Source organism: Micromonospora sp. II (assembly GCF_001709195.1).
Classification (GTDB): Bacteria; Actinomycetota; Actinomycetes; order Mycobacteriales; family Micromonosporaceae; genus Micromonospora; species Micromonospora chalcea.
The window spans coordinates 1-56926 of the sequence record NZ_LYXF01000011.1 but is presented as its reverse complement, the minus strand read 5'-3'; the positions used below and the strand labels follow the sequence as shown (position 1 = coordinate 56926).

Genomic DNA, 56926 nt, shown 5'->3' with positions numbered 1-56926 from the left:
CTGTGCAGGTCGTCCATCGCGTCGTCGTCGCCGTCCAGCTCGGCGGCCACGTCGGCGTCCGGCTTGGCCAGCACAGCACCGATCTTCTCGGCCATCCGGTCGGCGATCCCGGCCATGTCGGTGAAGACCGGCCGCAGCTCCGCCGGGACGGCCGGGGACGGGTGCCGGCGCAGCGCCGTCTTCGCCACGTGGTCGGCCAGGTCGCCCATCCGTTCCAGATCGGCTGCCACGTGCAGCGCGGTGATCATGGCACGCAGGTCGGAGGCGACCGGCGCCTGCCGGGCCAGCAGGTCGCAGACCCGCTCCTCCACGTGCCGGTACAGCTCGTCGATCTCGGCGTCCCGCGCGATCACCGTCTCGGCGGCCGTCCGGTCGGCGGTCAGCAGACCCTTCGTGGCCTGCCGCATGGCCGCGCGTACCGCCTCGGCCATGTCCACCAGCAACTGGCTGACAATCTGCAGGTCGGCCCGGAACTCGTCGCGCATCGTCACTTCCTGGGGTCGGTGCCGCGACCCCGAGGGGTACGGCGGGAGCAGGTGCGCGCCCCACGCTAGGCCGAACGGTCGGCACCAGGATGAACGTGGGTGAACGACGCGGGGCCCGCAGGTGAACTTTGCCGGAAGCGAGAGTGGTTCGTCCCTTTGTGCCCGATCCCTGGGTTAACAATGACCCTACGATCGCCGGGTGGAATGGGCGGTGGCCGTCGCGGTGGCCGTGGCGCTGGTGACCGGGCTGGTCGCCGGGGCGACGCTGTCCGGACCGGTTGAGCAGTGGCGGCGCCGGCGGGCGTCGCGGGGCGGCGGGACCACCCGTCGTGACGCAGGGAGGCCGACGATTCCGGACGACCAGCAGGGGGGCCTATCCGGGCTCGGACGCAAGACGATCGACTCGCTGCGCGCCGGCGTGGTGGTGCTCGGCCCGGACGACGTGCCGGTCCTCGTCAACCCGGCCGCCCGGGCGATGGGTCTGCTGCGTACCGGGGCGACACCCGGCTCGATCGCGGCGCACCCGTTGATCCGTACCCTCGCCGGGCAGGTCCGCCGCACGGGCGTGCGGCGCGAGATCGAGCTGGACCTGCCCCGGGGCCGCGACGGCGGTGGCGACAACCCGCTCGGCGTGCACCTGCGGGCGATGGGACTGGGCTCCGGCTACGTCTCGATCGAGGCGGTCGACGTCACCGAGTCGCACCGTCTCGCCCGGGTACGCCGGGACTTCGTGGCTAACGTCAGCCACGAGCTGAAGACACCCATCGGCGCGCTGCAACTGCTCGCCGAGGCGCTCGTCGACGCCACCGAACCGGCCTCCGACGGCGCGCCCGACCTGTCCGAGGACCTGGTCGCCGCGCGGCGGTTCGCCGAGCGGATCCAGCACGAGTCGACCCGGCTCGGCCGCCTCGTGCAGGAGCTGCTGGAACTGACCCGCCTCCAGGGCGCCGAGCCGCAACCCGCGCCCGAGCCGGTCTCGGTGGACTGGGTGCTCGCCGAGGTCGTCGACCGCACCCGCACCGCGGCCGCCGCCCGCCGGGTGGAGATCGCCGTCGGCGGGCAGCGGGGCCTGACCGTGTACGGCAGCGACAGCCAACTCGCCACCGCGGTGGCGAACCTGGTGGAGAACGCAATCACCTACTCCGGCGAGGACACCACGGTCCGGGTGACGGTCACCGGAACCGACGAACACGTCGAGATCGCCGTGGCCGACCAGGGCATCGGCATCGCCCCGAACGACGTGGACCGGATCTTCGAGCGGTTCTACCGCGCCGACCAGGCCCGCTCCCGCGCGACCGGCGGCACCGGCCTGGGACTGGCCATCGTCAAGCACATCGCCAGCAACCATGGCGGCCGGGTGGACGTGTCGAGCACTCTTGGCGGGGGGTCGACGTTCACCCTCCGGTTGCCCGCCCGCCCCCCGGACGACCTGGAGACGACACTCGCCTCCGCTGGGATCGAGGCCGGCCCGGCCGAGCTCCGGCAGGTCTGACCACAGGAAAGGAAACACCCGTTGAGCCGCGTACTGGTGGTCGAGGACGAGGAGTCGTTCTCCGACGCCCTGTCCTACATGCTCCGCAAGGAGGGTTTCGAGGTCTCCGTCGCCGCGACGGGCACCGACGCCCTCACCGAGTTCGACCGGACCGGCGCCGACATCGTGCTGCTCGACCTGATGCTGCCGGAGATGTCGGGCACCGAGGTGTGCCGGCAGCTCCGCCAGCGCTCGCACGTGCCGATCATCATGGTCACCGCGCGGGACAGCGAGATCGACAAGGTGGTCGGCCTGGAGATCGGCGCCGACGACTACGTGACGAAGCCGTACTCGCCGCGTGAACTGGTCGCCCGCATCCGGGCGGTGCTGCGCCGGCAGAGCGCCGAGTCGAACGAGACGGGCGCGCCGACGCTCGCCGCCGGCCCGGTCCGGATGGACATCGAACGGCACGTGGTGACGGTCGGCGGCGCCGGGGTGCAGCTTCCGCTCAAGGAGTTCGAGCTGCTGGAGCTGCTGCTGCGCAACGCCGGGCGGGTGCTCACCCGCGGGCAGTTGATCGACCGGGTCTGGGGCGCCGACTACGTGGGCGACACCAAGACGCTGGACGTGCACGTGAAGCGGCTGCGCTCCAAGATCGAGCCGGAGCCGTCCGCGCCGCGCTACATCGTCACGGTCCGAGGCCTGGGCTACAAGTTCGAGCCCTGATCCCCCGCCCCCGCCCGTCCTTTGGTCCCCCGTCCACGCCGTCCCCCCGCCGATCTTGGAGTTGTGGCGCCCAGGATGCCCGGCTTGGCACCTTTCGCGAGGCACCACAACTCCAAGATCGCCGACCCTCGGGGCCTCCCGGGGGAGTTCTCGACCCCCACTCTCCGCCCGACCCTCCCTCGATCGCGCGATCTTGCACTTTGGTGCCCCGCAAACCGGGCGAATCGGGTGCTCGGGGGGCGCGAACTGCAAGATCGCGGGACCGGTCGCGGCCGCTTCGCTCCCGTCCAGCGCACCCGTCCTGCCCGGTCGTGTCGATCATGAACTTGGCGGCACCTGGTGTCCGGTTTGTCACCGCTAACCTCATGATCAACCCGGTGTGGGGGCCTGGTGAAGGCTTGTCGGACCTTGGAGTTGTGGTGCCCGGGATGCCCGGCTTGACGCCCTTCGTGAGGTGCCGCAACTCCAAGATCGCGGTGATCAAGGGGTTTGTGTTCTCGTGGGTGCCGGAAAGGGCCGCAAACTCCTTGATCAACAGGGCGTGGAGCGAGGCGGCCGGGCTGGGCGCGGTGGGGTTTGGCGTGTGTGGGCGGGGTGTCGGGTTTGGGGGTGGTGGGCGGCACTCTGGTGGCGGAATCGTGGGCGGGTGCGGGGCGTTGTAACCGGTGAACGACCGAGCAAGGCCGCGCCCCCGAGCGCGTCGGCTGTGGGAACAGACCTCAGGCCGTTGAGTACGTGCGGCGGCGTGAGCCGCGGGGAATCATCCCGCCCGCCGGTCGTTGAACACGGTTCCGACGACGTGAGCCCCGCGCCGCCCCCCGGTGGTGTGAGGCGCCCGGGAATGATGCCGGGTCGACGGTCGTTGGACATGCTTCCGGCGCCGCGTAGAGGCCCCCAGCCCCCGCGAGCAGCCGGGATCCCCCTTTGAGACTTTCTTGAGCGCCTGACGGTACCCACGCACCCCCGGTCCCCCCGGGGGGTGTGTCGACCCCCGAATGGAGCCCCCATCATGAACACGATTCTGCGTAAGAGCGTTCTGGGTGTTGCTGGTCTGGCTTTCACCGGTGGCGTGTTCGCCGGCCCGGTCGCCGCCCACGCGGCCGACACCGCCCAGGCTGCGAAGCCGGTCACGGCCACGGTGCAGGGTGACAAGCTGATCCCGCACGGCGTGCAGGGCGMCCAGTCCCGCATCGACCTCAATGACGAGCAGACCAAGAACGTGAAGGCGATCATCGCGGCGACGAAGAAGGCCGGCATGGACGAGCGTGCCGCGGTCGTGTCGATCGCTACCGCGTTGCAGGAGTCGAAGCTGGAGAACCTCGGTCACCTGGGTGACCGTAACGACCACGACTCGCAGGGCCTGTTCCAGCAGCGCCCGTCCTCCGGTTGGGGCACGGTGGAGCAGATCACCGACCCCGAGTACTCGACCACCGCGTTCCTGAAGGGCCTCAAGCAGGTCGACGGCTGGCAGGACATGCCGCTGACCAAGGCCGCCCAGACCGTCCAGGTCTCCGCCTACCCGGACCACTACGCCCAGTGGGAGCAGCAGGCCGCCGACCTCGTCGCCCAGCACTGGAACAAGTAAGACAAAACGTGAAGGCCGGCACCCCGAACCAACGGGGTGCCGGCCTTCACTCGCTTGCGGGGTGCGGGGCGATCTGACCCTGGCGCTGCCGGGCGGCGCACAGCTCGGCCAGCTTCGCGTACGCGGGCGCGCCGATCAGCGCGGTCAGCTCCGGCCCGTACGAGACGTACATCGGCTCGGCGCCGACGTGCGCGTCGGTCGAGGAGGTGCACCACCAGTCGAGGTCGTGCCCGCCCGCGCCCCAGCCGCGCCTGTCGAACTCGGCCAGCGTGGAGATCAGCACCTTCGTGTTGTCCGGCCGCTTGTGCCATTCCTGGTCGCGGCGTACCGGCAGTTGCCAGCACACGTCCGGCTTGTACTCCAGCGGGTGCACCCCGTCGCGCAGCGCCTGGGCGTGCAGCGCGCAGCCGCCACCGCCGGCGAAGTCGGCGTCGTTGAGGAACACGCACGGGGCGTCCACGTCGCGGGTGGCGGTACGCCGGGCCGGCGTCTTGCCGTCGACCGTGTCGTTCTCGGTCCAGTTCTTGAACCCGCGCCGGAAGTGCTGCCACGTCTCCGGCGTCAGCCGCTTGACCGCGGCCCGGACCCGCTTCTCGTCGTCGGAGTCGGTGAAGAACGCGCCGTGCGAGCAGCACCCGTCGGCGGCCCGTCCGGCGATGATGCCGTGGCAGCCCTGACCGAAGATGCACGTCCAGCGGGAGAGCAGCCAGGTCAGGTCGGCGCGGACGACGTGCTTCGGGTCGGCCGGGTCGACGAACTCGATCCACTCCCGGGGAAAGTCCAGCCCGACCTCGCGGCTGCGCGGGTCCTCGGGGTCGTCCACCAGCACGTGAAGCTCGATCTGCCCTGTCACTCGGACCAGCGTACGCGCGGTGACCCCGCCCGGCCGCCGAGCCGACGAAACGTGTTGGCCCTAGGGTCTTTCCCATGCGACTGGGTGTCCTCGACGTCGGTTCCAACACGGTGCATCTGCTGGTGGTCGACGCCCACCACGGCGCGCATCCGTGGCCGGCGCACTCGGAGAAGGTGGTGCTGCGGCTGGCCGAGCAGATCGGCCCGGACGGCGCGCTCACCGTCGGTGGCGCGGACGGCCTGGTCAAGGCGGTCGGCATGGCCCGGGCGGCGGCGGACGGGCTGGGCGCCGAGGATCTGCTGGCGTTCGCCACGAGCGCTGTTCGCGACGCCACGAACGCCGCCGACGTGCTGGCCCGCGTCCGCGACGAGACGGGCGTACGCCTGGAGGTGCTCTCCGGGGCGGACGAGGCGCGGATGACGTTCCTCGCGGTGCGGCGGTGGTTCGGCTGGTCCGCCGGGCGGCTGCTGGCGATGGACATCGGCGGCGGCTCGCTGGAGCTGGCGGCCGGCATCGACGAGCACCCGGACGTGGCGATCTCGCTGCCGCTCGGCGCGGGCCGGCTGAGCCGGGAGCGGCTGGCGGTCGACCCGGCCGGCACGGCGCCGCCGTCGGCCGAGGCCGTGGAGGAACTGCGGGCGTACGTGGACGCGCAGCTCGACCCGGTGGTGGAGCAGTTGACGGCGGTGGGCTGGGAGCGTCCGGTCGCCACCTCGAAGACGTTCCGCACGCTGGCCCGGCTGGCCGGGGCCGCTCCCTCCGGTGCGGGCCTGTGGGCGCGGCGCAGCCTGACCCGTACCGGCCTGCGGCAGGTGCTGGGGTTCATCAGGCACATCCCGCCGGCCCAGTTGCCCGAGCTGGAGGGGGTGAGCGCGCAGCGGGCGCACCAGTTGCTCGCGGGCGCGGTGGTGGCCGAGGCGGTGATGCGGCGGCTCGGTGTGGACCGCGTGGACATCTGCCCGTGGGCGCTGCGCGAGGGCGTCATCCTGCGTCGGCTGGATCAGCTCGCGCCGATGTGACCGTACGAGCGCTCTGGGTTGCTTTGCGGTTGCTCGTCCCGATGCTCGCTGGCGGTTGGAGCTACCCTCGGAGGCGTGACCTACCGCGTTCCGGTACTCCTGTCCACGTCCTCGGTCTTCCCCGAACGGACCGCGGCGGCGTTCCAGCTCGCCGCCGAACTCGGCTACGACGGCATCGAGGTGATGGTCTGGACCGACCCGGTCAGCCAGGACGCGGGCGCGTTGCGCGGCCTCGCCGAGCACTACGGCGTCCCGGTGCTGTCGGTGCACGCCCCCTGCCTGCTGGTCACCCAGCGGGTGTGGAGCCCCGACCCGTGGGAGCGGCTGCGCAAGGCCGCCGAGCTGGCCGAGACGCTGGAGGCGCCGACTGTCGTGGTGCACCCGCCGTTCACCTGGCAGCGTGACTACGCGCGTACCTTCGCCGACGGGCTCGACACGATCGCCGGGCAGTTCGGCGGCCTGCACTTCGGGGTGGAGAACATGTACCCGGTGCGGATGGCGGGGCGGCAGTTCGTCCCGTACGCGCCGGGCTGGGACCCGACCGAGATCGGGTACGCCTCGTACACGCTCGACCTGTCGCACTGCGCTGCGTCGCACACCGACGCGATGGCGATGGCCGACCGGATGGGTTCCGGCCTGGCGCACGTGCACCTGGGCGACGGCACCGGCGAGGGGCGTGACGAGCACCTGGTGCCCGGTCGCGGCGGGCAGCCCTGCGCGGAGATGCTCCGCTCGCTCGCCGGCCGAGGGTTCAGCGGCACGGTGGCGGTAGAGGTGACCACCCGGGGCGCGAAGAGCCGGGCGGTCCGGGAGGCGGACCTGCGCGAGTCGCTGGAGTTCGCCCGGGCGAACCTGACCGCGCCCTCGCCGGTCGACGCCTGACCGGGGCGCGCCGCCCCGGAGGTCAGCTCACCGGGGACAGCGGCTGCGCGGGGACGGCCTGCTCGCCGACCGCGGCCCGCTTGCGGGCCCGATGCGCCGCCACGTGGGAGCGGGTGGCGCAGCGCTCGGAGCAGAACCGCCGGCAGCAGTTGGACGAGGTGTCCAGGTAGACGTTGCCGCAGCGGTCGTCGGCGCAGACCCCGAAGCGGGCGCTGCCGTACTCGCAGAGCCACACCGACAGGCCCCACACCGCGCCGGCCAGGTATTCGGAGGAGACCGACGCGCCCCGGCTGGTCACGTGCATGTGCCAGTCGGAGGAGTCGTGGCCGGAGATGCGCGGCTGCACCGGGAACGCCTCCAGCAGCGCGTTCAGCTCCGCCACCGCTTCGTTGTCCCGGCCCGAGGTGCCGTACTCGAAGACGTCCCGGAGTCGCTTCTGCGCCCGCCGGAAGATCGCCAGGTCCCGTTCCGCGACTTCGTCGCGCATCCAGCCCTGCTCGTCCGAGAAGACAGCCCGTAGGCCGTCCAGGTCGTCCAGCCGGGCGTTGACGAGCTCGACCCCGGTCCGGGCGTACGCGTCGAAGTTCACGACACCAACGGTAGACGACTCACGGCAGACGCGGTGCGTCGATGTAGTGGGGCAGGAACCGCGCGTAACCGTCAGTGATGAGGCTCTCGCTCTCCCGTACGCCGGCGCCGGCTGACTCGCCGTCCACGATCCAGCTGCCGAGCACCGTCCGGTTGCCCTCGAACTCGGGCAACGCGCGGAACTCCTGGAAGCAGAAGCCCTCGTCGCCGTAGATCCCCGGGTTGGTGATCTCCGTGTCGGCGGTCACGATGCGTACCGAGCCGCCTTCGCGACCGAGCAGCGGCTTGGCCACGTACTCGGTCATGCCGCGCGGTGAGTCCAGGTACGCGGGCAGCAGGTAGTCGTGCCCCGGGTACAGCTCCCAGAGCACCGCCAGCAGCGCCTTGTTCGACAGCAGCAGCTTCCAGGCCGGCTCGATCCAGGTGGTGGGCGTGCCCGGGTCGAGCGCGGGCCGCCCGTACGGCTCGGCCAGCATCCACTCCCAGGGGTAGAGCTTGAAGCAGGTGGTGATCGGGCGGTCGTCGGCGTCGACGAAGCGCCGCCCGTCCCAGCCGACCTGCTGGATCGGCATGAGCGTCACGTCCAGCCCGGCCTGGCGGGCCGTCTCGGCCAGGTAGCCGGCGGTGATCTGGTCCTCGCCCGACTCCTCTTCCTCGGACCAGAGCACGTGCGTCCGGCGCTCGTGCAGCCCGGCGCCGATCTTGGCCCACGCGCCGACCAGCCGTTCGTGCAGGCTGTTCCACTGGTCCGCGTCCGGGCGGGTGTGTTCCAGCCAGTACCACTGCACGATGCTCGCCTCGACCAGCGCGGTCGGGGTGTCGGCGTTGTACTCCAGCATCTTCGGCGGGCCGCTGCCGTCGTACCAGAGGTCGAACCGGCCGTACAGCGTCGGCGGGCTCTCCCGCAGCGAGCGGGCGACCGCCTCGGCGGCCCACTCGGGGATGCCGAATTCGGCGTACCGGTTGCGGGCCACCACGTGCTCGGCGGCGGCCACCGACATCCGGTGCAGCTCCTCCGTCGCCTCCTCCAGGCGGAGCACCTCGTCGAGCGTGAACGAGTACGCGGCCGTCTCGTCCCAGTACGACATGACGTTGCCGTCGGGCAGCTCGGTGTCGACGTACACCAGGCCCTGGGCCCGGATGGTCTCGTCCCAGCCGGGGCGCGGCGTGCTGGCCTCGCGGCGCACGTCAGCCGCCGCAGGAGGCGAGGTGGCTGCCGAAGCCGCCGCGCTCGGGCAGCGCGGCGGTCGTCGGGGCCGGCTCGCCGCGCGCGGCGGTGGCGGTCGCCGGCACACGCAGGGCGACCGCGACGGTGTCGCCGCCCCCGCCGGCCGGTCCGAGCGCGCAGTCGTCATCGTCGTCGTCGTAGCCGTTGTTGCAGCCGGAGAGCGCGAGGGCGAGCGCGGTCAGCGCGCCGAGCTGCACGGAGGCCGAGCGGAGCCGCCGCCGGGGGTGTCGTCGATCCACGTGAACGTTGTAGCTGATCGACGCCAGCCGGGGGTGCCCGCCCCGGGTCCGCGCGCCGACCCGAGCGGGCCTCGGACGCGCCCGGCGGAGGGCCGGTGATGAGCGTTACGCTCGGCTCATGCTCCGTTCCGTCATCCTCGCCGCCTCCCGGTCTTCCCAGGTGGAGCGGCTCGTCGCGACGGCCCCGTTCACCCGGGACGTCGTCCGCCGGTTCGTCGCCGGCGCCGCCACCGACGACGCGCTGCGCGCCACCCGCGAGCTGGTCGCCGACGGCCAAGCGGTCACCCTCGACTACCTGGGTGAGGACACCACCACCCCGGAGCAGGCGAACGCCACCCGGGACGAGTACCTCACGCTGCTGAGCCGGCTCGGCGCCGCCGGGCTCACCCCGGCCGCCGAGGTCAGCGTGAAGCTGTCCGCGCTGGGCCAGATGTTCGACGAGCAGCTCGCGTACGACAACGCGCGGGCGATCTGCGCGGCGGCCGACGCGGCGGGCACCACTGTCACGCTGGACATGGAGGACCACACCACCACCGACTCGACGCTGGACATCCTGGCGAAGCTGCGCAAGGACCACCCGTCGACCGGGGCGGTGCTCCAGGCGTACCTGCGGCGGACCGAGTCGGACTGCCGGGAGCTGGCCTCCGCCGGGTCGCGGGTGCGGCTGTGCAAGGGCGCGTACAAGGAGCCGGAGTCGGTGGCGTACCAGTCGGCCCGCGAGGTGGACAAGTCGTACGTGCGCTGCATGAACGTGCTGATGTCCGGCGACGGCTACCCGATGCTCGCCACGCACGACCCGCGGCTGATCGCGATCGGCGAGGACCGCGCCCGCTGGTTCGACCGCGACCCGGCCCGGTTCGAGTTCCAGATGCTCTACGGCATCCGGCCGGAGGAGCAGCAGCGCCTGGTCGGCGAGGGCTACACGGTGCGGACCTACGTCCCCTACGGCGACCAGTGGTACGGCTACCTGATGCGCCGGCTCGCGGAGCGCCCGGCCAACCTGGCGTTCTTCGGCCGCGCGGTGCTGTCGAAGAAGTGAGTCAGTCGTTCGACCAGGCCCGGGTGCACAGCACGAGGCGGTAGCCGTCCGGGTCGGCGAACGCGGCACCCCACCTGTCCCAGTACGGGCCGGCGGAGACCCTGGTCCCGCCGGCCCGTTCCAGTCTCGGGACCAGTTCGTCGTCGGGTGGTCCGTCGAGGTAGAGCACGACGAGGTCCTCGCCGGTGGGGGGCGCGGCTCGACCGCGAGCGTCGAGCCGCCGACCAGCTCCAGGTGCCAGCCGGCCCCGGGCAGGCCGAGCATCACCAGGTCGCGGCTCGGGCGGGCGAGGCGTACGTGGGTGTCGGCGGTGATCGGCATGCCGGAATCGTGCGACCTCATCCCGGGTTGAGGTCAAGCTTGACGCATCTTGGCTAATTGCATTAGCTTTAAGGCTATGACAGTTAGCCAGTTGGCGCGGGACGGCGGCACGATCGCGTACGAGGTGCACGGCTCGGGCCCGCTCGTGGTGCTCGCGCACGGCATGGGGGAGAACCGGGCCGCCTTCCGGCACCTGACTCCCCGGCTGGTCGCGGCCGGCTACCGGGTGGCAGCTGTCGACGTACGCGGGCACGGCGACTCCAGCCCGCGCTGGCCCACGTACGCCCCGGAGCACGTCGGCGGCGATCTGCTCGCCGTGGTGCGGGCGCTCGGCGGAGGCCCGGCCACCCTGGTCGGCAGCTCCTCCAGCGGCGCGGCAGTGGTCTTCGCCGCGGCCGAGGCGCCGGAGCTGGTCAGCGGCATCGTGCAGATCGGCGCGTTCGTCGGCACGCCCAAGCCGAACCCGCTGATGCGGGCCGCGCAAGCCGTCGTGCTGCGCAGCCCTCGGCTGTTCGGGCTGTTCCACCGCACGCTGTTCCCCTCCGGGCGCCCGGAGGACGACGCCGCGTACCGCAAGGAGCTGGTCGCCAAGCTGCGCGGCCGGATGGCCGCCGTGCGCGGCGTGGTCGCGCCGGCCGACCCGCACTGGACCGCGCGGGCCCGCGACGTGAACCGGCCGGTCCTGGTGCTGATGGGCACCAAGGACCCGGACTTCCCCGACCCCGGCGCGGAGGCGCGGGCCGCGCGACGACTGTTCGCCGTCGCCGAGGCGCGCATGATCGCCGACTCCGGCCACTACCCGCACGCCGACCAGCCCGACGCCACCGCCGCCGACCTGGTCGAGTTCCTGGCGGTGACCGCGCGTGCCTAGGGCCGGCCTGACCCCGGCCACAGTCGTGCGGGAGGCCGCCGTGCTCGCCGACGAGGTCGGCTACGAGAAGCTGACGCTGGCCGCGCTCGCCGCCCGGCTCGGCGTCGCGCTGCCCAGCCTCTACAAGCACGTGCGCGGCGTGGACGCGCTGCACCAGCAGCTCGCCGTGCTCGCCACCGCCGAGATCGCCGACGTGCTCACCACCGCCGCCGCGGGCCGGGCCGGCGGCGACGCGTTGCGCGCCGTCGCCGCCGCCTACCGGGCGTACGCGCGGCAGCACCCCGGCCGCTACCCGGCCGCCCAGCGGGCGCCCGACCCGGCCGACGCCGAACACCTCGCCGCCGGTGAGCGCGCGGTCGGCGCGATCCGGGCGATCCTGCTCGGGTACGGCCTCGACGGCGACGACGCGATCGACGCGATCCGGATGTTCCGGGCCGCCGTGCACGGCTTCGTCGCGCTGGAGGCGGCCGGCGGATTCGGGTTGCCCCGCGACACCGACCGTTCCTTCGACCAGCTGATCGCGGGCCTGGACCGCGCCTACCGTTCCTGGGGAGACCGATGACCGCGCTGCTGCTGGGCGTGATCTTCCTGCTGGAGCTGGCCCTGCTGGGCTCGGCCGGATACTGGGGCTTCACGCTCGACGTCGGCTGGCCGCTGCGCCTGCTGGCCGGRCTCGGCGCGCCGCTGGTGATCGCCGTGGTGTGGGGACTGTTCTGCTCACCGCGCGCCGCCGTGACGCTGCCCGACCCGGCCAAGCTCGCCGTCCAGGCCGCCTGCTTCCTCACCGGCGGCGTGCTGCTCGCCCTGGCCGGTCATGCCGTGCCCGGCGTGGCCCTGGTGGCCCTCTGGGCAGCCGACAAGGCCACGCTGACGCTGACCGGCACCCCGATCTGAGAGATCTTGGAAGAATTCGGCCCCTCTGGGGGCCCTTTCCTTCCAAGATCTCGGAGCGCGGCGGAACAGCGGCGGGACTCTTTCCCGGAACGCCCGATTGGTCGTACCCTTCGCCGGTGACCGACGGCGACGAGCAGCCTCCCGGCCGGACGACGGACGGCGACGAGCATCGTCCCGCCGTCGATGCCGTCGATGCCGTCGATGCCGTCGACAAGGCGAGCGCCGCCGACGCGGTCGCGGCCAACCTCAGCGCCAACGCCGGCGCTGACGACACCCGCGCCGAGACCGCCCGCGCGGCTGACGCTGGCGCCGACAGCGCCGAGGTGGACGCCGCCGTTGACACCATGGCACCGGCACCGACGTCGTTGCCGCACCCCGTCGCGGTACCCGCGCCGTACCCCGTACCAATGGCGCACGTGGGCGAGCCGACGCGGGCGGTGCGGAAACGGCGGCGCTGGCCGCTCTGGACCGCGCTCGGACTCGCGCTCGGCCTGGTGGCGGGCGCGGTGCCCGGCGTGCTCCTGCGCGGGCCCGCCCAGGACGCGGCCGGACGGTCGGCCGCGAAGGGCGACCCGGGCACGGCGGCGCAGCGGCGGCTCGGCGAGCGGATGCTCGCGCTGCTGGACCGGCAGGCCACCGCGCTCGTCGGCGCCGACCGGGCCGGCTTCCTCGCGATCGCCGAACCGGCGGCGCGGCCGGCCCTGAGCCGGCGGTACGCGGCGCTGCGGGCGCTGCGCGTCACCGTGTGGCGGCCGGCCGCCGACGGGGTGCCGGAGGCGGCCGACGGGCAGCCCGGACAGTGGCGGCAGACGATCACAGTGGGGTACTGCTTCGTGGCGCCGGACTGCGCGCCGAGCACTGTGGAGCTGGACGCGCGCTGGCGGCTGGTGGGGGAGGAGCCCCGGCTGACCGCGCTGGAACCGTCCGGCACGGACCCGGCCGGTGTGCGGCCGTGGCAGGCGAACGACCTGGCCGTGACGGTCGGGAAGCGGGTGGTGGTGGCCACCACCACCGCCCAGCGGAGCAAGCTGCCTGGCCTGCTCGCCCAGGCCGAGGCGGCCGCCCGGGTCGCGGACCGGTACGCGGTCGGCGACGCGCGGCCGGACCGGTATCTCGTCTACTACGCCGGGAAGACCGAGTGGCGGCGCTGGTACGGCGGTGGCCGGCCGAAGTGGACCGCCGGGTACGCGGTCGGCGTCGGCGGTGGACGCCACGACGTCGTGCTCAACGCCCAGACCGTCACCCCGGACGGCGTCGACGATCTGCTGCGGCACGAACTCACCCACGCCGCCTCGCTGCCCGACCGGGGGTACGCCGACCGCGCGGACTGGTGGCTGGTGGAGGGGCTGGCCGAGTACGCCGGGGCCGACGGCCAGCCGGTCCACCGCTACGAGGGACTGACCGAGGTGCGCGACCTGCTGCGCGGCGGCTGGTCCGGGCGGCTGGAGGCGGTGGCGCCGGAGGCGGACGCGAGCGACAGCCGGGTCGGCGGCGCCTACGGCGTCGGCTACCTGGCCGTGCGGCACCTGGTCGACCGCTACGGCGAGCAGCGGATGCTCGACTTCTACCGGGCCGTGGTGCACGAGCGGCGGTCACCGGCGCAGGCCGCCGCCGAGGTGCTCGGCGACCCGTGGTCGATGCTGCACGACGAGTGCGTCGCGTACGTGCGGGCCGTCGTCGGCTGACACGTCGACGCCTGTCGACGGGGTCGTAGCATGGGCCGGGTGGCCCGCACTCCCTCGCCGCGGCTGCCCGCGGCCCGCCGCCCCCGTCTCGTCACCGCGCTGCTCGCCGTCGTCGCCCTGACCGGCACGACCGCCGCCTCCTGCGGCGACGACGCCCCGGCGGTGACTGTCGCCGAGGTGGGCCGCGCCCCGGTCAGCGAGGTGATCGACGCGCCCGCCACAGTGACCGCACGGGCCGCGGCCACGCTCACCGCGCCCGCCGACGGCACGCTCGCCAGCCTGCGGGTCGCCCCCGGCGCGCGGGTCAGCCGCGGGCAGGTGCTCGCGGTGATCGACTCGCCGTCGGCCCGGGAGCGCCTGGCGCAGGCCCGGGAGGCGCTGCGCGCGGCGAAGCGGGCCGGCCGGGGCACCGGCACCGGTGACCTGGGCGGCAGCCGGCGGGGCACCGACCGGGCCGCCGACGAGGCGTTCGCCGCCGCCCGCGCCGCCGCCGGCAAGGTCGGCGACCCGCAGGTACGCGCCGCGCTGCTGCTCCAGGTCTCCTCGGCGCAGCGGCAGTACGAGTCGGCCGCCCGCGCCGCCGACCGGGCCGTCGCCCAGGTGCAGCGCGGGGTCGCCGGGCTGAACAGCGCCGTCGGCGCGCTGTCGGCCGCGCAGCGACTCCAGGCCCAGCAGGCGTACGACCTGGCGAAGGCGACTGTGGACGCGCTGACGCTGCGCGCGCCGATCTCCGGTGTGGTGCAGCCCGGCGGCACCCGGGCGGCGCCGGCCGACCTGGCCGGGCTGCTCGGTGCGGCCGGTGGCGCTGCGGTGCCCGGTCTCGACCCGTCGGCGTTCGGCGCGGGCGGGCAGGGCGGACCGCCGCCCGGCGTGGACGACGCGATCCCGGCCGGTGGCCGGGTCACCGCCGGCACGCCGGTGCTCACTGTGGTGGACACCGGCCGGCTCGGCCTGCTCGCCGAGGTGGACGAGACGGACGTGCTGCTGGTGCGGGCGGGGGTGCCCGCCTCGGTCGAGCTGGACGCGGTGACCGGCGCGACGTACGACGCCACTGTGCGGTCGGTCGACGTGCTGCCGACCAGTTCGGCGCGGGGTGGCGTCACCTACCGGGTCCGGCTCGACCTCGGTGCCGGACGGATGGGTGAGGCCGAGGCCGCCCCGGCACCCCGCCCCGGCATGAACGCGGTGGTACGCCTGCGGGTGCGCGAGGCAGCCGACGCGGTGGCGGTGCCGGCGTCGGCGGTGTTCTCCGCCGACGGGCGGGACGCGGTCTGGGTGCTGCGGAACGGTCGCGCCGACCGGGTGCCGGTGACGGTGGGCGTGCAGGGGCAGGACCTGGTGCAGATCGTCGACGGCGTACGGGCCGGCGACCGGGTGGTGGTACGCGGCGCCGACCAGGTCCGCGACGGCCAGGAACTCCCGTGACCGAACCGGCGATCGAGGCGGTCGACGTCTGGCGCACGTACGAGTTGGACGGCGTCTCGGTGTCCGCGCTGCGCGGCGTGTCGCTCACCATCGACCAGGGCGAGTACGTGGCGGTGATCGGCCCGTCCGGCTCGGGCAAGTCGACGCTCATGCACCTGCTCGGCGGGCTGGACCGGCCCAGCGGCGGCCGGCTGGTGATCGGCGGCCGGGACGTCACCACGCTCACCGCCCCGGAGCTGGCGACGCTGCGCAACGAGACGATCGGCTTCGTGTTCCAGGCGTTCCACCTGCTGGCCCGTACGTCGGCGGTGGACAACGTGGCGTTGCCGCTTGTCTACCGGGGCGTCGGGGCGCGGCAGCGGCGGGAGCGGGCGGCGGCGATGCTGGGCCGGGTCGGTCTCGGCCACCGGCTGCACCACCGGCCCAACCAGCTCTCCGGCGGCGAGCAGCAGCGGGTGGCGATCGCCCGCGCGCTGGTCACCGAACCGGCGGTGCTGCTCGCCGACGAGCCGACCGGCAATCTGGACAGTGCCACCGGCGAGGCGGTGCTGGAGCTGCTGGAACAACTGAACGCCGAGTCCGGGGTGGCGCTGGTGATGGTGACCCACGACCAGGAGGTGGCCGCCCGGGCGCGCCGGCGGATCGCGGTGCGGGACGGCCTGATCCGCTCGGACAGCGCTCATGATCGACCGCCGTCGGACGGCTCCGGCGTACCTGCGACACTGGACCCCGCTCCCAGCGCGGAGCCCCGGTCCGTGTCCGGAAGCGGCCCGGGGCACCCGCCCGGTGGCTCCGGTGGCGCCGCCGGTGCCACCGGGCGCCTTCCGCGGCCCGGGGAGCGCCTTCCGCGGGCCGGCGGGAACGCGGGATGAGGCTGGCCGAGGCGTGGCGGGTGGCGTGGGACGCGCTTCGCGCCAACCGGCTGCGCAGCGTGCTGACCATGCTCGGGGTGATCATCGGGGTGGCCTCGGTGGTGATCCTGGTGGCCATCGGCACCGGCACCAAACAGCAGGTCGAGCAGCAGGTCGAGGGGCTCGGCTCGAACCTGCTGCTGGTGGTGCCGGGCCGGATCGAGGTGGGCAACGCGCCGGTGGTCTCGCCGCTGGACCTCAGCGACGCCGACGCCGTCTCCCGGGTGGTCGGCGACCCCGGCCGGGTCGCGGTGACAGTGGCCTCCGGCGCGACCGCCCGGGCCGGCAACCGGTCCGACTTCACCACCGTGCAGGGGGTGCTGGAGACCACCCCGTCGGTGTTCACCAGGTCGCTGTCGCGGGGCCGCTACCTGACCGGGGCGGACGTCGACACCAGCCGCCGGGTGGCGGTGCTCGGCGACTCGGTGGCCCGGGCGCTGTTTCCCGACCGGGACCCGCTCGGTCAGCAGGTCACGCTGGCCGGCGTGCGGTTCCGGGTGATCGGCGTCTTCGCGCCGCTCGGGCAGAGCCTCGGCGTGGACCGGGACGACGAGGTGCACGTACCGGTGACGGCGGCGCAACGGCTGTGGGGCACCCAGCGCATCGACGGCATCGCGGTGAAGGCGCCGGACCGGGAGCGGATCGACGAACTCGGCGAGCGGATCGTCGCGGAGCTGTCCCGCCGGCACCCGGACACCGAGTTCAGCGCCGTCACCCAGCGGCAGATCCTCGGCGTGCTCGGCGACATCCTGGGCGTGCTCACCGGTGTGCTGGCCGCCATCGCGGGCATCTCGCTGCTGGTGGGCGGCGTCGGCGTGTCCAACATCATGCTGGTCTCGGTACGCGAGCGGACCCGCGAGATCGGCCTGCGCAAGGCGGTCGGCGCGCGTCCCCGGGACATCGGCGTGCAGTTCCTGCTGGAGGCGGTGCTGCTCACCTCGGTGGGCGGCCTGACCGGGATGGCGCTGGGCGTGGGCACCGCGCTGCTCGTCGACGCGCTCTCGCCGATCCCGGCGGCGATCACCTGGTGGTCGCTGGCGCTGGCGTTCGGCGTCTCCGCGGCGGTCGGCATCGTCTTCGGCGTGGTGCCGGCGCAGCGGGCCGGCCGGCTCGACCCGGTGGTGGCGCTGCGCGCGGAGTAGGCGTTACGGACGAGACACCCGTCCGGGCGAAAAACCCCTGGTGGACATCGGGTGAACGGCTGTCCCGCCATGATCAAAGGGTGGAAGGGATCGCGCAGGTCACAGCCGTCCCGCTACCGTACTGGTTACACGCGCGTCGCTCGTCGAGGCGGGAGCACCTGCCCGGTGACACGCGCCGGGCACGGGAATGGGTCGGTGAGCCATGGCCGGGTCGCAGTCCGACGCACGGCTGTCGGATGTCAGGTTCCTGACCGTCGCCGAGGTGGCGACGGTCATGCGGGTCTCCAAGATGACTGTCTATCGTCTCGTGCACAGCGGTGAGCTGACCGCGGTGCGGGTCGGCCGCTCGTTCCGGGTGCCCGAGCACGCCGTGCACGAATACCTCCGGGGCGCCTTCCAGGAGTCCGCCTGAGCACTCGGCGGGCCGGTCGGCCGAGTGCGACGAAAAGGGGCATCGACGGGGGCGCGTTGGTCCTGCTGACGCACTCCGGTTAGGCTGGACCACGACCGTGATCGCCCTCTGGTGTGCCCTGCCCACCACGCTGGTCCGGTCCGTTGTCCGCAAGCGGTCAAGACGCCACCGGCGGTGGCGTCTTCCGGTCCGCCCCGAACGTTGCATCGAAAGGCTGTCGTATGGGCTCGGTGGTCAAGAAGCGCCGCAAGCGCATGGCTAAGAAGAAGCACCGCAAGCTGCTGCGCAAGACCCGCGTCCAGCGTCGCCGTCTCGGCAAGTGACCGGGGCCGGGCACTGGCCCGGCACCCGGCACCACTTGCCAACTGTCGACCCTCGGAGGCTCAGGTGATCAGGCCGTGGACGTCCCGGCTCGATCCCGCCTGCCGCGCAAGGCGCACGACATGACCCCCGGTGACACCTCCGGTGCCCCGGGGGTCGTCGTCGTGACCGGGGTCGGTCGCTGGCTCGGCGCGCACGTCGCCGCGCGGCTCGCCGCCGACCCGCGGATCGAGCGGGTCATCGGGGTCGATCCGGCGCCGCCCAACCCCGAGCTGGCCGACCTGCTCACCGACGTGGAACGGGTCCGTCTCGACCTCGACTCGCTCGGYGGTCTCCTGGCCGACCTCGACGTCGACGCCGTGGTGCACCTCGCGCTCGTCACCTCCCCCGACCCGCAGCAGGGCGGCCGGTCGGCGATGAAGGAACAGAACGTCATCGGCACGATGCAGATGCTCGCCGCCGCGCAGCGCGCGCCCCGGCTGCGCAAGCTCGTGGTCCGCTCGTCCACCGCCGCGTACGGGGTGTCGTTCCGCGATCCGGCCGTCTTCACCGAGGAGACCGAGCCGCGCGAGGTGCCGCGCGGCGGTTTCGGCCGCGACATACTCGACATCGAGGGGTACGTCCGCGGGTTCCGCCGCCGCCGGCCCGACGTCACCGCGACCGTGCTGCGCTTCGCGCCGTTCATCGGTTACGCCGCCGACACCACGCTCACGCGCTACTTCTCCCAGCCGGTGGTGCCCACCGTCTTCGGCCGTGACCCGCGCCTGCAGTTCGTGCACTTCGACGACGCGCTGGAGGTGCTGCACCGGTCGGTCGCCGAGGACCACCCGGGCACGTACAACGTCGCCGGGCCGGGCGTGCTGTCGCTGTCGCAGGCGATCCGCCGGGCCGGCCGGGTGGCGGTGCCGGTGCTGGAACCGGGCCTGGCCGGGGTCGCCGCGATCGCCCGCAGCCTGGGCTTCGGCCGGTACGGCCTGGACCAGGTGGACCTGTTCGTGCACGGCCGGGTGGTGGACACCAGCCGGCTGGAGCGGGAGTTCGGCTTCACGCCCCGCTCGACCGCCGCCGCGTTCGAGGACTTCATCCGCGCCCACCACGGCGGCGTCGTGGTGACCCGGGACCAGTTGGCCGCGGCCGAGCGGTTGGTGCTGGAGAGCATCCGGCAGGTCCGCTCGACCGTACGGGAGCGTTCGTGACCAGCCCGGAGGAGCGGCGCGACGCGCGCTACGACGTACCGCTGGACGTGCCCGGGCCGGGCGCGGAGCCGGCACGGCGCAACGGACACCGCCGGGTGACCGCGCCGTCCGCCCGCCCGGCCGCGCCGGTCGAGCCGGACACCTCCGCCGACGAGCCCGGCACCCCGGCCGGGTCGGCCGCCCCGGGTCCGGCCGCGCACCGCCCGACGGCCGAGAAGACGGTGGCCAAGAAGACCGTGGCCAAGAAGACGGTCGCGAAGAAGGCCGTGGCGAAGAAGGCCGTGGCCGGCGACGCGCCGGCCGGTGACACGCCGCCCGGACCGGCGGTGGCCGACCGGCCGGGCGACCACTGGGACCGCAAGGTGGCCCAGGGCCTGGCGTTCCTGCGGCGGCGGCTCGCCGGTGACTACGAGGTCGACGAGTTCGGCTTCGACCCCGACCTGACCGACGCGGTTGTCCACCCGCTGGTCCGGCTGCTCTACCGGGACTGGTTCCGCACCGAGGTCAGCGGCATCGAGCACGTACCGGCCGAGGGCGCGGGCCTGGTCGTGGGCAACCACTCCGGCACCGTGGCGCTCGACGCGCTGATCCTCTCCACCGCGCTGCACGACCGGCACCCGGCGCGCCGCTACCTGCGGCTGCTCGGCGCCGACCTGGTCTTCCGGATGCCCGTCGTCTCCGAGATAGCCCGCAAGACCGGCGGCACCGTCGCCTGCAACCCGGACGCGGAGCGGCTGCTCGGCAACGGCGAACTGGTGGGCGTGTTCCCGGAGGGCTTCAAGGGGGTCGGCAAGCTCTACTCCGACCGCTACAAGCTCCAGCGCTTCGGCCGGGGCGGATTCGTCTCCGCCGCGCTGCGCACCGGCACGCCGATCGTGCCGGTCGCGATCGTCGGCGGCGAGGAGATCTACCCGATGCTCGCCGACATCAAGCCCCTCGCGCGGCTGCTCAAACTGCCGTACTTCCCGGTCACGCCGACGTTCCCCTGGCTCGGGCCGCTGGGCATGGTGCCGCTGCCGAGCAAGTGGCTGATCGAGTTCTGCCCGCCGATCCCGACCGCGCACCTGCGTGACTCCGCCGACGACCCGCTCGTGGTGTTCAACCTCGCCGACCAGGTGCGCGAGACGATCCAGCAGACGCTGCACAAGCTGCTCGAACGCCGCCCCGACCCGTTCGGGCCCTGAGCGAACGCGCGCCGGCTCAGGCCTCGCGGTGGCGGCGCCGGTGCAGCGCCAGGCCGGCCGTGACCGCGCCGGCCAGCAGCCCGGCGGCGGCGGTGGAGGGCACGGCGATGCGTACGGCCCGCCGCCCGGTGCGGAAGTCGCGCACGTCCCAGCCCCGCTCGCGGGCCTGCCGCAGCAGCGCCGGATCGGGATTCACCGCGACCGCACGGCCGACGGCGGAGAGCATCGGCAGGTCGTTCGCCGAGTCGCTGTAGGCCGCGCAGCGGGCCAGGTCCAGCCCTTCCACGGCGGCGAGCTGGGTCACCGCCTCGGCCTTCGCCGGCCCGTGCATCAGGTCACCGACCAGCCGCCCGGTGTACGCGCCGTCGACCACCTCGGCCACCGTGCCGATCGCGCCGGTCAGGCCGAGCCGGGCGGCGATCACCCGGCCGATCTCCACCGGGGCGGCGCTGACCAGCCAGACCCGCTCGCCCGCGTCGAGGTGACGCTGGGCCAGGCGGCGGGTGCCGGCCCAGATGCGCGGGGCCATCAGCTCGTCGAAGATCTCGTCGGCGAGACGCTCGATGTCGTCCACCCGCCAGCCCTGCACGAACGCGAGCGCTGCCTCCTTGGCCTGGGACATGTCGCCCGCGTGCTCGGTGGCGAGCAGCCGGAACCGGGCCTGCTGCCAGGCGAAACGGGCCAGGTCACCGGTGGTGAAGTACTTCCGGGCGGCCAGCCCGCGGGCGAACCAGTAGATCGAGGCGCCCTGCATCATCGTGTTGTCCACGTCGAAGAAGGCGGCGGCGGTGGGGTCCGGCGGGATCGTGGTCGCGGGCGCCGACGGGGCCTCCGACCAGCCGGTGGTGTGCCCGTGCGCGTCGGTGCTGACGGTCACCTTCCGGGTTCCGGCCACGGTGACCTCCCTGCCTCGACGACCGCGTACGCCCTCCGCGTCGAGCGTATCCGGCACGGTGTGACGGGTGGGTGTCCGCCGGGAGAAGTGTGGCGCGGTCGGCGTCCGCGCTCAGCGGTCGGCCGGGCAGGCCGCCGGGGCGGGCCCGAGCGCGTCGCTGGCCTGTGGCGCGGGCAGTCCGCAGGCGATCGCCTCGCGCAGCGCGTCGGCGCGCTTGCCGGCCGCGTCGAGCAGCGCCAGCGAGCGGCGGGTGCGGTCCCGCTCGGCGTGGTCGGGCCGGTCCAGCAGGCCGCTGACCACCCGGCGCTGGCCGGCCAGGAACGTGTCCACCGCGTCCAGCGCCACCGGGTCGGAACGCTGCGCCGCGACCGTGGTCAGCAGGCGTACGCCCTGGCGGGTGTCCGCGTCCATGTCGTCCAGGACGGCGCTGAAACCGAGCCGGTCGCCGCGTACCGAGGCGGCCTCGTCCAGCCGGGTGCGGGCGAAGTCGAGGAAGAGCTGCCCACGGCTGATGTCCGAGCTGGCGAGCGCGAGCTGGGCGCGCTCGGTGGAGCGCTTCATGCCGTACAGGGCGTCACCGGGCAGCGCGTTCTCGCTGGCGGCGGAGATGCCGGAGAGGGCGACCGCGCCGGCGGCCACGCCGACCAGGATCGCGCCCCGGGCCCGCGCCCGGCGTCCGGTGATCGCGGGCAGCAGCGTTCCGCGTACCCCGGTGGTGGTCTTGGCCGGAGTGCCGACGCCCTCACGTTCGGCGGTGGCCACGAGCATCGCCCGCAGTCCGGTGCGGAACTCGGCGTCCACCTCGACGTCGGGCCGTTCGGCGCTGAGCCGGCGGCTCACCTCGACGAGCGCGGTGAGTTCACCGTCCGCCTTGGACCGGACGTGGTGCCGGCGTCCGCCGTTGGCCTCGTCGAGGAGTTGCGCGAAGCGCTCGGCCCGCCGACGGGAGAAGAGGTCGCTGTCCACCGCGGCACCCCCTCTCGCTGGTCACGGCCGGGCGGCCGTCGTCGTCACCAGCGACCGGTGGCAGCGTGTGGCACCGAGTCGACCGGAACGGCCGACCCGACCCGCCGGACCGGGTGGCCCGGGGGACGCCGGGACAACCACTGGTCGCACCCGGAGAAACGGACCGCGCCGGTCGCCGGTTACGGCTGGGACGGCGGCGAAATCACCAAGAGTGATCGGCCTGCGTGGGGCGTCGGGCACGCGACAGCGCCCGGCGGTGGCGCCGGTGAGGAAACGGGACGGTGGCTGCCGGTCAGGAGTGGAAGCCGTCGGGCAGCAGGCGGGCCAGGGCCCGTACCGCGCGGTACTGGAGGGCCTTGATGGCGCCCTCGTTCTTGCCCATGGCACGGGCCGTCTCGGCCACCGAGAAGCCCTGGAGGAACCGCAGCACGATGCACTCCTGCTGCTCCGGGTTGAGCTGCTTGACGGCGGTGAGCAGGGCGACGTTGGTGATGTGTTCCACCACCGCCGCCTCCGGGCTGCCCTCCGGACCGCGGTCCTCCCGGTCGGCGTCGAGGACGTCGCCGGTGGTCACCTCCAGCCGGTAGCGCCCCGACTTGAAGTGGTCGGCGACCAGGTTGCGGGCGATGGTGACCAGCCAGGCGCCGAGGTCGCGCCCCTGCCAGGTGAAGCTGCCGATCCGCTTGAGCGCGCGCAGGAACGTGTCGGAGGTGAGGTCCTCGGCGAGCTGGCGGTTGCCGACCCGGAAGTAGACGAACCGGAAGACGGTGTCGACGTACCTGTCGTAGATCAGGCCGAACGCCTCGGACTCGCCGGCCTGCGCGCGTTCGACGAGCGTCCACACCTCGGTGGCCGGGTCGGACGGGTCGGGGCGGCTGGGGAATCCGGTGGCGGGCGTGGCGGCCGGCACGGCGGGCAGGACGGCGGTGTCGCCTGTGGTCACCGCCGGCAGGATCGCGGTCTCCGCGGCGGACGGCTCCGCGCCGGTGGCCGCGTCACCGCGCCGGGCCTGGGCCGGCATGGTCGGGCGGGCCGGGCTGCCGAGGCGGCCGGCCGCGGGTTTCGCGTTGCCGCCGGGCGTCGCGGGACGCGCCGGCGCCTCGTTCGTGTGGTGCGCGCGGCTGCGTACGCGCCGCCCCTCGCCGCGTACCGCGAGCTGGCTCTCGGCGCTGCGTGGAGGCGGGTCCGCGCGCTCGTTGAGCGGGTTGCGCTGGGTCGGGCCGGTGACGCCGGCCGGCCGTTCGGCGTAACCGAAGGTGGTCACCGCGCCTCCCCGGTCCGAGTGGGCAGCGACCGCACCGGGCGCCACTGTGGTGCCGGGGGACCGGGTGGAACCCGGCCGGGCGCGGCCGGGTCGGGACGTGCCGACGGGCGGCAGATCCCCTTGAGGTGCTGGTCCAATGCGCTGACGGGCACGGGGGCCTCCTCGGGCTGAGGGGTGTCGACTCACGGCAAATGGGGTGAGCCGACCCGAGTGATGATAGGGCCAACGTCACCCACGCGTGGCAAGTCCGTTACACAGAGCGGAAGTATTTCCCGCCGGATCGCACGAATGGCGGACCCGTTGTCCGTCGCGTGTGGTTGACTTTCGCGCCGGATCGTGGTCCGCAGTGGAAAGTCCTGGTCGGAGCAGATTTTCTTTCCGCTCGGCGTGTCGCGAGGGCGGCTCGCACGGGTCGCCCCGGGTCGCTCGGCTCGTGCCGCTGGAGATCGTTATCCCGCGCTCGGGAATCCCACCGTACTGCATTCCCAGTCCCGTGTGGCGGACCCGGTGCCGTGTCCGGGCATGGTCCGGCGGACGCCGCTGTGCCAGACTCAGCCACCGTGCAGGACGCCGCCGAAAGCTCCGCGCCGAACCTCGCCGACCGGCTCCGCCGGGCCGCCACCGAACGGGGCGACCGGGCCGCGCTGCGCTGGCGCGAGCGGACGCTCACCTGGTCCGAGCTGGACGACGCGGTCACCGCCACCGCCCGCGCGCTGCTCGCCGACGCGCCGCCGGCCGCCGGACCGGGACATCCGCCCCGGGTGGCTGTCGCGTTCGGCAACACCCCGGACTTCGTGGTCACCTACCTCGCCGCGCTCCGGGCCGGCCTGGTCGCCGTACCGGTCAACCCCGCGCTCACCGCCCGCGAGCTGCGGCACGTGCTCACCGACTCCGGCGCGACGGTGCTGGTCGGCGCCCCCGAGGTGACCGCCCGGGTGGACCGCGCCGAGCTGCCCGGGCTGCGCGCCGTGCACACCGCGCCGCCGGTACGCGGCGACACCGGGCCGGACGGGTTCCCGGCCCGCGCCGGCGACGACCTCGCCGTCCTGCTCTACACCTCCGGCACCGAGGGACGGCCCAAGGGCGCGATGCTGTCGCACCGCGCGCTCGCCGCCAACCACGACCAGACCGACCGGATCGAGCCGCCGGTGGTCGGCCCCGACGACGTCGTGCTGCTCGCCCTTCCGCTGTTCCACGCGTACGGGCTGAACACGGTGCTCGGCGCCGTGGTGCGGCACGGCGCGACGGGTGTGCTCGTCGACGAGCCCGGCCCGTCCGGGGCGCTGGACGAGATCGCCCGGCACCGGGTCACGGTGCTCGTCGGCGTACCGTCGATGTTCCTGACCTGGGCCGAGGCGGAGCGTGACCCGGCCGCGGCGCTGGCCTCGGTGCGCGTCGCGGTGTGCGGCGCGGCGCCGTTGCTGCCGGCCGTCGGGGCGCGCTTCACCGAGCTGACCGGGCACCCGGTGCACGTCGGCTACGGGCTCACCGAGACCGCGCCGGTGCTCACGTCGACGCTCGTCGGCGGCGAGCCGAAACCGGGCTCGATCGGCCGTCCGCTGCCCGGCGTCGAGCTGCGCCTGACCGGCGCCGACGGCGTCGAGCTGTGGCGCGACGGTGCGCCCGCCGACGCCCCCGACGAGGACGAGATGGACCTCTCCGACGAGCTGGCCGGCACCGACCCCGGGCAGATCGTGGTACGCGGGGAGAACCTGTTCGCCGGTTACTGGCCGGACGGGCGGGGCGGGCCGGACCCGGACGGCTGGTGGGCCACCGGCGACGTCGCGTACGCCGACGGCGACGGCGACCTGTTCCTCGTCGACCGGCTCGGCGAGCTGATCCTGGTAAACGGCTTCAACGTCTACCCGCACGAGGTGGAGCTGGTGCTCCAGGCGCACCCCGGGGTGGCCGAGTCGGCGGTCCTCGGCGTGCCGCACCCGCGGACCGGCGAGACTGTGCGGGCGTACGTGGTCCGGGCGGCCGGTCCGCCGGTGACGGCTGACGAACTGCTCGCCCACTGCGCGCGTAACCTGGCCCGGTTCAAGTGCCCGACCGCCGTCGAGTTCGTCGACAGCCTGCCGTACTCGGCGATCGGGAAGGTACGCAAGACCGAGCTGCGCCCGGCGCCCATGGTGCCGTCGCCGGCGTCGCCGACCGAGATCCGCACGGAGGTATCCGATGTCCAGTGACCCGAGGCTCATCCTGATCACCCGGCCCGGCTGCCACCTGTGCGACGACGCGAAGGCCGCGCTCGACCGGGTGGTCGCGGTCACCGGCGACCGGTGGGTGGAGCGGGACGTCACCGGCGACCTGGAGATGGAGCGTGACTACGGCGACCGGCTGCCGGTGGTGCTGCTCGACGGCAAGGAGCACGGCTACTGGCGGGTCGAGGAGGACCGGCTGCTGCGCGACCTGACCACGCCGCAGCTCTAGCCTTAGAGTGCTCGGGTGACGGGTATGCGACGCCACCTCGTGTGGGACTGGAACGGAACGCTCCTCGACGACCTCGACCTGGTGGTCCAGGCCACGAACGTGGCCTTCGCCAGCGCCGGCGGGCCGGCGGTCACCGCGGCCGAGCACCGGGTCCGGTTCCGGCGGCCGATCGCCGACTACTACGCCGAGATGCTCGGCCGGGCCGTGGACGCCGAGGCGTTCGGCACGCTGGACCGGGTCTTCCACGACGCCTACCGGGCCGGGCTGACCACCTGCGCCCTGGCCGCCGACGCCACCACCGCGATCGAGTCCTGGGAGGGCAGCCAGTCGCTGCTGTCCATGTGGTTCCACGACGAGCTGGTGCCGACGGTGCACACGTACGGGCTGACGCCGCACTTCCGCCGGGTGGACGGGCTGCGTGCCACAGTCGGCGGCGGGCACAAGGCCGAGTGGCTGGAGAAGCACCTGGCCGAGCTGGGGCTGGGCGGCCACGAGGTGGTGCTGATCGGTGACTCGCTCGACGACGCCGACGCGGCCGCCTCGGTCGGCGCCCGCTGCGTCCTCTACACCGGTGGCCTGTCCGACCCGGACCGGCTGCGCGGCAGCGGCCACCCGGCCGCCGACACGCTCACCGAGGCGGTGACGCTGGCCCGCACGCTCGCCTGACCCGGCCCGGTCAGGCGCGCAGGTGGGCCAGGACGGCCAGGACACGGCGGTGGTGCGTGGTCGCGTCCGGCGGCAGGTCGAGCTTGGTGAAGATGTTGCGGACGTGCTTCTCGACCGCGCCGTCGCTGACCACCAGCGCCCGGGCGATGGCGGTGTTCGAGCGGCCCTCGGCCATCAGCGCCAGCACCTCGCGCTCGCGCGGGGTCAGCGACGCCAGCGGGTCGTCGCGCCGCCGCCGGACCAGCAACTGGCTGATCACCTCCGGGTCGAGCACGGTGCCGCCGGCGGCCACCCGGGCCAGGCCGTCGAGGAACTCGTCGATCGCGGCGACCCGGTCCTTGAGCAGGTAGCCGATCCCGCCGCCGGCCCCGCCCGCGGTGTCCAGCAGGTCGTCGGCGTACGACACCTCGACGTACTGGGACAGCACCAGGATCGGCGTACCCGGCACCCGGCGGCGGGCCTCCACCGCGGCGCGCAGTCCCTCGTCGGTGTGTGAGGGCGGCATCCGCACGTCCACCACCGAGACGTCGGGCCGGTGCGCCACCACCGCCTCGACCAGCGCGTCACCGTCACCGACGGCCGCCACCACCTCGTGCCCGTACTCGGTCAGCAGCCGGATCAGCCCCTCCCGGAGCAGTACGGCGTCGTCCGCGATCACCACCCGCATGGGTCCGGTGTCTATCACGCCCCGACCCGGCGGTCCGGGTCACCTCGGTAGTTCGGCGTGGACCCGGGTCGGGCCGCCGGCCGGGCTGGTCACCTCCAGCGTGCCGCCGGCCGCCCGGACCCGGTCGGCGATGCCGTTGAGCCCGTGGCCCTTGGCCAGGTGCGCGCCGCCGACGCCGTCGTCGGTGACGGTGATCTCCAGCCGGCCCACCTTCCGGGTGACCTCCACCCGGCAGGCGTTCGCCCGGCTGTGCTTCGACACGTTCGTCAGCGCCTCGGCCACCACGAAGTACGCGGTGCTCTCCAGCCCCGGATCGAGCCGGCCGGCGGCGGTGCCCAGGTCGTCGTCCACCACCAGTTCGGTCGGCACCAGCGCCCGGGCGGCCAGCGCGGCGAGCGCGCTGGGCAGGCCCCGGTCGACCAGGATCGGCGGCGCGATGCCCCGGGACAGCGCGCGCAGCTCGTCCAGCGTCTCCCGGGTCTGGGCCACTGCCTCGTCGAGCGTCTGCCGGGCCGCGTCCGGGTTGTCGGCGAGCTGGTGGCGGGCCCGGCCGAGGTCCATGGCGAGCCGGACCAGCCGCTGCTGCGGGCCGTCGTGGATGTCGCGCTCCAGCCGGCGCAGCGCGACCGCCTCGGCCGAGGCGGCGGCGCGCTTCTGCTCCTCCAGCGTGATGATCCGCTGCCGCATCTCGGCCACGCCGGTGAGCAGCGAGTACGCCAGCCCGGCCTGCAGGCGGGCGCAGCCGCGCGCCACCAGCGGGAGCGTGAACAGGGCGAACAGCCCGATCGCGGTGTTCAGGGCGATCCGCGCGCCGGCGCCGTCACCCATTCCGAGGAGCTGGCTCAGGTCCTGGTCGTCGACGCCGCGCGGGATGGCCCAGTCGTAGACGACGTAGAGCGTGCCGCCCAGGGCCAGCACCCACCAGACCACCAGCAGCACGAACGTGGGCAGGGCCACCAGCAGCCGGACGAACGCGTGCAGCAGGTCGAGCCACGACTGCGCGTCCCGGATCGGGGTGAACACCCGCCGCCAGAACCCGGCGCCCGGCTCCGGCCGGCGGTAGACCGGGCGTACCCGGGGCCGGTCCAGCACCGCGGCGAGCCGGAGCCGCTCGATGTCGGCCAGCCCACGGGCGGCGTAGAGGAAGCCGGCGAGGATCGGCAGGCCGAGCGTGGTCACCAGCAGCCCGGCGCTGAGTGAGATCCCCACCACCGCGAGCACGAAGCCGACGATCGCCAGCGGGAAGCCCACGAGTACGTAGGTGGTGTCGCGGGCGAGGCGGCGCAGCAGCCCGTGGACGGGGGACAGCGGAGTGGGCGCGGTGGCCAGTGGTGCGGCGGTCATGGTTCGAGGCTATGGGCGCGTGCCCCGCCGACCCATCCCGCACGCTGGCCTCTTGGGGGTGGGGTTCTCCCTACTGCAAAACGTGAGACTCGCCTCGCCACGCCGGTGACGGAGCGCTACGAGCCGCGCGCGATTGGTCAGGGAAGTCGGGATTGAGCAATAATCGCCACGCGCCGCCAAGGGAGGCGGTCGATCGATCTTGCGGGAATGGAGGGGCAGGTGAAGGCGCGTCGCGAGCTTTCAAGATCGCGATTTGTGCACCTCTTCACAAGCGCCTACTCTGTAGTTCCGACGCGCCCTGCTAGCACAGCCGGCAATCTCGGTCGCCAGCGGGAGTCCCGAAACGACCGGCCCCTGTCGCTGGTCGAGGATCGCACCGCACGGAGTCTCATGAGTCAGCACCGTCAACCAGGCGCGCCCGGCCGCACCGGTGCCGTACCGGCGCTTCCGGACCTGCCCGAGGCGACCGTGTCCCGGCTCCCGGAATACCTGCGTGCGCTGCACACGCTCGCCGACTCCGGGCACGAGACGGTGTCCAGCGAAGGGCTCGCCAACGCGGCAGGCGTCAACTCCGCGAAGCTCCGCAAGGACCTGTCCCACCTCGGCTCGTACGGCACCCGGGGCGTCGGCTACGACGTGGCGCTCCTGGTCGACCAGATCTCCTCGGTGCTCGGGCTCACCCAGTGCCGGGCCGTCGCGCTCGTCGGCGTCGGTAACCTCGGTCACGCGCTGGCCGGCTACGACGGCTTCGCCAACCGCGGCTTCCGTATCGCCGCGCTCCTCGACGCCGACCGGTCCCGGGTCGGCGAGCGGATCAACGGACTCGTCGTCCAGCACATCGACGACCTGCCCCAGGTGGTCGCCGAGGAATCGATCTCGATCGGCGTCATCGCCACGCCCGCCCCGGCCGCCCAGGCGGTCGCCGATCAGCTGGTCGCCGTCGGCGTGACGAGCATCCTCAACTTCGCGCCCTGCGTACTCTCGGTCCCGGACGGGGTCGACGTGCGCAAGGTCGACCTCGCCATCGAGCTGCAGATCCTGTCCTTCCACGAGCACCGCAAGGCGTCGCTGACCGCGCTCCCCGCCACCGGCGGGACCGCCCTCACCGCCCTGCCCGGCGGACTCGCGGCCACCGACACCCAGGAGGCGATCGGCACGTGAAACTGCTCGTCGTCGGCGCGTCCTACCGCACCGCCCCGGTCGCCACCCTGGAACAGCTCGCCGTCCCGCCCGCCGACCTCACCCGGACGCTGGACCGCCTGATCGCCCAGCCGTACGTCGCCGAGGCCGTCCTGGTCTCCACCTGCAACCGGGTGGAGGTCTACGCCGCCGTCTCCGGGTTCCACGGCGGACTCGGCGACATCTGCGCGGTCCTGGCCGATCAGGCCGGCTGCCAGCCGGCGGCGCTCGCCCCGCACCTCTACGTGCACTACGACGCCGCCGCCGTGGACCACGTCTTCCGGGTGGCCGCCGGGCTCGACTCGATGGTGGTCGGCGAGGCGCAGATCCTCGGCCAGCTCCGCGACGCCTACCACTCCGCCGGTGGCGCCGACTCGGCCGGCCGCCTGCTGCACGAGCTGATGCAGCAGGCGCTGCGGGTCGGCAAGCGCGCGCACGCCGAGACCAACATCGACCGGGCCGGGCAGAGCGTCGTCACCGCCGCCCTGGACCTCGCCGCCGAGATGCTCGACGGCGAGCTGGCCGGGCGGCCCGCGATGATCGTCGGCGCGGGCGCGATGGGCTCGCTGGGCGTGGCCACGCTGTCCCGGCTGGGCGCCGGCCCGCTCACCGTGACCAACCGGGGCGCCGCCCGTGCCGTCCGGCTCGCCGAGTCGTACGGCGCGTCCGCCGTGCCGATGGCCGAGCTGATCACCGCGCTCGCCGACGTCGACGTCGTGGTCGCCGCCACCGCCGCCACCGAGCCGGTGCTCACCCGCGACGTGGTGACCCGGGCACTGGCCCGCCGGGACGCCGACCGCGGCCCGCTGGTCCTGCTCGACCTGGCCGTACCGCGCGACGTCGAGCCCGGCGTCGCCGAGCTGCCCGGCGTCGAGGTCGTCGACATCGACCGGATGGCCGCCGTGCTCGCCGACGGGCCGGCCGCCGCCGACGCCGCCGAGGTGGCCCGGATCGTGGCCGGTGAGGTCGAGTCGTTCCTGAGCTGGCTGCGCGGCGCCGACGTGGCGCCGACGGTGGCCGCCCTGCGCGGCCGGGCCGACGACGTGGTCGCCACCGAGCTGCGCCGGCTCGGCCAGCGCCGCCCCGACCTCAGCGACGACCAGCGCGCCGAGGTGGCCCGTACCGTGCACCGGGTCGTCCAGCGGCTGCTGCACCAGCCGACCGTACGGGTCCGCCAGCTCGCCGCCGAGCCCGGCGGCGACCAGTACGCGGCGCTGCTGCGCGAGCTGTTCGACCTGGACGTTCCGCAGACGTCCCCGGTCGACACCGTTCCCGACGTGGTCGCCACCGATCTCGACGGGCGGCCGTCGTTCGACGCCGCCGACATCCCGCCCACCGGAGGTGCGCGATGACCGCCCCACTGCGCCTCGGCACCCGGGGCAGCGCCCTGGCGATGGCCCAGTCCGGCCACGTGGCCGAAGCCCTCACCGCGGCCACCGGCCGCCCGGTCGAGCTGGTCGAGGTGGTGACCGCCGGGGACAAGTCGACCGCCCCGGTGCAGCGACTCGGCGTCGGCGTGTTCGTGTCCGCGCTGCGCGACGCGCTGACCGCCGGTGAGATCGACTTCGCCGTCCACTCGTACAAGGACCTGCCCACCGCGGCGGCGCCCGGCCTGCACGTCGCGGCCGTGCCGCCCCGGCAGGACCCGCGCGACGCGCTGGTGGCCACCGACGGCCGTACGCTCGCCGAGCTGCCCCCCGGCGCCCGCGTCGGCACCGGCGCGCTGCGCCGGATCGCCCAGCTGCACGCGCTGGGCATGCAGTTGGAGGTCACCCCGATCCGGGGCAACATCGACACCCGGCTCAGCCGGGTGCTCGGCCCGGACGCCGACCTCGACGCCGTCGTGCTGGCCCGCGCCGGGCTCAACCGGATCGGCCGCGCCGACGTCATCACCGAGACGCTCGACCCGATGCTCATGCTGCCCGCGCCCGCTCAGGGCGCGCTGGCCGTCGAGTGCCGGGCCGACGACCAGGACGTGATCGAGATGCTCGCGCTGCTCGACCACGAGCCGTCCCGCGCCGCGATCACCGCGGAACGGGCGCTGCTGGCCACCCTGGAGGCAGGATGCAGCGCACCCGTGGCCGCGTACGCCGTCCTCGCCGAAGGCGAGCCCACCGACGAGGGCGACGTGATTCAGGAGATCTACCTGCGCGGTGCGGTGATCAGCCCGGACGGTTCGCGTGACCTCCGGCTGTCCCGCACCGGAACGCCCGCCGACGCGGCGGAGATCGGCAAGGCACTCGCCGCCGAACTCCTCGAACTCGGCGCCGACTCGATCCTCGGCCAGGACGCACAGGCCGGCCCGGGGACCCAGCAACTTGGGAGCACAGAATGACCCGCACCCGTAAGCCCGTAGGCCAGATCGCTTTCGTCGGGGCCGGTCCCGGCGACCCCGGCCTGCTGACCCGCCGGGCGCTGGACGCCCTGGTCGAGGCCGACCAGGTGGTCTACGACCGGGGCGTACCCGAGTCGCTCCTGGCGCACGTACGCGCCCAGGCCCGGCCCGACGCCGAGTTCAGCCCCGCCGAGGGCGTGCCGGGGGACGTGGCGAAGGTGCTGATCTCCGCGGCCCGGTCCGGGCAGAACGCCGTGCACCTGGTCGCCGGTGACCCGTTCGGCCACGACTCGGTGGTCAAGGAGGTGCAGGCGGTCGCGCGTACCGCAGCGCACTTCGAGGTGGTGCCGGGCGTCGGCCAGGCCGAGGGCGTGGCCACCTACGCGGGCGTCCCGCTGCCGGGCGTACGCACCGCCGCCGACGTCGAGGACGTCACCGCGCTCGACTTCGACGCGCTCGCCACGGCCGTGGGCCGGGGTTCGCTGGCGCTCGCCGTGGACGCCGGTGACCTGGCCGCCGTCCGGGACGGCCTGCTGGCCGCCGGCGTCGACGGCACCACAGCGGTCGGGGTGACCGGCGACGGCACCGGCGAGACGCAGTACACCACCACGTCGACTGTCGACTCCTTCGTCGCCGCGGCGCTCGGCTTCACCGGCCGGGTGGTGCTCACCGTCGGTGCGGCCGTCACCGACCGCGACAAGCTGAGCTGGTGGGAGAACCGCCCGCTGTACGGCTGGAAGGTGCTGGTGCCCCGCACCAAGGAGCAGGCCGGCGTGATGAGCGCCCGGCTGCGCGCGTACGGGGCGATCCCGTGCGAGGTGCCGACCATCGCGGTCGAGCCGCCGCGTACCCCGGCGCAGATGGAGCGGGCGGTCAAGGGCCTGGTCGACGGCCGCTACGCCTGGGTGATCTTCACCTCGGTCAACGCGGTCCGGGCGGTGTGGGAGAAGTTCGCCGAGCACGGCCTCGACGCCCGCCACTTCGGCGGCGTCAAGATCGCCTGTATCGGTGACGCCACCGCCGAGGCGGTCCGCGCGTTCGGTATCCAGCCGGAGCTGATCCCCTCCGGGGAGCAGTCCTCCGAGGGCCTGCTGGCCGAGTTCTCGCCGCACGACGAGGTCCTCGACCCGGTCGGCCGGGTGCTGCTGCCGCGCGCCGACATCGCGACCGAGACGCTTGCCGCCGGGCTCACCGAGCGGGGCTGGGAGGTCGACGACGTGACCGCGTACCGGACGGTGCGGGCGGCCCCGCCGCCGGCCGAGATCCGCGACGCGATCAAGTCGGGCGGGTTCGACGCCGTGCTGTTCACCTCGTCGTCCACGGTGCGGAACCTTGTCGGTATCGCCGGGAAGCCGCATGCGCGCACGGTTGTTGCAGTGATCGGGCCCAAGACGGCGGAGACCGCCACCGAGTTCGGCCTGCGGGTCGACGTGCAGCCGCCGCACGCCTCGGTGCCCGACCTGGTGGAGGCGCTCGCCGCCTACGCCGTCGAACTGCGGGAGAAGCTCGCGGCCATGCCGGCGAAGCAGCGCCGGGGCTCCAAGGTGCAGGGCCCGACCGCCCTGAGGTTCCGCTGACAGGAGGCTCCCTCATGCCGTACCCCGAGATCCGGCCCCGCCGGCTGCGTCGCAACGCGGCCGTGCGGCGGCTGGTCTCCGAGACCCGCGTCGACCCGGCCGATCTGGTCGTGCCGATGTTCGTCAAGGAGGGGCTGACCGAGCCGAGGGCGATCGCGTCGCTCCCGGGAGTGCTCCAGCACTCCCGGGACTCGCTGCGCAAGGCCGCCGTCGAAGCGGTCCAGGCCGGGGTCGGCGGGATCATGCTGTTCGGGGTGCCGGCGACGCGCGACGAGACCGGCTCCGGCGGTGTCGACCCGGCGGGCATCCTGAACGTGGCGATCCGGGACGTGGTCGCCGAGGTCGGTGACGCGACTGTGGTGATGAGCGACCTCTGCCTGGACGAGTTCACCTCGCACGGGCACTGCGGCCTGCTCACCGCGGACGGCGGGGTCGACAACGACGCCACGCTCGCCGCGTACGCCGACATGGCGGTGGCCCAGGCCGCCGCCGGGGTCCACGTGGTCGGCCCGTCCGGGATGATGGACGGCCAGGTCGGCGTGGTCCGCAAGGCGCTCGACGCCGCCGGGCACCAGGACGTCTCGGTGCTCGCGTACGCGGTGAAGTACGCCTCCGCCTTCTACGGCCCGTTCCGCGACGCGGTGGAGTCGGCGCTGGAGGGCGACCGGCGAACCTACCAGCAGGACCCGGCGAACCTGCGCGAGTCGCTGCGCGAGGTCGAGCTGGACGTGGCCGAGGGCGCCGACATGGTGATGGTGAAGCCCGCGCTGCCCTACCTCGACGTGGTGTCGGCGGTCCGGGCCGCGGTGGACGTCCCGGTCGCCGCCTACCAGGTCTCCGGCGAGTACGCGATGGTCGAGGCGGCCGCCGCGAACGGCTGGATCGACCGGGAGCGGGTGATGCTGGAGACGCTCACCTCGATCCGCCGGGCCGGCGCGCAGATCATCCTCACCTACTGGGCGGTCGAGGCGGCCCAGCTGCTGCGCGAGCGCTACTGACCCTCGCCCGGCCGCCCGGCGTCGGACCCGGGGCGGGCTCGCGCCGGCGCGCGTGTCGTGGCGCGTCGGTGAGATCCGCGGGCGGTGCGTTGCCTCAAGTTGTCCACAGCCAGACGCGGTAGCTCGCAGTAGTTCTCAGGGTGGCAGGCGCTATGCCCCTCAGCCGACTTTGCTCTGCAGCCACGGGCGCAACTGTCACGAAGCGTAAGCAGTGCTTCGAAGGCTGCAGAGCAAAGTCGACTGAGGTGGTCTTCCTTGGCTCGGCTATTCCGAGCGTCGTGTCCGGATTGGTTGTTATTTGTCTTGAGTGTGCGGCGTTCGCTTCGGCAGTACTGGCTAACGCACAGTGATGTCACGCTCCGTGTGCCTTGAGTGGGGCGGTTGACGCACGGCGAGGTTTGGTCGGGCGGCGGATTCCAGGTTTTCCACAGGGGTGCGGAGCGGGGTTCGCCCGGGTGCATCCGAGCACGATCGGGCGGATCGAGGCGGGCAGCCTGACGCCGAGCCTGGCCATGCTGTCGTGCATCGTGGGACGGCCGGCTTCCGGCTCGTGGTCGTCGACGAGGCCGGCACGGTGCTCAAGCCGATGCGTGACCGGGCCGACCTGCGTGACGGCGCGGAGCGGCGGTACCCGTCCCACCTCGACGTCGTCACCGACCCGGAGCCGGGGGAGTGGTGGGCCGACCGGTACGGGCTGGCCCGCCCGCCGGAGACCTTCTACCGCGACCGGGCGGTCCGGGACGCGCTGCGCCGCCGCAGCCAGTGGGAGGTGCGGGTGGCCAAGTACCGGAACGTGCCGCCCCCGCCCGATCCGCAGCGGTGCGGATACCGCGGCGGCCCGCCGATCCGCCCATGAGCGAATCGACGGGCCGCCGCCCGGAACACCTGTCAGTCGTCGTTCAGGATCGTCCCGACGCCGGACGGGTCGGCCAGCCGCAGGCCCGGCACACCCGCCACGTACAGCGTGAGCTTCTCGTCCGCCTCGCGCTTGCGGTCGCCGCGCACGGTGACCGGGAACGCCAGCGAGGTCTGGCCCGCGGGGAGCAGTTTGCAACCCACGTACGGGTCGTAGTCCGACCCGGCCTGGGCGGTCGTGCCGTAGGTGGTCGCGCAGATCAACGCCGGCTCGGAGAGCGGGCGGGACACGGTGACGGTGAACGTCATCGCGCGGGTGCCCTTGTCGCCCTCGGCCACCGAGGTGTCGGCCACCCGCAGCGAGGCACGCGACCGGAACCGGGCCACCTGCGGGTCGTGGTCGCTGGCGCCCCGGTCACCCAGCTCCGGCGCGTCGGTCGGATAGTCGGCGTTGATGTGCGCCGTCCGTACCTGCACCAGGTCGTCGTGCATCGGGTCGTTCACGAACAGGTTGTCCAGCGTCTGCGCCTGGCCGCTGAAGGTGTACGAGTACGCCGACGCGGGCGCGTCCGCCACCAGGTCGTCCCAGAGGTTGTGCAGCCCGGCCTCGTACAGCGGGGCGAGCTGGTCCGACGGGGTCGGGTTCTGTGCGGTGGCGATCGGGTCGTCCGGGCGGGGGAACACGTTCAGGTCGCCGCCGTAGACCACGCGGGCGTTCGGGTCGCTCGCCTCGACCGCCGCGACGATCGCGGCGCCGTACGCGGCCTGCTCGCGGCGCTGCCCGACCCGGCTGTCCGGCCCGGACGAGAAGTGGTTGGCGACCGCCCAGAGCGTGAACCGCTCGGTCGAGCCGGGCGCGGCCTTGACGGTGAACCGGGCCAGCTGGGCCGCGCGGGTGTAGACGTTGCTGCCGTCCACGCCGGTAGAGCGGTCCACGTCGGCGGGCAGCACCGCGTTGAACGCCTTCGGGTTCTGCACGTCCGTGTTGGACGCGAGCGCCGCCGAGCGGTACTGGACGGTCGGCGCGGAGCCCAGCAGCGGGTCCGCGGCGGTCGCCTCGGCCAGCGTGAGCCGGTCGGTGCGGTAGAGGAACGCCGAGGCGATGCCGCGGGCGTCCGCGCCGGTGCGGTCGTACGCGGCGGCGTAGGCGGGGCCGCCGTTGGCCGCGATGGCCAGCGCCAGCTCCTGCACGGTGTCCGGCGCGCCGTCGGCGTTGTTCGTGTCACCGCACGCCAGGGCGCCGTCGACCACCGAGCAGATGTCCTGGTCCTCGGCCTCCTGCACCAGGATCAGGTCCGGGCTGTGCAGCGAGTTGACGATCTGCCGGGCCTGCGCGGCCAGCTTGGCGGCGTACGCCTCCTGGCTCGCCGGCACGTAGTCGAACGGCGGGCTGACCCCCGTACATCCGGTGTTGCCGGCGAAGTCGCAGCCGTCGAACGGGTCGTCCCGGTAGTCGTACAGGTTCTCCACGTTGTAGGTGGCGATCGCGACCTCGCTGCCGCGGTCGGCCGGCTGCGGCGGGTGGTTCGCGGCCGGGTCCGCGCCACCGGTCAGGGTGAGCTGCTCGGGCTGCACGCTGTACTTGCTGAACGCGTACGACACGGAGCCGTAGGCGTCCTCGGTCAGCGTGTCGAACGTGCGCGCCTCGGGCAGCAGCGCGCGGGAGTCACCGGCGGCCGCCTTCACGCCGCCCGCTCCCAGCAGGATGCGCTGGTTGTTGCCGTTGTCGAAGAGCGTGCCGGGGATGTCGTCGAGCGGGTGCGCGTCCCGGAACACCCGGCGCGCGTACGGGTCGGACCGCTTCATGACCGGGTCCTCCCGGTCCAGCACGTAGATCTCGGAGTCGGCGGTGGAGGAGTAGATGTGCCGGGGCGCGGATACGCCGCTGCCGGCGCGTACCCGCATCCGCTCGCCCTCGTGCCGCTCCCAGTACAGGTCGGCGGCGGCCGCCTCGGCCGGCGGGACCGCGTCGTCGACCCGGACCGCGGTGTCCACGTCGAGGCCGGAGTCGAGCTTGCGGACCAGCGAGGCGCCGGAGAGCTGGGTCTGGTTGAAGTACTCGGAGACCCGGCCGCGCAGCACTACCTCGTCGCCGACGGTGGGGGCGTACCCGCCGATCAGCGTGGTGAACGAGCCCATGAAGACGAACAGCCCGTCGGAGGTGAGCGGGTCGCCGTCCTCGGTGCCGAGCCGGCTCTGCAGGTAGAAGCCCCACTGGTCGGCCCCGGCCGAGCTGCGGGTCAGCGACATGCCGGTGATGACGCCGCGCACGTCGTACAACTGGGAGCTGGTGCCGTTGCCGCTGGCCGGGGCGAGCGGCGACCGGTCGGCGCGGCCGTCCTCGTCGTCGCCGGTGCGGCCCTGCACCTCGCCGATCGACAGCACGCTGGTGGCCTGCACGGAGAGCGTGCAGGTGGCGGTGTCGCCGTCGTCGTCGGTGGCGGTCACCGTGACCGCGTAGCTGCCGGCCGGCAGGCCGGTGGCGGTCAGCGTGGCGGTGGCCGTGCCACCGTCCCCGGCCGCCGGGGTGAACGCGGTACGGCTGATCGAGCCGCTCGCCGGAGCCGGCACGACGGCGGTGACCGCGAGGTCGGTGATCGTGTCGTCGGCGTCGGTCGCGGTCACCTCGCGGGTCGCGGTGGCGCCCGCCGACAGCGTCAGCGCGCCGCCGCAGGCCAGCGTCGGCGGCTGGTCGACCGGGCCGCCTCCGCCGATGGTGTGGCTGCCCAGCCCGTCGAACGTGTCGGTGGCGAAGCCGGCCCACTGCGCGGCCGGGTCGAACGGGTCCGCCGGATCGGTGTCGCCGGCGGTCACCGAGGGCAGCCGGCGCAACGTGTTGTCGGCGGTGCTGGTGAGCCCGCTGCCCCACTCGCTGCCCGGGTCGACGCCGACCTGGCCGAGGGAGTCGACCACCGTGTCACCCTTGCGCAGCACGATCGCGTCGTCGCCGTTGAACAGCGACCCGCCGTACGTCTGGTCGGCCTGGGCGAGGATCGCGGGCGCGGCCGACGCGGCGGCGAAGACGAACACGTCCCCGGCGGCGACGGTGCCGGTCAGCGCGATGTTCGTCGACGTGCTGGCGCCGTTGAAGTAGAGCTGGAGCTGGTAGCCCGCGGCAGCCAGGTCGATCGGGGCGCCGGTGCCGTTGTACAGCTCGACGGCCTTGTTGTTGGACGACCCCTCGACGTACTCGGAAATGAGCAGGTCGGTGGGCGCGGCGCTGGCCGCGGGGGGTGCGACAGCGATCGCCGTGAGGGTGACGGCGGCGGTGGTCGCGAGCGCGGCGAGGGTGCGGCGCGGGCGCATGGGGCCTCCACGGTGGGTGGACAGGAACTAACGAACGTTAAGGGTCTCGTGGGTCCACCGTCCAGCCCTTCGGTGGCCGTCCGGTGAACGGTCAGCGGTGACTGTCCAGCCGGTGCACCAGTTCGGCGACGTCCACCCCGTACTCGCACCAGTCGCGGTCGGGGCGGTAACCCAGCTCGGCGTTGACCTTCAGCATCGACTCGTTGTCCTGCGCGTTCCAGGTCTGCACCTCGACCAGCTGGGGCTCGGCCGAGCGCAGCTCCAGCAGCATCCGCGCCTTGATGGCCCGGTCGATGCCGTAACCACGGTGGTCGTGGACGACGATCGTGTCGTACTGGTCGGCCCGGGTCGGGTGCTGCGCCGGCACCACCACCTCGGTCAGCCCGGCCACGTCCCCGGTCCGCTCGTGCAACGCCAGCACGATGTACGGCTTCATGCCGCGCCGGTGCAACGTGGCGAGACTGTCCCGCAGCCGGTCCGGGTCGTAGGAGCTGGGCCGCAGTTCCACGTCGTCGGAGTCGCGCACCTCGGCCTTGGCCCGCGCGTACGCCTCGAGCAGCTCGTCCGGCGGCCCGCCGGGCCAGAACTCCACGTGATAGCCCGCGCCCACCTCGGCGGACATCTCGGTCAGCGCCGGCCAGTCCACCGTACGCAGGTCGAGCACGCTGCGGGTCTCCACATAGTCGCGGGTGAAGCCCAGCGACTCGTAGAACGCCACGGCCGGGGTGTCGCCGACCACCTCCACGCCGATCGACTGGAAGCCCTCGTCCCACACCCGGCGGGCGGCCACCCGGACCAGCTCACGGCCGAGCCCGGTGCGCCGGACCGCCGGATGCACCAGCACCTCCAGTACGCCGATGCCGCCCAGCAGCAGCACGTGCACATGCCCGACGATCGCTCCGGGCGTGCCGTCCGGAGCGTCGTCCTCCTGCGCCACCCAGGAGATCCGCCGCTCGCCGGGCATCACCTCGGACAGGTACTCCCGCATGGAGCTCTCCTGCCAGGGCGGGTCCTGCGGCAGGTCGGCCGCCAGGACCGCGTTCAGCGTGTCCAGCAGGGACGCGATCTCGGCGGACGAGGCGGTCCGAGGGTTCCACTCGCGCACCATCACCCGTCTAGCTTGCCGTCAACCGCTGCCGGGGGGAAGGGTTCAGTCCGCGAATGTACGCGAGCGGTCACCTCACGTTGCGGCTGAGCCTGCCGTACTCGTCGGCCTTGTCGAAGACCGCCTGGGCGTACCGGCGCACATCGTTGTACGAGAGGATGGCCCCCCACCAGTCACCCGGGATGGTCATGTTCCGGCCGCCCTTGCACAGATACTGGCCGGCGGCCAGCGCCGCGTCGTCGATGTCGTGGGGGTTCTTCACGCCGTCGTTGTCCGCGTCGGCGCCGATCTCCTGCCAGGTGGTCGGGATGAACTGCATCGGCCCGAGCGCCCGGTCGTAGACGCGGTCGCCGTCGAGCTGCCCCTGGTCGGTGTCGAGGATCCGGGACCGGCCGCCCTGCCCGTCGAGCGGCTGCCCCTTGATCTCCGGCAGGGCCCGGCCGTCGGGCCCGAGCGTGGCGCCGTTGGCCGAGCCGTGCCCGGACTCGACGTGCCCGATGGCGGCGAGCGTGGTCCAGCTCAGCTGGCAGGCACGGTTGGTCTGGGCGAGCACCAGCTCGGCGTAGGCGTACGCCTGGAGCGCCACCACCGGGATGGCGGTGACCGCGCTGACCCGCCTCGCCCAGTCGGCGAGGGCGTCGGCGGGACGACCGGTGGGCGGTGCGACAGTCACGCCGCCGGGCAGCGGCGTTCCGGTCGGCGCGGCGGTGCCGGACAGCCCGGACGGGTCCGGGAACAGGGGCGTCGCGGCGGGCGCGGCGGTCCGCGCCACGGTCGGCTCCGGCAGGGCCTCGTCGACCGACGCCGGCCTGCCGACGGCGGCCGGCACGATCACCGCGCCGGCCGTGGTGGCGGCGCCGACCAGGGCGAGCAGGAACAGCGCCGGCAGCGTGGTCCGCCCGGCGGGGCGGCGGGACCAGGCGCGGGTGGCGTTGGCCGCGCCGACGGCGAGCTGCCGCGGGCGGGTGCGGACGGCGTGCGCGAACGGCACGCGCCGACGTCGCCCGCCGGCCGGCTGCGCGTCGTCCGCCGCCTCGGCCTTCGCCTCCGGCTTCTCGCCGGACGGGGCGCCCGCGTCAGCCTTGGTGTCCGTGTCGGCTCCGGCGGCGGGCGTGCGCCCCTGCTTCGCGTCCGGCTCGGGCTGCGGATTCGCGCCCGGGTCCGGGTCCGTGCTCGGCTCGCCAGCCGTGGCGTCCGGGTCGCGGGCCGGGCCGGCGGGCGGCTTCGGGGGAATGGGGTCGCGCTCGCGGCGGGGACGCGGGACGGGCCGGGCGTCGCCGTCGGGCGGCACGGCGGGTCGCAGGGGCCGGGCCGTCGCTCGCCGTTCGCCGTCCACCACCCGTCGAGTATCACCCATCCGTGTGACGGCGTCAGGTCCGCCGTACGCTGATGTCATGCCCCGGTACGAGTTCCGTTGCCGCGCCTGCGGCGACACCTTCGAGGTCAACCGCCCGATGGCCGAGGCCGCCCAGCCGGCCACCTGCCCGCGGGGTCACGCCGACACGGTGAAGCTGCTCTCCGCTGTCGCCGTCACCGGGCGTGGTGGTTCCGGCCCGACTGGTGGGATTCCCAGCGGTGGAGGTTGCTGCGGCGGCTCCTGCGGCTGCTGAGTTTCCGCCGCTCGTCCCGCGGGTCGAACCGGCTCTTGCCGCCCGTGTGATCTTTTGGCACCTTGGGTCGGAATCCGCCCAACCGTTCTCACGATGCGTGACGGCGCGATCATAGGGCAGCATGGATCCGACGTCAGCGGGCGGAGGTTCGACGTATGTCGCCAGAACACCACCTCCCGAGCGGGTGGGTGACCTTCGTGTTCACCGACATCGAAGGTTCGACCCGGCTGGCCCGGATGCTGGGCCCGGTCTACCGGCCGGTGCTGCACGAGCATCGCCGGCTGCTGCGGGACACCCTCGCCGGCACCGACGGGGCCGAGCTGCTGACCGAGGGCGACTCGTTCTTCCTCGCGTTCCCGGACGCCGCCGCCGCGGTGCATGCCTGCCTGACCGCGCAGCGCGCGCTCGCCGGTCACGACTGGCCCAACCCGGACGCCACGCCCCGGGTCCGGATGGGACTGCACACCGGCTACGCCGAGCCGCGCGACGGCGAGTACGCCAGCCCCGAGGTGCACCGGGCCGCCCGGGTGGCCGCCGCCGCGCACGGCGGGCAGGTGCTCTGCTCGGCCGCCACCGCCAAGCACGCCGAACCGCTGCCGGACGGTGTGTCCCTGCTGGACCTCGGCCTGCACCGGCTGCGTGGCTTCGACGACCGGGAGCGGCTGTTCCAGCTCGTCGCGCCCGGTCTGGAGCGGCGTTTCCCGCGCCCGCGTACCGCCGACGCGGCGGCTCACAACCTGCCCACCCAGGTCACCTCGTTCGTCGGCCGGCAGGCCGAGCGCGCCGAGCTGGGCCGGCTGGTCGAGGCGTACCGCCTGGTGACGGTGCTCGGCGCGGGCGGCGCCGGCAAGACCCGGCTGGCCGTGGAGCTGGCCTCCGGGATCGTGGAGGACTACCCGGACGGGGTCTGGTTCGTCGACATCGCCGCGGTGACCGACCCGGGGCTCGTGGCGTTCGAGATCGCCGCCGTGCTCGGCCTCCGCCCGGAGCCCGGCCGGCCGATGCTCGACACCCTCGTCGAGTACGCGGCGCCGCGCCGGATGCTCGTGCTGCTGGACACCTGCGACGCCCAGACCGCGGCGTCGGCCGAGGTGATCAGCCGGCTGCTGGCCGGTGGCCGGGGCGTACGGGTGCTGGCGACCAGCCGGGAGTCGTTCGGCGTACCCGGTGAGGTGGTGTGGCGGATCCCGCCGCTGTCGGTGGACGAGGGGCCCGACGGTGGCAGTGACGCGGTGGCGTTGCTGCTGGACCGCACGGCGGTGGCCCGGGGCGGGCGGGCGCCGGAGGCGGCCGAGCAGGCCGACCTGCACCGGGTGGTCCGCCGCCTGGACGGGCTGCCGCTGGCCATAGAGCTGGCCGCCGCCCGGCTGCGGGTGCTCTCCGCCGGGCAGCTGGCGGAGCGGCTGGACGACATGCTGGGCACGCTCGACGCGGGACGGGAGACGGCGGAGCCGCCGCCGGTGGAGGCGGGCTGGAGCGGCAACCAGCAGGACACCGTGGACCTGGTGGCCGCGGCGACCGGCGCCGCACCGCCCACGCCGGCGACCCGCGCGGTGCAGCGCTCGGCCAGTGAGCGGCACCTGACCATCCAGGCGACCGTCACCTGGTCGTACCGGACGCTCGGCGCGCGTTCGGCCCGGCTGCTGCGCTGGATGGCGGTGTTCGCCGGACCGGTGGACCTGCCCACCGTGCAGTGGCTGCTCGGCGAGGACCCGCTCGACCCGCTCTCGGTGCTCGTGGACAAGTCGATGGTGCTGGCCGAGCCGCACGCCTCGGGCAGCACGTACCGGATGCTCGACCCGATCCGGGCGTACGCGGCCCGGCGGCTGGTCGAGGCGGGCGAGGAGCAGAGCGCCCGGGACCGGCACGTGGACTGGTGCCGGCACGCGCTGGACCGGGCGTGCCTCGGGCCGGACGGCCGTCCGGTGACGCTCTCCCTGTACGCGCTGGATCCGCTGGCCGGTGAGTTGCGGGCCGCGCTGCGCTGGTGCGCGACCGGCGGTAGCGCCCGGGCGGGGCTGCGCCTGGCCGGCGACCTGGACCAGTGGTGGCGGGAACGCGGGCTGGCCCGGGAGGGGCGGCTCTGGCTGTTCCGGCTCTACGGCCGGCTCGCCGAGACCGGCGAGGTGATGCCGGAGGCCGAGCTGGCCGCCGCGTACCACATGCATTCGCTGCACGCGGGCGCGGACGGCGAGTTCGGCGAGGAACTGCGGTACTCGCAGCGGGCCGAGGCGGCCGCCCGGCAGTCCGGTGACCGGGGGCTGCTGGCCCGGGTGCTGGCCGGGCGCGCCGCGCCGCTCGTCGACATGGGCCAGTTCGCCGAGGCGGAGCGGGTCTGCCGCGAGGTGATCGACTGGGCGTACGCGCAGGACGTGGTCGGGGACGCGCTGCTCGCCGTCTACAACCTGGCCGAGCTGCTCTGGCGCCGGGGCGCGCTGGACGAGGCCGCCGAGGTGCTCGCCGCGGCCCGCCCGGTCGAGGCGTCGCGGCCGGCGGAGCGAGGCGGCCGTTCGGTGGACATGCTGCTCGGGATGGTGGCGCTGGCCCGGGGTGACCTGGTGGCGGCGCACGAGCACCTGCTGGTGGCGTTGCGGTCGCGGATGAGCCACGGCTACCTGGGCCGGGCCTGCGACACGATCAACGCGATAGCGGTGCGCTGCGCGCTGGCCGGGGACGCGCTCTCCGCGGCCCGGCTGTTCGGCGCGGCGCAGGCCACCCGGTCGAACCTGCGGGCCACGCCGGGGATATACGGCCCGTACTGGGCGGCCCGGCAGGCGGAGCTGCGCCGGGTGCTCGGCGACGAGGCGTTCGACGCCGCCTACGGCGCCGGGGCGGGGCTGCGGCTGGACGAGGTGGCGGCGCTGGCGCTGCACGTCGAGCACCCGGACCTGGCCGCCGACTCACCCCGGTTCGGCGTTCCCGCGCAGGGCTCCTGGCCGGCGTTCCAGCCGCGCAGCACGGCGGGCTGAGGCGGCGAGCCCGGGTGCGGCGGGGAGCCCGCCGTGCGGCGGACTCCCCGCGTGGTGCGTCAGGCGCGGGCGGCGGCGTGGCGTTCGGCGTCGGCCTTCATCCGGGCGGCGCGGTCGAGGTCGGCCGGGGACACGGCGGCGACCGAACCGAAGACGCTCACCGCCTGGTAGTACGTCCAGGCGAGGCTGTAGCAGGCGGGCCGGACCACCGTGTTGTACGTGGTGCAGACCCGCTTCAGGTCGGCGTAGAAGGCGTTGTCCAGACGGGCCTTGTTGGCGGAGAAGACGCCCATCGCCTTGTGGTTGCGGTAGCCGAAGTCGTGCCGGTAGCAGGAGAGCTTGAAGTTGAAGCCGATCGGGTTGTCCGGGCTGGACGAGCAGTAGTCGGTGGACCAGTCGAAGCCGTACTCGGTCCAGGGGGACCGGTTCTGCCGGGCGCTGTTCCAGGCGTTGTAGCTGGACGCGCTGGTCTGCGTCCAGCTGGTCAGGACGGACAGCTTCTGCTGGGTGCTCACCGCGGCGGCGGCCGGTGTGGCCAGACCGAGCAGTGTGAGCAGGGCGAGTGCGCCGGCGGCGAGGGTGGTGGCGAGGCGACGGGACACGGGAACCTCCGCGTGGTGGTGGCCGGGATCTCCGGGTGTCGACAAGTGTCGATCAAAGGGGTGAGCTGGGGCGATGCCCCGGGGAACGGCTCGCTGACATCCGCCTGAACAGACGAATGCCCCCGGACCGGCGAGGCGGCCCGGGGGCATTCGGGGTGAATCAGCGGACGAAGCGCGGCGGGCTCGCCGGGCTCTCGTTCGCCAGCCGGTCCAGCGCGGTCACGTAGTAGGTGTACCGGGCGCCGTCGGCCGCCGTGGTGTCCACCCAGGACTGCACGGCGCCGTCGGTGGCCCGCACGGTGCCGACCAGGTGCGAGGCGTCGGCGAAGTCGCAGCGCCCGGCCAGGCCGTGCCCGTCGAACCGGTAGATCGCGTACGACGTGGCGGTGCCGAGCGGGCCCTTGCCGTCGGCCGGCTGACGCCAGCTCAGGCGTACCCCGCCCGCCTCCCGCTGGGCCTTGGTGACCACCGGGAACAGCAGCGGCTTGCGCGGCAGGTGCGTCATGGTGGGCACCAGCGCGGGGCGGGAGTAGTGCTCGGCGGCGTAGATGTCGGTGGCGCCGAGCCGGTTCGCCCGTACCTGCACCGCGGAGAAGTGCACGTTGCCGAGCACCTCCGGGTACGACCGGTTGAGCGTCAGGTGGTTCGACAGCTCCTGCGGGTTCATCCAGAACGACCCGTACGCCGGGTCACCGCTCTTGTAGTCGGCCTGGCCGATGTAGAGCTGGACCCGCGTGCCGCGCACCTGCTCGGCCCACCACGGCACGAGCCGGGCGTAGTCCGCGGCCGGGTACTGGCCGATGTACCAGTAGAGCTGCGGCACGATGTAGTCGATCCACTCCTCCTTCACCCACTTGCGGGAGTCGGCGGAGATGATGTCGTACGACTGCGAGCCGGTGGTGTCCGAGCCGTTCGGGTCGGCCGACGCGTTGCGCCAGATGCCGAACGGGCTGACGCCGAACTTCACCCACGGCTTGACCGCCTTGATCTTGGCGTTCATCTCCTGGATCAGCAGGTTGATGTTGTCCCGCCGCCAGTCGGCCTTGTCCGTGAAGCCCCTGTTGTACGCCGCGAACGTGGCGTCGTCGGGCACCGGGTAGGTGCCGCTCGGGTACGGGTAGAAGTAGTCGTCGAAGTGCACGCCGTCGATGTCGTACCGCTTGACCGCGTCCATCATCGCAGTCTGGACGAACTCGCGGACCTCGGGGACCCCGGGGTTGTAGTAGAGCCGGCTGCCGGCGACGCCGGCGGGCGGGTAGGCGAAGACCCAGTCGGGGTGCTGGCGGGCCGGGCTGTCCGGGGCCAGTTGCGACACGTCGGCGCCGGCGCCGCCGGGCGCGGGCATGGAGACGCGGTACGGGTTGAACCAGGCGTGGAACTCCAGGTTCCGCTTGTGCGACTCGTCGACCAGGAAGGCCAGCGGGTCCCAGCCGGGGTTCTTGCCGCGTACTCCGGTCAGGTACTCCGACCACGGCTCGTACGGCGAGGGCCAGAACGCGTCGGCGGTCGGGCGGACCTGGACCACCACGGCGTTGTGGTTGAGCTTCTGGGCCAGGTCGAGCCAGGCCAGGTATTCGGCCTTCTGCTTGGCCACCTGGTCCGGCGCGGTCCAGGAGTCCTTTGTGGGCCAGTCGATGTTCGTCACCGAGGCGATCCACATGGCCCGGAACTGGCGCTTGGGGGTGGCCGGGTCGGTGACGCAGTCGGTGGAGGGGGAAGTGGCGGTGCTGGTGTCGTCGGGTGCGGCCTGCGCCGGCGTGCCGGCGACCAGCGCGCTGAGCAGCGCCGCGGCCAGCGCGGCGGCTCCGAGCCGAGTTGCCTTCATGCGGTGCGGTCCCTTCGTCGGGTCCGGGGGGACGGTCGGCGGCGGGGTTGCGGCAAGATTCGCCGCACTGCCCACGCCTCCGGTAGGAAACTTTCATCTATCCGTGCCCGGCGCAAGACCTTGACCGGTGATCGATGTCCCGCGCCGTCCGACCTCGGCCGGATCGTGACGATTCCGATACCTGCCGTGCGGGATTGGAGCGGAAAACGGCTGGGTAGCTAGCCCGGTCACAGACCGCCACCGTGGCGGCCACACGGCGGGGGAGGTGATCAGATGTCGGTCCTGCGAACCAAGCCGATCGGGGACGTGCTCGCCCAGGGCGACGCCGACGGCGAGGACGGCAAGCCGGGACTGCGGCGCCGGCTCGGCGCGGTCGACCTGATGGGCTTCGGCATCGGCATCGTGATCGGCACCGGCATCTTCACGCTCACCGGTGTCGAGGCGCGCAACAGCGCCGGGCCGGGCGTGGTGATCTCGTTCGGCATCGCCGGCCTGGTCGCGCTGCTCGCCGCGCTCTGCTACGCCGAACTGGCCAGCAGCGTGCCGACCGCCGGCAGCGCCTACACCTACGCGTACGCGACGATGGGCGAGATCGTCGCCTGGATCATCGGCTGGGACCTGCTGCTGGAGTTCGCGCTCGGCGCGGCGGTGGTGGCCCGCGGCTGGTCCGGCTACCTCGCCGACCTGTTCGGCCTGCCCAGCGCCTGGTTCGCCGAGGAGGGCAGCGTCGTCAACCTCGGCGCGATCGGCATCGTGCTGGTGCTCGGCGTGGTCGCCATCGTCGGCATCCGGGAGTCCGCCCGGGTCACCAACCTGCTGGTGCTGGTCAAGGTGGCGATCTGCGCCTTCGTGATCATCGCCGGGCTGTTCTTCGTCAAGGCGGCCAACCTCAGCCCGTTCATCCCGGCCGCCGAGCCGGCCGGCGCCGGGGACGACGGCATCAAGCAGCCGGTCACCCAGGTCATCTTCGGGCTGGAGCCCTCCGTCTTCGGTTTCGTCGGGGTGCTCACCGCCGCCGCAGTGGTGTTCTTCGCGTACACCGGGTTCGAGGCCGTGGCGAACCTGGGTGAGGAGACCCGCAAGCCCAAGCGGGACCTGCCGCTCGGTCTGCTCGGCACGCTGCTCATCTCCACTGTGCTCTACATCGGCGTCTCGCTGGTCGTGGTCGGCATGGTCAAGTACACCGAGATCGACGAGGGCGCGCCGATCGCGTCCGCGTTCCGGGCGGTCGGCGCCGGCTGGGCCGCGGTGCTCGTCTCCATCGCCGCCGTCGCCGGGCTCACCAGCGTGATCCTGGTCGACCTGGTGGCCATGGGCCGGATCGGCTTCGCCATCGCCCGGGACGGGCTCATCCCGCCCGCCATCGCCAAGGTGCACCCGCGCTGGGGTACCCCGTACCGGATCGCCGGGATCATGACCGCCGCGGTGGCGCTGCTCGCCGGTTTCCTTCCGCTGTCGGCGCTGGCCGACCTGGTCAGCATCGGCGCGCTCTGCGCGTTCACGCTGGTCGCGATCGCGGTGCCGATCCTGCGCAAGCGCCGGCCCGACCTGGAGCGGCCGTTCAAGGTGCCGTTCTCGCCGGTGCTGCCGATCCTCACCGCCGTGGCGTGCCTCTACCTGAGCCTGAACCTGTCGGTGGAGACCTGGCTGCGGTTCCTCGCCTGGATGCTGATCGGCGCGGTCATCTACTTCGGGTACGGCCACCGCAAGAACCGGCTCGCCCGGCGCGAGCACTCGGACACCCCCGAGCCCGCCCCCACCCCCTGAGGCGGGCACCGCGGAGCCCTCCCGACGCGCGGGTCGGGAGGGCTCCGCCCTGATCGACCGTGAATTTCTGCAACGTTGTAACTCTCCGTGTGAAGAGGTCGTCACGTCGTCGTGAGGCGGTACAGTGCGGCCAGCGTTCACCGGGAGGGCAGTTCAGTGCGGCACAGGCTCAAGGACGTCGCGGAGCGGGCCGGAGTGTCGGTGAAGACCGTTTCCAACGTCGTCAACGGCTACCAGCACGTACGCGCCGACACCCGGGCCCGGGTCGAGGAGGCCATCGCCGCGCTCAACTACCGGCCCAACCTGTCGGCCCGCAACCTGCGCAAAGGACGTACCGGGGTGATCGCCCTGGCCGTGCCCGAGCTCGACATCCCCTACTTCGCCGAGCTGGCCCGGCACGTCGTCACCGCCGCCGCCGAGCACGACTGGACGGTGCTCATCCACCAGACCGGCGGCGGCTCCGAGCAGGAGCGCAAGGCCGCCAGCGGCATCGGCGACCACATGATCGACGGCCTGATCCTGAGCCCGCTCGCGCTCACCTCCGACGACCTCGCCGCCCTGCACGGTCTGCCCGTGGTGCTGCTCGGCGAACGGGTCGACAACGGCCCCGCCGACCACATCATGATCGACAACGTGGCCGCCGCCCGGGAGATCACCGCCCACCTGATCGGGCTCGGCCGCCGCCGGATCGCCGCGATCGGCTCCCAGCGCACCCCCGAGGGCGCCAGCGCCCGGCTCCGCCTGGCCGGCTACACCGCCGCGCTGGCCGGGGCCGGCATCACGTACGACGACCGCCTGGTGGCGCCCGCGCCGGCCTGGCACCGCGCGGACGGCGCCGCCGCCATGCGGCACCTGCTCGCCACCGGGGTACGCCCCGACGCCGTCTTCTGCTTCAACGACACGCTCGCGCTCGGCGCGCTGCGCGCCCTGCACGAGGCGGGCCTGCGCGTGCCCGAGGACGTCGCGGTGGCCGGCTTCGACGACATCGAGGACGGCCGCTTCTCGATCCCGACGCTGACCACAGTCGCCCCCGACAAGGAACGCATCGCCCGCCTGGCGGTCGAGCTCCTGGCCGGACGTCTCGGCCCCGACCGCGACTCCCCACCCCGCGAGCTGGTAACCCCTCACCACCTAGCCCTGCGAGAGTCCGCCCCCCTCTAGCCCCGCGTCTCAGCCGCGTCCCAGCCGCGTCTCAGCCGCGTCCCAGCCGCGTCGATCATGAAGTTGGCGGCGATGTCGATCTCCTTGAGTGCCGCCAACTTCATGATCGACGGGGTGGGTCCGGGTCCGGGGTGGGTCCGGGTCCGGGTGGGTCCGGGGTGGGCCCGGCTCGGCCGGGGTCAGTCGAAGAAGCGGGCCAGGTGGGATGCGGGTGGGGGCGGCGCGTCCGGGGGCAGGGGAGTGAGGTCGGCGAAGACCGACGCGCCGTCGCAGCCGACGTGCAGCGGATACCAGCGCGGCGTACCCGGCGGGCGCTGACCGCAGATGCCCTTGAACGTCTGCACGTCCAGCAGGCGTACGTGGGTCGGGTCGGCCACCGCGTTGACGTGCCGCCACCAGGGGCTCATCACGTGGAGCACACCGCCGGGCCGCAGCACCCGGTGGCACTCGWCGAACAGCGGCAGGAAGTCGATCAGGTGCTCGACGATGTGCACCGCGAAGAACACGTCCACCGAGGCGTCGCGCAGCGGCAGCGAGCCGGCGAGATTGGCGACCGCGTTCACCCCCGGCGCCGGATAGATGTCCAGCCCCAGGTTGCCCGGCCACTGCTTGGTCGCACCGCAGCCCAGGTCGACCACCACCGGCGCCCGCCCGCCCACGGCGACCCGGCACCAGACCCCGAGTACGCCCGACAGCCGGCCGATCAACTCCCGTACCAGCCGCAACTGCGCCGGGTCGGCGACCGCGCCGGTCAGGTGCGCCACCCCCCGGTCGAAGCGCACCTCGACGGTCGTCCCGCGTAGCCGCTCGTCGTGCCGGACCAGGTCGGCCCACGCCTCGGCGAGAAACTCGTCGGTCTGCCGGAGTCGCTCACCCGAGAGCGCGGTCTGCCCCATCGCCACCATGCGCCACCTCCGGCGGCCCGTTACCCCCATTTCACCCCAATATGCCCCGACCCGTCCGCCGTCCTCCTCCACCCCTTCCCGCCGTCCGCCCCGCCCCACCCCGTTGATCAAGGAGTTTGTGTCACCAGAAGACGCCCGCGAGGACACAAACTCCTTGATCACCGGGGCGCGCCCGAGATCTTGGAAGATTTCGGCGGTCATGGGGGCACTTTCCTTCCAAGATCTCCCGCGACTCGGGGATCAAGGAGTTCGTGCTGGCGTCGGCGTGGATGGACCCGAACTCCTCGATCGCGAGAGGCCACCCCCCACCCCGTTGATCAAGGAGTTTGTGTCCTTTTTCGAGGGCGACGTCCACACGAACTCCTTGATCACCGCCGGTTTCGGGGCGGGGGTGCACGCTCCGACGGGCGGCTTGGGGGCGGGCGCTGTCGATCATGGAGTTGTGGCCCGGGCCAAGCTCGCAAAAGGGGCAGACGAGGGGCCGCAACTGCAAGATCGACGCGCTGAGGGCGGGAGGGGGTCAGGGGGAGAGGGTTCGGCGGATGGTGCGGGAGCTGCGCATCCGCTGGCGCGGCTGGGCCGCCGCTGCCTTCGGGCGCTTGAGGTGGTAGCGGTGCAGCTCGTTGTTGCCGGGCAGCGACGGGTCCTCGCTCATCGCGACCAGTTCCCAGCCCTGGTCACCGGCCCGGTTCAGGTGGGCCAGCGCGGTGTCGCCGTACGGTGTCACGTCGATCATGGAGCCGTCCGGGCCGTACCAGATGAAGACGACCTCGAACCCGAGGTCGGTCGACGCGGGTTGACGACGACGGACCAGCAGCGCGTACTCCCACTTGAGCATGCGCTCATTGTGGACCCGCCCGGCCGACTCGGCATGGATCAGTGTTCGGCGATCCGTCCGTCCGCCACGCGCAGCCGCCGGTTGACGCTCACCGCGTCGAGCATCCGCCGGTCGTGGGTCACCAGCAGCAGCGTGCCCGGGTAGCTCGCCAGCGCCGATTCGAGCTGCTCGATCGCGGCCAGGTCGAGGTGGTTGGTCGGCTCGTCGAGCACCAGCAGGTTCACGCCGCGCCCCTGCAGCAGCGCCAGCGCGGCCCGGGTCCGCTCGCCGGGGGACAGCGTCGCCGCCGGCCGCAGCACGTGGTCGGCGCGCAGCCCGAACTTCGCCAGCAGCGTCCGCACGTCCGCCGGGGCGAGATCGGGTACGGCGGCACCGAACGCGTCGAGCAGCGGCTGGTCGCCGAGGAAGAGTCCCCGGGCCTGGTCGACCTCGCCGACCACCACGCCGGGGCCGAGCGCGGCGTGTCCCTCGTCCAGTGGCAGCCGGCCGAGCAGCGCGGCGAGCAGGGTGCTCTTGCCGGAGCCGTTCGCCCCGGTGATCGCCACCCGGTCGGCCCAGTCGATCTGCAGGTCCACCGGGCCGAGCGTGAAGCCGCCACGGCGTACCACTGCTCCTCGCAGCGAGGCCACGACGGCGCCGGCGCGGGGCGCGGCGGCGATCTCCATCCGCAACTCCCACTCCTTGCGCGGCTCCTCGACCACCTCCAGCCGCTCGATCAGCCGGGCGGTCTGCTTGGCCTTCGCGGCCTGCTTCTCGGTCGACTCGGTGCGGAACTTGCGGCCGATCTTGTCGTTGTCGGTGGCCTTGCGGCGGGCGTTCTTGACGCCCTTTTCCATCCACGCCCGCTGGGTGCGGGCGCGCGCCTCCAGGCCGGCCTTCGTGTCGGCGTACTCCTCGTACTCCTCGCGGGCGTGCCGGCGCGCCACCTCCCGCTCCTCCAGATAGGCCGCGTAGCCACCGCCGAAGTGGTTGACCTGCCGCTGATGCAGGTCCAGCTCGACGATCCGGGTGACGGTGCGGGTGAGGAACTCGCGGTCGTGGCTGACCACCACGGTCCCGGCGCGCAGCCCGGTGACGAAGCGTTCCAGCCGGTCCAGCCCGGCCAGGTCGAGGTCGTTCGTGGGCTCGTCGAGCAGGAAGACGTCGTACCTGCTGAGCAGCAGCGACGCGAGCCCGGCGCGGGCGGCCTGCCCGCCGGACAGGCCGGTCATCGGATGGTCGAGGCCGACGTCCAGACCCAGCTCCGCGGCCACCTGCGCGGCCCGCTCGTCCAGATCCGCGCCGCCGAGGTCGAGCCAGCGTTCCAGAGCATTCGCGTACGCGTCGTCGGCGCCCGCCGCCCCGGCGGTGAGCGCCTCGGTGGCGGCGTCGAGCGCGGCCTGCGCGGCGCTGACCCCGGTGCGCCGGGCCAGGAACTCGCGGACCGTCTCGCCGGGCCGGCGCTCTGGCTCCTGCGGCAGGTAGCCGACCGTCGCCGTGGGCGGGCTGAGCGAGACCGTGCCCTGCTCGCGTGGGACCAGCCCGGCGAGGGTACGCAGCAGCGTGGACTTCCCCGCGCCGTTGACCCCGACCAGCCCCACCACGTCGCCGGGCGCGACGACCAGGTCGAGGTCTTCGAAGAGGAGGCGGTCACCGTGGCCGGCGGTGAGGTCCTTGGCGATCAACGTGGCGCTCATCAGGGCACCGAGCCTACCGGCGCGCGCATCCGGATTACCGCGACCCACGCTTGCGGCGGCACCGATCTGAGGGAGACTCACAGCCGTGGTGACCACACTGGCGATCGACTGCGGTGGCGGCGGGATCAAGGCCTCCGTGCTGGATGCCGCCGGGACCATGCGCGCGCGCCCGCTGCGCGTGCCCACGCCGTACCCGCTGCCGCCTGCCTTGTTCGTCAAGACGCTGCTGGATCTCGGCGCCCGCCTGCCCACGGCGGACCGGCTCACCGTCGGCATGCCCGGCATGATCCGGCACGGCGTCGTGGTGGCCACGCCGCACTACGTGACCCGGTCCGGGCCGCGCAGCCGCGTCGACCCGGACCTGCTGGCCGAGTGGTCCGGGTACGACGCGCGCACCGCGCTGGCCGAGGCCTTCGGCGTGCCGGCGCTGGTGTTGAACGACGCCGAGGTGCACGGCGCGGGCGTGGTCGCCGGGACCGGCTGCGAGCTGGTGCTGACGCTCGGTACCGGGCTCGGCAGCGCGCTCTTCGACGGCGGGGTGCTGGCGCCGCACCTGGAGCTGTCGCACGCGCCGGTGCGGTGGAACACCACCTATGACACGTACGTGGGGGAGCCGGAACGGCGGCGCCTCGGCGACGCGTTCTGGTCCCGGCGGATCCGGCAGGTGGTGGACGGCCTGCGGCCGGTGTTCCGCTGGGACCGGCTGTACCTCGGCGGCGGCAACTCCCGGCTGATCCGGCCCGAGCAGGTGGCCCGGATGGGCGACGACGTGGTGATCGTCCCGAACACCGCCGGAATCGTGGGCGGTGTCCGGGCCTGGGACCTGGTCGGCGGCCGGTACGACCCCACAACCTGATCTTTCGCCCCGCAGGAACACTCGCGCTCGCGCCGGTGTTGTGCCAGCGTCGGACCAAGGCCTGGCGCGACACGAGGAGGTGGGTCGAGTGGATCTTCTGGCGGAGTACCGGCGGGCGACCATGTTCTTCGAAGCGGGTGACCCGACCGGAGCGGCCCGGCTGCTCGAACCGATCATCGAGGCCGAGCCGGACAACTCGTCGGTCCGGCAGCTGCTGGCCCGCGCCTACTTCCAGTCGGCCCAGCTCAACCGGGCCGAGGAGCAGTTGCGCGAGCTGGTCGACCGGGACCCGAGCGACCACTACGCGCACCACGTGCTCGGCCGCACGCTGGAGCGGATGAACCGGCCCGTGGACGCGCTGCGGCACCTGCGCATCGCGGCCGCGATGTACTCGACGAACACCGACTACGCCACCGCGCTGCGCCGGGTGGAGGGCAAGGTCGGCCGTTGACTGATCACGCGGAAGGGCAGCCCGCCCGGGCTGCCCTTCCGCGTACCTAGGATGGGACCGTGAAGCTCAAGCTCGACCTCCACGACATCTACAACAAGGGCCACGACATCGATCGTGCACTGCGCGGGATCATCGACGAGGCGGTGGCGAAGAAGGCCACGCTCGTGGAGATCATCCCGGGTAAGGGGTCGGGCGCGCTGAAGAAGAAGGTGCTGCGGTTCCTCGACCAGAAGGACGTGAAGCAGCTCTACCACCGGGTCGAAAAGGACTCGAAGAACTTCGGCCGGCTGTTCGTGCACTTCCGCTGGAAGTAGAGGCCGCATGCCCCCTGACCTGCGCCTCGGGTCGTCCAGTGGGGGCCGGAAGCAAGATCATGCCGTTTCCAGGCCCTCTGCGGCCTCCGGGAAGTGGCGTAGATGCGCCAGCGAGCTGTCGGGACGTTGCGGACCACGAGCGCTTCGCCATGACGTGTCCATCGAAAGTACTATGTGGATCGTGGAGCAACAGGAGCGAGTCGCGACCCATGCGATCGCGAAAATGCAGTCGGCTCGGCTGAGTCTGGCGGACCTTGAATTAATCAAGGATTTGATAGGCGAGGTGCAGCGAGTAACGATAACGTGGTCCAGCCGCGAGATGTACTCGGTGACCGCTTCGAATTTCTCTGCACAGAGCCCTTCGATCAAAGTCGTTCGCACATTCGAGGCGAAATCCATAGCGGATTTTGCCGCTCGGGCACCGCGCGGGAAACTCTATATCATGGAGGTCCGCTTCTTGTCGTCCGAGGGCACGTTTGTTCTTACGCTAGGCAAGGATCGCGACCTGCGCCGAGACTTGATGCTGAGTTTCGAGGGGCCCGGAAGCGAAGTGCCTGCTTGGTTCGAAGAAATTGTGAGAACGATTGTTTCAGCAAGGCTGATGAACGCGGGTCAGCGGGAATTTTATCTACTGTGCCTGACCTGGGCACCAGTCCTTTCCCCCCTCGCGGTAGTGCCTTGGGCTATCGCGCCCGGACGCTTGTCTAGCCTCGGACCCTTCGCGCTGCTACTAGTTGTCGCGGCAGTCGGCTGGCTGGCATACACCGTTTCTGCTCCCACTGTCGCGCGCTTCGTCCGCGCCAGTAGCCTGCGAGTCAGGCCCGCTTTCGTTTCTATAGTTCGTCCGCAGTTGATTATCAACGTCCCCTCTCCCTCGCGGGTTATAGCAATTCGCCTTCGCGAATTACGCACAGAAGTCAAGGCTTCGCTCAAGGATGGCTGGCTCGCGTTTAGGCATGGCGACCATCAGTTCAATGGCGTCTTAATTGCTTTGGTGGCGCTGGTCGTCTCGTTGGTTGGCACGGTGGTCAGCATCATCGGTCTCTCTAAGTAGCTGGCTGATTGGTCTGCGGGTGGGGTGCAGGTGGCCCGGCGGTCAAGTGCAGGAACCGACCACACTGGGCGAAGCGGTTAGGTCGGAAGGTCGACAGATTAGAGACCTTCACGTTGCGCACTCATGCCCGTACCGTACGCACTCATGGCGTCGCGTGGAAGATCGAAATTGTGGCAGTACTGGGGCTATGCGGTTCTGGCGCTGCTCCTCCTATCCTTGGGTAACAACGCGATCGGGCCGGGCATCTACGCCGTTCTCGTCGGCTTACTGATCATCTTCGTCCTCTTCCAAGCGCCTGTGTACTGCGGTGCGATCAACCGCAAGCGTGGTGGGGTGGTCGAGTTCTGCCGCAACAACTCGACCGGGCTGGTTCTGGGATGCCACCTAAGAGGGTGTTTGAGATCGGGTTGATCAGGTCCAGGTGAAGGTGCGGCGGGCTTGGCGGCGTGCGGGTTGGCCGCGGGTGATGCGGCGGGTCATGCCGGCGATGGCGGCCCAGCGGATGAGGGCTTCGGAGACGGCGGGGTGCCGTTCGTAGTCGCGGGCGAGCCGGCGGCAGGCGGTGAGCCACGCCAGGGTGCGTTCCACGACCCAACGGCGTGGGTGAACGGCGAAGCCGCGCTGGTCGGCGGGTTTGCGGACGATCTGCAGCGTGGTGCGCAGGGTGTCGCGGGTCCAGTCGATCAAGCGGCCGGTGAAGCCCTGGTCGGCGAAGACGTGCCGGATCGGGGTGAGCATGTAGGCGCCGAGCAGGGCACTCTTGGCGCCGTCGCGGTCCTGCCAGCTCGCGGCGAGCACGGTCACGGTGACCAGCAAGCCGAGGGTGTCGGT

The 56926-nt window shown here is 73.0% G+C and carries 55 protein-coding genes (1 of these 55 cut by a window edge); 35 read left to right on the top strand and 20 right to left on the bottom strand.

All coding sequences use genetic code 11. The features are described from left to right. Nucleotides 1-485: the 5' portion of a phosphate signaling complex protein PhoU gene (gene phoU / locus A8711_RS07210; RefSeq protein ID WP_064446849.1), read on the bottom strand. It extends 160 nt beyond the left edge of the window; the window shows 485 of its 645 coding nt (coding positions 1-485); the start codon lies at nt 483-485; its stop codon lies off the left edge, out of view. A gap of 199 nt (nt 486-684) precedes the next feature. Here phoU and A8711_RS07205 point away from each other — a divergent pair, with 199 nt between their 5' ends. The 3 genes from A8711_RS07205 to A8711_RS07190 all read left to right on the top strand — a co-directional run bounded on the left by A8711_RS07205 (nt 685) and on the right by A8711_RS07190 (nt 4267). Then, the gene (locus A8711_RS07205) at nt 685-1977 is read left to right on the top strand and encodes a cell wall metabolism sensor histidine kinase WalK (RefSeq protein ID WP_043328065.1); all 1293 of its coding nucleotides are present in this window, start codon (nt 685-687) and stop codon (nt 1975-1977) included. 21 nt (nt 1978-1998) lie between these two features. Continuing rightward, nucleotides 1999-2682: a response regulator transcription factor gene (locus tag A8711_RS07200; protein ID WP_030504594.1), complete on the top strand. Its 684-nt coding sequence runs from the start codon at nt 1999-2001 to the stop codon at nt 2680-2682. A gap of 1009 nt (nt 2683-3691) precedes the next feature. Next, on the top strand, nt 3692-4267 hold the full coding sequence (locus tag A8711_RS07190; protein ID WP_069087784.1) for a hypothetical protein: 576 nt from the start codon (nt 3692-3694) through the stop codon (nt 4265-4267). A gap of 46 nt (nt 4268-4313) precedes the next feature. Here the strand turns inward: A8711_RS07190 and A8711_RS07185 are convergent, their stop codons facing one another. Beyond that, nucleotides 4314-5120, bottom strand: a complete 807-nt coding sequence (locus tag A8711_RS07185; RefSeq protein WP_043328070.1) for a hypothetical protein — start codon at nt 5118-5120, stop codon at nt 4314-4316. A 74-nt stretch (nt 5121-5194) separates the two neighbouring features. Here A8711_RS07185 and A8711_RS07180 point away from each other — a divergent pair, with 74 nt between their 5' ends. Next, nucleotides 5195-6139, top strand: a complete 945-nt coding sequence (locus A8711_RS07180; RefSeq protein WP_030502860.1) for a Ppx/GppA phosphatase family protein — start codon at nt 5195-5197, stop codon at nt 6137-6139. Between the two features lie 75 nt (nt 6140-6214). After that, nucleotides 6215-7021 carry a sugar phosphate isomerase/epimerase gene (locus A8711_RS07175; protein ID WP_043328072.1) on the top strand — a complete coding sequence of 269 codons (807 nt, stop codon included), beginning with the start codon at nt 6215-6217 and terminating at the stop codon, nt 7019-7021. A 22-nt stretch (nt 7022-7043) separates the two neighbouring features. Here the strand turns inward: A8711_RS07175 and A8711_RS07170 are convergent, their stop codons facing one another. Genes A8711_RS07170 through A8711_RS07160 form a run of 3 tightly spaced genes read right to left on the bottom strand, consistent with a single transcriptional unit; the run spans nt 7044 to nt 9076 of the window. Further along, the gene (locus tag A8711_RS07170; RefSeq protein ID WP_018787720.1) at nt 7044-7610 is read right to left on the bottom strand and encodes a CGNR zinc finger domain-containing protein; all 567 of its coding nucleotides are present in this window, start codon (nt 7608-7610) and stop codon (nt 7044-7046) included. Nucleotides 7611-7629: 19 nt separating this feature from the next. Then, nucleotides 7630-8796 carry a glutathionylspermidine synthase family protein gene (locus A8711_RS07165; RefSeq protein ID WP_043328075.1) on the bottom strand — a complete coding sequence of 389 codons (1167 nt, stop codon included), beginning with the start codon at nt 8794-8796 and terminating at the stop codon, nt 7630-7632. Between the two features lies 1 nt (nt 8797). Beyond that, the gene (locus tag A8711_RS07160) at nt 8798-9076 is read right to left on the bottom strand and encodes a hypothetical protein (RefSeq protein ID WP_223201299.1); all 279 of its coding nucleotides are present in this window, start codon (nt 9074-9076) and stop codon (nt 8798-8800) included. Nucleotides 9077-9194: 118 nt separating this feature from the next. On the opposite strand from A8711_RS07160, the gene A8711_RS07155 reads away from it, so the two are divergent. Beyond that, nucleotides 9195-10115: a proline dehydrogenase family protein gene (locus A8711_RS07155; RefSeq protein ID WP_043328076.1), complete on the top strand. Its 921-nt coding sequence runs from the start codon at nt 9195-9197 to the stop codon at nt 10113-10115. Nucleotide 10116: 1 nt separating this feature from the next. Here the strand turns inward: A8711_RS07155 and A8711_RS32725 are convergent, their stop codons facing one another. Further along, nucleotides 10117-10284 (bottom strand): hypothetical protein, encoded by a 168-nt coding sequence (locus A8711_RS32725; protein ID WP_233607906.1) that lies wholly within the window; start codon nt 10282-10284, stop codon nt 10117-10119. A gap of 228 nt (nt 10285-10512) precedes the next feature. Between A8711_RS32725 and A8711_RS07145 the strand changes: the two genes are divergently transcribed. The 11 genes from A8711_RS07145 to A8711_RS07100 all read left to right on the top strand — a co-directional run bounded on the left by A8711_RS07145 (nt 10513) and on the right by A8711_RS07100 (nt 20477). Further along, entirely contained in the window at nt 10513-11307 is a 795-nt protein-coding gene (locus tag A8711_RS07145; protein WP_069087783.1) for an alpha/beta fold hydrolase, read from the top strand. Continuing rightward, nucleotides 11300-11869, top strand: a complete 570-nt coding sequence (locus tag A8711_RS07140; RefSeq protein ID WP_069087782.1) for a TetR-like C-terminal domain-containing protein — start codon at nt 11300-11302, stop codon at nt 11867-11869. The genes A8711_RS07145 and A8711_RS07140 overlap by 8 nt, the downstream gene beginning before the upstream one ends. Beyond that, the gene (locus tag A8711_RS07135) at nt 11866-12201 is read left to right on the top strand and encodes a YrdB family protein (protein WP_069087781.1); all 336 of its coding nucleotides are present in this window, start codon (nt 11866-11868) and stop codon (nt 12199-12201) included. Before A8711_RS07140 ends, A8711_RS07135 begins: the two co-directional genes overlap by 4 nt. 116 nt (nt 12202-12317) lie before the next feature. Further along, nucleotides 12318-13886, top strand: coding sequence for a hypothetical protein (locus tag A8711_RS07130; RefSeq protein WP_069087780.1), 1569 nt, complete (start codon nt 12318-12320; stop codon nt 13884-13886). A 30-nt stretch (nt 13887-13916) separates the two neighbouring features. After that, complete coding sequence (locus A8711_RS07125; protein WP_069087779.1) at nt 13917-15311, top strand: efflux RND transporter periplasmic adaptor subunit; 1395 nt, start codon at nt 13917-13919, stop codon at nt 15309-15311. Next, nucleotides 15308-16183, top strand: a complete 876-nt coding sequence (locus A8711_RS07120; protein ID WP_069087778.1) for an ABC transporter ATP-binding protein — start codon at nt 15308-15310, stop codon at nt 16181-16183. Before A8711_RS07125 ends, A8711_RS07120 begins: the two co-directional genes overlap by 4 nt. Further along, a complete protein-coding gene (locus A8711_RS07115; RefSeq protein WP_064446677.1) occupies nt 16180-17364 on the top strand; it encodes an ABC transporter permease in 1185 nt (394 codons plus the stop codon). The genes A8711_RS07120 and A8711_RS07115 overlap by 4 nt, the downstream gene beginning before the upstream one ends. A gap of 202 nt (nt 17365-17566) precedes the next feature. Then, complete coding sequence (locus A8711_RS07110) at nt 17567-17776, top strand: helix-turn-helix domain-containing protein (protein ID WP_013288759.1); 210 nt, start codon at nt 17567-17569, stop codon at nt 17774-17776. 221 nt (nt 17777-17997) lie between these two features. Further along, a complete protein-coding gene (locus A8711_RS31365) occupies nt 17998-18099 on the top strand; it encodes a 30S ribosomal protein bS22 (RefSeq protein ID WP_007465623.1) in 102 nt (33 codons plus the stop codon). Between the two features lie 120 nt (nt 18100-18219). Then, nucleotides 18220-19293 (top strand): NAD-dependent epimerase/dehydratase family protein, encoded by a 1074-nt coding sequence (locus tag A8711_RS07105; protein WP_064446676.1) that lies wholly within the window; start codon nt 18220-18222, stop codon nt 19291-19293. A gap of 281 nt (nt 19294-19574) precedes the next feature. Continuing rightward, the gene (locus A8711_RS07100; RefSeq protein WP_051611579.1) at nt 19575-20477 is read left to right on the top strand and encodes a lysophospholipid acyltransferase family protein; all 903 of its coding nucleotides are present in this window, start codon (nt 19575-19577) and stop codon (nt 20475-20477) included. A 16-nt stretch (nt 20478-20493) separates the two neighbouring features. Here A8711_RS07100 and A8711_RS07095 read toward each other — a convergent pair whose 3' ends face one another. From A8711_RS07095 to A8711_RS07085, 3 genes are all read right to left on the bottom strand, one after another. Further along, nucleotides 20494-21372: an HAD family phosphatase gene (locus tag A8711_RS07095; RefSeq protein WP_043328083.1), complete on the bottom strand. Its 879-nt coding sequence runs from the start codon at nt 21370-21372 to the stop codon at nt 20494-20496. Nucleotides 21373-21483: 111 nt separating this feature from the next. Next, nucleotides 21484-22338 carry a DUF5667 domain-containing protein gene (locus A8711_RS07090; RefSeq protein ID WP_064446675.1) on the bottom strand — a complete coding sequence of 285 codons (855 nt, stop codon included), beginning with the start codon at nt 22336-22338 and terminating at the stop codon, nt 21484-21486. A 292-nt stretch (nt 22339-22630) separates the two neighbouring features. Next, nucleotides 22631-23602, bottom strand: coding sequence for an ECF subfamily RNA polymerase sigma factor, BldN family (locus tag A8711_RS07085; RefSeq protein ID WP_043328086.1), 972 nt, complete (start codon nt 23600-23602; stop codon nt 22631-22633). A gap of 512 nt (nt 23603-24114) precedes the next feature. Here A8711_RS07085 and A8711_RS07080 point away from each other — a divergent pair. Genes A8711_RS07080 through A8711_RS07070 form a run of 3 tightly spaced genes read left to right on the top strand, consistent with a single transcriptional unit; the run spans nt 24115 to nt 26701 of the window. Beyond that, the gene (locus A8711_RS07080) at nt 24115-25791 is read left to right on the top strand and encodes an AMP-binding protein (protein WP_069087777.1); all 1677 of its coding nucleotides are present in this window, start codon (nt 24115-24117) and stop codon (nt 25789-25791) included. Continuing rightward, the gene (locus A8711_RS07075) at nt 25781-26035 is read left to right on the top strand and encodes a glutaredoxin family protein (RefSeq protein WP_013288752.1); all 255 of its coding nucleotides are present in this window, start codon (nt 25781-25783) and stop codon (nt 26033-26035) included. Before A8711_RS07080 ends, A8711_RS07075 begins: the two co-directional genes overlap by 11 nt. Before the next feature lie 24 nt (nt 26036-26059). Continuing rightward, nucleotides 26060-26701 (top strand): HAD family hydrolase, encoded by a 642-nt coding sequence (locus A8711_RS07070; RefSeq protein ID WP_013475152.1) that lies wholly within the window; start codon nt 26060-26062, stop codon nt 26699-26701. 10 nt (nt 26702-26711) lie between these two features. On the opposite strand, the gene A8711_RS07065 is transcribed toward A8711_RS07070, so the two are convergent. Next, nucleotides 26712-27368: a response regulator transcription factor gene (locus A8711_RS07065; RefSeq protein WP_030502878.1), complete on the bottom strand. Its 657-nt coding sequence runs from the start codon at nt 27366-27368 to the stop codon at nt 26712-26714. Nucleotides 27369-27407: 39 nt separating this feature from the next. Then, the gene (locus A8711_RS07060) at nt 27408-28712 is read right to left on the bottom strand and encodes a sensor histidine kinase (protein ID WP_069087776.1); all 1305 of its coding nucleotides are present in this window, start codon (nt 28710-28712) and stop codon (nt 27408-27410) included. A gap of 390 nt (nt 28713-29102) precedes the next feature. Between A8711_RS07060 and A8711_RS07055 the strand changes: the two genes are divergently transcribed. The 6 genes from A8711_RS07055 to A8711_RS07030 all read left to right on the top strand — a co-directional run bounded on the left by A8711_RS07055 (nt 29103) and on the right by A8711_RS07030 (nt 35657). Then, on the top strand, nt 29103-29873 hold the full coding sequence (locus tag A8711_RS07055) for a redox-sensing transcriptional repressor Rex (RefSeq protein WP_043328093.1): 771 nt from the start codon (nt 29103-29105) through the stop codon (nt 29871-29873). Beyond that, nucleotides 29870-31243 (top strand): glutamyl-tRNA reductase, encoded by a 1374-nt coding sequence (locus tag A8711_RS07050; RefSeq protein ID WP_043328095.1) that lies wholly within the window; start codon nt 29870-29872, stop codon nt 31241-31243. Before A8711_RS07055 ends, A8711_RS07050 begins: the two co-directional genes overlap by 4 nt. Next, nucleotides 31240-32226: a hydroxymethylbilane synthase gene (hemC, locus tag A8711_RS07045; RefSeq protein ID WP_064446671.1), complete on the top strand. Its 987-nt coding sequence runs from the start codon at nt 31240-31242 to the stop codon at nt 32224-32226. Before A8711_RS07050 ends, hemC begins: the two co-directional genes overlap by 4 nt. After that, nucleotides 32223-33803, top strand: a complete 1581-nt coding sequence (locus tag A8711_RS07040) for a uroporphyrinogen-III synthase (RefSeq protein WP_030502883.1) — start codon at nt 32223-32225, stop codon at nt 33801-33803. Before hemC ends, A8711_RS07040 begins: the two co-directional genes overlap by 4 nt. 14 nt (nt 33804-33817) lie before the next feature. Continuing rightward, on the top strand, nt 33818-34801 hold the full coding sequence (gene hemB / locus A8711_RS07035) for a porphobilinogen synthase (protein WP_069087775.1): 984 nt from the start codon (nt 33818-33820) through the stop codon (nt 34799-34801). A gap of 520 nt (nt 34802-35321) precedes the next feature. Further along, nucleotides 35322-35657: a hypothetical protein gene (locus A8711_RS07030; RefSeq protein ID WP_233607905.1), complete on the top strand. Its 336-nt coding sequence runs from the start codon at nt 35322-35324 to the stop codon at nt 35655-35657. Between the two features lie 32 nt (nt 35658-35689). On the opposite strand, the gene A8711_RS07025 is transcribed toward A8711_RS07030, so the two are convergent. The 3 genes from A8711_RS07025 to A8711_RS07015 form a co-directional block, all read right to left on the bottom strand. Continuing rightward, the gene (locus A8711_RS07025; RefSeq protein WP_069087774.1) at nt 35690-38962 is read right to left on the bottom strand and encodes a lamin tail domain-containing protein; all 3273 of its coding nucleotides are present in this window, start codon (nt 38960-38962) and stop codon (nt 35690-35692) included. A 91-nt stretch (nt 38963-39053) separates the two neighbouring features. Next, on the bottom strand, nt 39054-40070 hold the full coding sequence (locus A8711_RS07020; protein ID WP_069087773.1) for a GNAT family N-acetyltransferase: 1017 nt from the start codon (nt 40068-40070) through the stop codon (nt 39054-39056). A 67-nt stretch (nt 40071-40137) separates the two neighbouring features. After that, entirely contained in the window at nt 40138-41424 is a 1287-nt protein-coding gene (locus A8711_RS07015) for a lytic transglycosylase domain-containing protein (RefSeq protein WP_233607904.1), read from the bottom strand. A gap of 37 nt (nt 41425-41461) precedes the next feature. Between A8711_RS07015 and A8711_RS31360 the strand changes: the two genes are divergently transcribed. Further along, entirely contained in the window at nt 41462-41677 is a 216-nt protein-coding gene (locus tag A8711_RS31360) for a zinc ribbon domain-containing protein (protein ID WP_043328103.1), read from the top strand. Nucleotides 41678-41832: 155 nt separating this feature from the next. Further along, complete coding sequence (locus tag A8711_RS07010) at nt 41833-44646, top strand: adenylate/guanylate cyclase domain-containing protein (RefSeq protein ID WP_069087771.1); 2814 nt, start codon at nt 41833-41835, stop codon at nt 44644-44646. Nucleotides 44647-44705: 59 nt separating this feature from the next. Here the strand turns inward: A8711_RS07010 and A8711_RS07005 are convergent, their stop codons facing one another. Both A8711_RS07005 and A8711_RS07000 read right to left on the bottom strand, forming a co-directional pair. Next, on the bottom strand, nt 44706-45248 hold the full coding sequence (locus A8711_RS07005) for a phospholipase (protein WP_069087770.1): 543 nt from the start codon (nt 45246-45248) through the stop codon (nt 44706-44708). 160 nt (nt 45249-45408) lie between these two features. After that, the gene (locus A8711_RS07000; protein ID WP_069087769.1) at nt 45409-47073 is read right to left on the bottom strand and encodes a glycoside hydrolase family 10 protein; all 1665 of its coding nucleotides are present in this window, start codon (nt 47071-47073) and stop codon (nt 45409-45411) included. A 273-nt stretch (nt 47074-47346) separates the two neighbouring features. Here A8711_RS07000 and A8711_RS06995 point away from each other — a divergent pair, with 273 nt between their 5' ends. Together A8711_RS06995 and A8711_RS06990 are read left to right on the top strand one after the other, a co-directional pair. Next, a complete protein-coding gene (locus A8711_RS06995) occupies nt 47347-48840 on the top strand; it encodes an amino acid permease (protein ID WP_069087768.1) in 1494 nt (497 codons plus the stop codon). A 156-nt stretch (nt 48841-48996) separates the two neighbouring features. Further along, nucleotides 48997-50001, top strand: coding sequence for a LacI family DNA-binding transcriptional regulator (locus tag A8711_RS06990; RefSeq protein ID WP_069087767.1), 1005 nt, complete (start codon nt 48997-48999; stop codon nt 49999-50001). 179 nt (nt 50002-50180) lie between these two features. Here the strand turns inward: A8711_RS06990 and A8711_RS06985 are convergent, their stop codons facing one another. The 3 genes from A8711_RS06985 to A8711_RS06975 form a co-directional block, all read right to left on the bottom strand. Continuing rightward, nucleotides 50181-50906: a BON domain-containing class I SAM-dependent methyltransferase gene (locus tag A8711_RS06985; protein ID WP_069087766.1), complete on the bottom strand. Its 726-nt coding sequence runs from the start codon at nt 50904-50906 to the stop codon at nt 50181-50183. A gap of 520 nt (nt 50907-51426) precedes the next feature. After that, nucleotides 51427-51744, bottom strand: a complete 318-nt coding sequence (locus A8711_RS06980) for a hypothetical protein (protein ID WP_043328117.1) — start codon at nt 51742-51744, stop codon at nt 51427-51429. A gap of 38 nt (nt 51745-51782) precedes the next feature. Then, the gene (locus A8711_RS06975; RefSeq protein ID WP_069087765.1) at nt 51783-53420 is read right to left on the bottom strand and encodes an ABC-F family ATP-binding cassette domain-containing protein; all 1638 of its coding nucleotides are present in this window, start codon (nt 53418-53420) and stop codon (nt 51783-51785) included. Nucleotides 53421-53505: 85 nt separating this feature from the next. Here A8711_RS06975 and A8711_RS06970 point away from each other — a divergent pair, with 85 nt between their 5' ends. The 5 genes from A8711_RS06970 (at nt 53506) to A8711_RS31355 (ending at nt 56506) form a co-directional block, all read left to right on the top strand. Then, the gene (locus A8711_RS06970; RefSeq protein WP_069087764.1) at nt 53506-54276 is read left to right on the top strand and encodes an ROK family protein; all 771 of its coding nucleotides are present in this window, start codon (nt 53506-53508) and stop codon (nt 54274-54276) included. A gap of 88 nt (nt 54277-54364) precedes the next feature. After that, on the top strand, nt 54365-54727 hold the full coding sequence (locus A8711_RS06965; RefSeq protein ID WP_018787684.1) for a M48 family metallopeptidase: 363 nt from the start codon (nt 54365-54367) through the stop codon (nt 54725-54727). Nucleotides 54728-54786: 59 nt separating this feature from the next. Beyond that, nucleotides 54787-55041 carry a Smr/MutS family protein gene (locus A8711_RS06960; RefSeq protein WP_064446661.1) on the top strand — a complete coding sequence of 85 codons (255 nt, stop codon included), beginning with the start codon at nt 54787-54789 and terminating at the stop codon, nt 55039-55041. Nucleotides 55042-55222: 181 nt separating this feature from the next. Next, nucleotides 55223-56095 carry a hypothetical protein gene (locus tag A8711_RS31940; protein WP_124778726.1) on the top strand — a complete coding sequence of 291 codons (873 nt, stop codon included), beginning with the start codon at nt 55223-55225 and terminating at the stop codon, nt 56093-56095. A 144-nt stretch (nt 56096-56239) separates the two neighbouring features. Further along, nucleotides 56240-56506 carry a hypothetical protein gene (locus A8711_RS31355; protein ID WP_233607658.1) on the top strand — a complete coding sequence of 89 codons (267 nt, stop codon included), beginning with the start codon at nt 56240-56242 and terminating at the stop codon, nt 56504-56506. On the opposite strand, the gene A8711_RS06955 is transcribed toward A8711_RS31355, so the two are convergent. Next, nucleotides 56507-56926: transposase (locus tag A8711_RS06955; RefSeq protein WP_141707648.1), on the bottom strand; the 420-nt coding region annotated here is incomplete at its 5' end.

Coding starts and splice junctions, on each gene's coding strand:
- A8711_RS07180 (WP_030502860.1), top strand. CDS start 5,195: ATGCGACTGGGTGTCCTCGACGTCGGTTCCAACACGGTGCATCTGCTG.
- A8711_RS07155 (WP_043328076.1), top strand. CDS start 9,195: ATGCTCCGTTCCGTCATCCTCGCCGCCTCCCGGTCTTCCCAGGTGGAG.
- A8711_RS07145 (WP_069087783.1), top strand. CDS start 10,513: ATGACAGTTAGCCAGTTGGCGCGGGACGGCGGCACGATCGCGTACGAG.
- A8711_RS07125 (WP_069087779.1), top strand. CDS start 13,917: ATGGGCCGGGTGGCCCGCACTCCCTCGCCGCGGCTGCCCGCGGCCCGC.
- A8711_RS07115 (WP_064446677.1), top strand. CDS start 16,180: ATGAGGCTGGCCGAGGCGTGGCGGGTGGCGTGGGACGCGCTTCGCGCC.
- A8711_RS07110 (WP_013288759.1), top strand. CDS start 17,567: ATGGCCGGGTCGCAGTCCGACGCACGGCTGTCGGATGTCAGGTTCCTG.
- A8711_RS31365 (WP_007465623.1), top strand. CDS start 17,998: ATGGGCTCGGTGGTCAAGAAGCGCCGCAAGCGCATGGCTAAGAAGAAG.
- A8711_RS07075 (WP_013288752.1), top strand. CDS start 25,781: ATGTCCAGTGACCCGAGGCTCATCCTGATCACCCGGCCCGGCTGCCAC.
- A8711_RS07070 (WP_013475152.1), top strand. CDS start 26,060: ATGCGACGCCACCTCGTGTGGGACTGGAACGGAACGCTCCTCGACGAC.
- A8711_RS07065 (WP_030502878.1), bottom strand. CDS start 27,368: ATGCGGGTGGTGATCGCGGACGACGCCGTACTGCTCCGGGAGGGGCTG.
- A8711_RS07060 (WP_069087776.1), bottom strand. CDS start 28,712: ATGACCGCCGCACCACTGGCCACCGCGCCCACTCCGCTGTCCCCCGTC.
- A8711_RS07055 (WP_043328093.1), top strand. CDS start 29,103: ATGAGTCAGCACCGTCAACCAGGCGCGCCCGGCCGCACCGGTGCCGTA.
- hemC (WP_064446671.1), top strand. CDS start 31,240: ATGACCGCCCCACTGCGCCTCGGCACCCGGGGCAGCGCCCTGGCGATG.
- A8711_RS07040 (WP_030502883.1), top strand. CDS start 32,223: ATGACCCGCACCCGTAAGCCCGTAGGCCAGATCGCTTTCGTCGGGGCC.
- hemB (WP_069087775.1), top strand. CDS start 33,818: ATGCCGTACCCCGAGATCCGGCCCCGCCGGCTGCGTCGCAACGCGGCC.
- A8711_RS07025 (WP_069087774.1), bottom strand. CDS start 38,962: ATGCGCCCGCGCCGCACCCTCGCCGCGCTCGCGACCACCGCCGCCGTC.
- A8711_RS07020 (WP_069087773.1), bottom strand. CDS start 40,070: ATGGTGCGCGAGTGGAACCCTCGGACCGCCTCGTCCGCCGAGATCGCG.
- A8711_RS07015 (WP_233607904.1), bottom strand. CDS start 41,424: ATGGGTGATACTCGACGGGTGGTGGACGGCGAACGGCGAGCGACGGCC.
- A8711_RS31360 (WP_043328103.1), top strand. CDS start 41,462: ATGCCCCGGTACGAGTTCCGTTGCCGCGCCTGCGGCGACACCTTCGAG.
- A8711_RS07010 (WP_069087771.1), top strand. CDS start 41,833: ATGTCGCCAGAACACCACCTCCCGAGCGGGTGGGTGACCTTCGTGTTC.
- A8711_RS07000 (WP_069087769.1), bottom strand. CDS start 47,073: ATGAAGGCAACTCGGCTCGGAGCCGCCGCGCTGGCCGCGGCGCTGCTC.
- A8711_RS06995 (WP_069087768.1), top strand. CDS start 47,347: ATGTCGGTCCTGCGAACCAAGCCGATCGGGGACGTGCTCGCCCAGGGC.
- A8711_RS06980 (WP_043328117.1), bottom strand. CDS start 51,744: ATGCTCAAGTGGGAGTACGCGCTGCTGGTCCGTCGTCGTCAACCCGCG.
- A8711_RS06975 (WP_069087765.1), bottom strand. CDS start 53,420: ATGAGCGCCACGTTGATCGCCAAGGACCTCACCGCCGGCCACGGTGAC.
- A8711_RS31355 (WP_233607658.1), top strand. CDS start 56,240: ATGGCGTCGCGTGGAAGATCGAAATTGTGGCAGTACTGGGGCTATGCG.